We start from the raw sequence: 57,671 nt of genomic DNA, 5'->3' as shown, positions 1-57,671 counted from the left end.
CCACCGGAGATCACGGTGAACCCCGCCTCCACACACCCGAGCACGATCGACGAGGTCAGGTCCGTGCCGTAGTAGGTGGCGGTCCGAGCACCGACCACCGCCACCGAGCGCGCACAGGACGGCGCCACCGGCATCGGCCCACGCACCCACAGGCACACCGGTCGGCTGATGCCCAGGTCGTCCAGTCCCACCGGCCAGTCCGGATCACCCGGGACGAGCACGCCCCCGCCGAATCGGGCCGCCACCGTCAGGTCGCGCACCGGATCCACCTGGCTCAACCGGACCAACCATCGTTCGTGCACCCCCGGTGCCGCTGCGCCACGGTCGATCAGCAGCCGCAGTCCCTCACCCGCGCCATACTCCGCCACGAACGCCCAGGCGGCCACGTCACCGGGTTCGATCAACCGACTCCATGCCACCCGGCAGCCGCGATCGTCATCCGGGTCGTACCACTGCGGGAACCGCGATCCCGCGATCGCCGTCATGCCGCCACCCGGCCTTGACGCCGCATCATCACGGCCTGATCGACATCCTGGACGCCCGGTCTGTCGCGGCCCGCCAGATCCGCGAGGGTCCATGCCAGGCGCAGCATCCGGTCGTACCCGCGCATGGTCACCTCGCCGGTGTCGAACCGGACGTCCAACGGTCGGGTGACCGCCGCCGGCAGCTTGAGCGCCGTCCGCAGGTGGCTGCCGTCGACCGTGCCGTTGAGCCGCCACGGCGTCGCGACCAGTCGCTCGGCCTGTGCCGCCCGGGCCGCCTCGATCCGCACCCGGACCTGCCGGCTGGACTCGCCCCGGCTCGACACCAACAGGTCGGCCCGCGAGAGCCCACCGACCTCGATCTGCAGGTCGATCCGGTCGAGCAGCGGACCGGACAGTCGGCCCAGATATCGTCGGCGCGCCGCCGGGGTGCACGTACAGTCCATGCCCTTGCCCCACGAACGCCCGCACGGGCACGGGTTCGCGGCCAGCACCAGCTGGAACCGTGCCGGGTACCGCGCCGTCCCCTGCACCCGGTGCAGCGTGAGCACGCCTTGTTCGAGCGGCTGACGCAGGGCGTCGAGGGCACGCTGTTCGAATTCCGCGGCCTCGTCCAGGAACAGCACGCCTCGGTGAGCGCGCGAGGCGGCGCCCGGCCGAGGCAATCCGCTGCCCCCACCGACCAGGGCCACCGGGGTACAGGTGTGGTGGGGATCCTCGAACGGCGGGCGTCGGATCAGTCCGGCGGCGGCGTCCAGGGTGCCCGAGACCGAGTGCACCGCGGTCACCTCCATCGCGGCGGCGTCGTCCAGATCGGGCAACAGGCCGGGCAACCGGGCGGCGAGCATCGTCTTGCCGGCGCCCGGTGGGCCGATCATGAGCATGTGGTGACCCCCGGCCGCCGCAACCTCCAGGGCGTGACGAGCCGTGCTCTGACCGACGACGTCCGCCAGGTCGGGCTCGGGCCGGGGCTCGAGCGGTAGCCCACCGTCCGGGTCGGGCTCCGGTTCGAACACCGGCTCACCGGTGTGCAGCGCGATGAGCTCGCCGAGGGTGGCCACCGAGACCACCTCGGCGCCGGGCACCAACCGGGCCTCGACGGCGTTGCCGCGCGGCACCACCACCCGCCGATGACCGGCCCGAACCGCCGCAGCCACCGCGGGCAACACTCCCCGTACCGGGTGCACCCGCCCGTCCAGGCCCAGCTCACCCAGGTGCACCCGGCGGGCGACCGAGTCGGGATCGGCCCGGTCGCACGCCACGAGCAGCGCCGCCGCCACGGCCAGGTCGAACGCCGAGCCCCGCTTGGGAAGGTCGGCCGGCGACAGGTTCACCGTGATGCGCCGTGAGGGCAACGGCGCCCGGGCGTTGGACAGCGCGGCCCGAACCCGGTCACGCGACTCGGTCAGTGAGGTGTCCGGCAGCCCGACCAACACGAAGGCCGGCAGCCCCTCCGCGATGTCGGCCTCGACGGCGATCAGGTGTCCGGTCAGCCCGACCAGGGCCACGCAGTGACTACGTCCGAGGGCCACTCAGATCACTGCCTTGAGGTGCTCGATCCGGGGCCCGCCGCGGCGGGGCACGGTCACGGCCACGACGTCGAAGCGCACCTGCCCGAACCACCGGTCCTGCCCCGCCAGCCAGGTCGCGGCCAGTCGGTGCAACCGGGCCAGCTTCAGCGGTGTGACGGCGTCCAACGGACCACCCGCCCGCAGCGATCGACGGGTCTTGACCTCGCAGATCACCAGGGTGTGCGTCGGGCCGTTCTCGTCGCCCTCCTCGGCGATGATGTCGACCTCGCCCCAGCGGCACCGCCAGCGTTGCGCCAGGATGCGCATGCCGGCCTCGGTCAGATGCCGAGCCGCGATCCTCTCGCCGTACTCACCCAGTGCCTGGGTCCCTGATACCTGCCCCGCCGACTGCGTGGACGCCACGGTGACCACCTCCGCGGGCCAGCCAAGCCCGCCGGGGCCTGGTCGCGCCTGCGGTGATCCGCAGCCTGTGGACGGTGGGACGACTCAGCGATTCTGTGCCCGCAACGAGGCGGACGTCGCGAGACGTCCAGTCCGTCGATCCGTCGAGACGATCCGTCGGGGCGATCAGTGCGGGAAGTCCGCCGACTTGGTCGGGTCGAACTCGCTCTTGGCCAACTCCTCCACGTTGACGTCCTTGAAGGTCACCACACGCACCGTCTTGACGAACCGGGCCGGACGGTAGACGTCCCACACCCAGGCGTCGTTCATGGTGACCTCGAAGTACACCTCGCCGGCGGCCGAGCGAACCTGCAGGTCGACCGAGTTGGCCAGGTAGAACCGGCGCTCGGTCTCGACCACGTAGGTGAACAAACCGACCACGTCGCGGTACTCGCGATAGAGCTGCAGCTCCATCTCGGTCTCGTAGTTCTCGAGGTCCTCCGCGCTCATGCCTGGTCCCGCTCCATGTTGGTCTCGCCTGATCTCGGTTGGTCTCGTCTGATTCTTGCCCGGAGTCTCGCCCGGACATCGTGGTGGTCGTCCCGATCGCAACCGGCTCCCCCGGTCGATCCATCTTGCCTCGTCACCCCGCCGCCCACCCACATCGACGCTCAGCCGGAGCCACCAATCCCCCGCCCACGCCCGCAACCGCCGGTGCGGCGCTCACCCCGCCACCGTCACGCCCAGCGCCGCGGCCGCCACCCCCACCACCACACTGACGCCCACGTTCCAGGCCGCCACCCGGCCCTCGCCTTCCTCGATCAGGTACAGCGTCTGAGCACCGAAGGTCGAATACGTGGTCAGTGCGCCACAGAACCCCGCTCCCAGCAGCGCCGCCAGCTGCGGTGGCTCCTGCACCGAGATCACCCCCAGCAGGAACGAGCCCACGAGGTTGACCACGAGGGTCCCCCAGGGGAACAGGCCCACCGGGCGCACGATCTCACGCGCGGACGCCAGCCGGTCGACGACGGCCGTCACCGAACGGTCGACCAGGTAGCGGGTGGGTGCCCCCACGGCGCCCCCCGCCACCACCAGCATCGCCGAGGTCATCGAGGTCACCCGCGGCCCACCCCCAACGCCCGGCGCGTCAGCACCGCGCCGGCCCAGACCGCGAGCACCGCGATCACCGGGGTTGCCACCAGGTAGGACGCGGCCACCAGCCACCGCCCGTCGCGCGCGAGCCGGCCGACGTCCACCGCGTACGCGGAGAACGTGGTGAACCCACCCAGGAATCCCGGCCCGAACAACGGCCTGACCCACCAGTGCTCCGGCCACCGGTGCGTCACCAGCACCGCGAGCACCCCGATGGCCGCGCAACCCACGGCGTTGACGGCCAGCGTGGTCAGCGGCCAGCCGCCCAGCGAACTCAGCACGAAGCGCGCCAGCGCCCCCGCGGCTCCCCCGACCGCCACCGCGGCGACCACCCCGAGTCGGGGGCCGCCGTCACGACGCCGTTCAGGCCGTCGGCGCACAGGCCTTGATGTTCCAGGACCGCCGGTGCCACTCACACGGACCCAGCTCGCGCAGCGCCGCTACGTGCTCGGGAGCGGCATACCCCTTGTTCTCGTGCCACCCGAACTCCGGGCGCTTGCTCGACAGCTCGACCATCAACGCGTCGCGTTCCACCTTGGCCAGCACACTGGCCGCGGCCACCGCCGCGCAGCGCAGATCAGCCTTGATCATGGTGGTCACCCGGGGCTCGGCCACCAGGTCGACCTCGGGTGCCGGCTCACGCACCACGTCCTGGCGCGCCCCCGTGGCCGGCGCGAGCTGCGGCAGGTCGAACAACACCTCGTCGTCGCTCGGCGCGCCCACCCCGTGCTCGACCCGTGCCAGGTCGATCACCGCAGGACGCAACCAGTTGTGCGATCCGTCCAGCAGGACGACGTCCGGCACCCGGGGCAGCGCCGCGAGCGCGCGTCGTCCGGCCAGTCGCAGTGCCGGGACGATGCCGTAGGCGTCGATCTCCCACGATTGCGCATGCCCCACGGCGAAGGCCGTGGCCCACCGTTGCAGCTTGGGCACCAACGCCTCGCGGGCGGCGGGCGTCAGCAGTTTGGAGTCGCGCACCCCCGCGGGCGCCGTCCGGGTCGAGGCGGTGATCAGGACGACGCCCACGCTCACCGGACCGGCGAGCGCGCCTCGGCCCACCTCGTCCATCCCGGCGACCACCTCGGCGCCCTCGCGCAGCAGCGCTCGTTCGTGACGCAAGGTCGGGACGCCGGCCCGCGGCCCGCGCGTGGTCTGCGCACGGGATGCCCGCGAGGCCCGGGACGTCGCCACGGCTCAGTCCTTCTCGGGCACCCGGGCGAAGGTCTCACCCGGACCGGCCACGCCACCGGCATGCCCCAACGGCCAGACCACGACGAAGGCCTTACCCACCACGTTGGAGACCGGCACGAAGGGGGCCTGAGGGTTGAGCCGCGAGTCCTTCGAGACGCTGCGATGGTCGCCCATCACCCACAGGCTGTCCTTCGGCACGGTCACCGTGAACGTCTGCAGACTGGGTTCGTCGTTCGGGTAGAGGTACGTCTCGTCCAGGGCCACACCATTGACGGTGAGCCGTTTCTGCGCGTCGCAACACACCACCGTGTCGCCCGGCAGCCCGATGACCCGCTTGATCAGGTGCTCGCCGGAGTCCTGCGGCAGCAACCCGACGAAGGTCAACGTGGTGCGCAGCGCCCGGCGCAGCCCACCGTCCCCGGGGTCCTCCACCGCGGGCAACCAGGTGCCCGGGTCCTTGAACACCACCACGTCGCCGTGGTGCAGGTCCAAGGGGCCGGGGGTGAGCTTGCTGACCACCACCCGATCGCCCACGAGCAGGCTGTTCTCCATGGACGGCGAGGGAATGTAGAACGCCTGCACCAGGAACGTCTTGATGATCAGCGAGAGCGTCAGCGCCATCGCCAGGACGACCACCAGCTCGGTGACCCCCGCCACGAGGGTCTGCAACGGCGTACGGGGGGCAGCCGGACGCCCCGGGTTGCCCCGGCCCCGGCGCCGCTCACCCCGACCCGTGTCACGAGCAGTGTTCCGAGTGTTCCGAGTGTTCCGAGCAGTGTTGCGACCAGTGCCATGGTCACCACCCCGGCGCTCCTCGCCGCGGCGACGGCTGCGCTCGCCGCTCGAGCCGCTCTCGGCCGCCACCGGCAGCGGCACCGGCCCACGACGCTCGGAGGTGCGCCGCTCACCGGAGTCGTGCCGAGGGCCGATCGGACCGCCGGGCCACGGCAGCTCATGGCCCGGATCACCCGGATCATGGCCCCGATCTGGACCTGGGCCGTTCCTCGGGTCGGGCGGCGGGCCGTACCCCGCTGGTTCGCTCACTGCGTCCCCTCCTGGCCCTGCCCCCGGCTCACGGACGACATCCGCCCCAGCGGCCACCACACCGAGACCACCCGTCCCACCACATGGTCCACCGGAACCATGCCACCACCGGGATCCCCGAGATGGGCCCGTGAGTCGGCCGAGTCGCTGCGGTCATCGCCCATGACCCACAGCCGCTCGGCAGGCACCCGGACGTCGAACCGGATCGTGCTGGGCGCCTCGCCGGGGGCGAGGTAGGGCTCGGTGAGCGCCACCCCGTCGACCGTGATGCGGCCCTGGGCATCGCAGCAGGTCACCCGCTCGCCCGGCAGCCCGACGATCCGCTTGACGAAATCGTCGCGTCCGACCGGGACGCCCACCGCGGCGGCGATGGCCCGCCCTGCCGCGACGAGCGCATTACGCGCCGGCGGAGGCGATGGCGCGAACACCCCGGCTCCGTCGAAGACGATGACGTCGCCACGCCGGAGATCGTGGGCACCGAGCCGCGAGGCGAGCACCCGCTCGCCCGGCCGCAGGGTGGGGCTCATCGACCCGCTGGGGATCACGAAGGACTGCACCAGGAAGGCCCGGACCGCGATCACCGCCACCGCGGCGACCAGCAGGATCACCAGCACCCGCGCAGCCGACGGCCGAGCCGCCACCTCGGCGGTCTGTGGTGTCACCGGGCGAACCGGCGGCGAGCCAGGACGGCGCCTGGTCGGCGTCAGTGCGCCGCGACGCTCTCGCGCTTCTCCTTGATCTTGGCGGCCTTGCCGCGCAGGGAGCGCAGGTAGTACAGCTTCGCCCGACGCACGTCGCCGCGGGTGACCACCTCGAGCTTCTCGATGATCGGGGAGTGCACCGGGAAGGTGCGCTCGACGCCGACCCCGAAGCTGACCTTGCGGACCGTGAAGGTCTCGCGCACACCGCCACCACTGCGGCGGATCACCACGCCCTGGAAGACCTGGATGCGGGAGCGGGTGCCCTCGACGACCTTGACGTGAACCTTGAGGGTGTCACCGGCGCGGAAGGCCGGGATGTCCTGCCGCAGCGAGACGGAGTCGATGCTGTCCAGGGTGTGCATGATGAGTCGCTCTCTCGCAGGTGCCACAGGTCATCCGCGGTGCTCGAAGGGGTTCGTCGGGTGCCGTCGTTCCGGGTAGCAGCCCCCCTGTGGCAGGGCACGCTCGGACGACAGGCAACGGTTGGTCAGTGTGCCACACCGGCCGGTGAGGCTCGAAATCGGCATCAGCCGACCCATCCCTCCTCGGCGAGCACCTCACGCTCGCGCGGGGTGGGCTCACGCTCGGCCAACCAGGCCGCGATCAGGTCCGGACGCCGTCGCGCGGTGCGCCGCAGCCGTTGCTCGTGGCGCCAGTCGGCCACTCTGGCGTGGTGACCGGAGGCGAGCACCTCGGGCACGTCCCGCCCACGCCAGGAAGCGGGGCGGGTGTAGACGGGATACTCGAGCAGGTGTCCCTCGTGGCTCTCCTCCACCAGGGACTCGGCGTTGCCGACCACCCCGGGCAGCAATCGCACCACGGCCTCGATCACCGCCAGCGCTGCCACCTCACCGCCGTTCAGGACGTAGTCGCCCAGGCTGACCGCTCGCACCGGCATGCGCCCGGCAGCGTCGTCCAGGACCCGCTCGTCGATGCCCTCGTACCGCCCGCAGGCGAACGCCAGCCAGTCCAGGCCGGCCAGGTCGTGGGCCATCGCCTGATCGAATCGCTGCCCCGAGGGGCTGGGTACCAGCAGCGTCGGGACCGCGCTCGTCCCATCGCTCGGACGATCACTCGGGGCAGTGCCGAGCAGGTGATCGAGGGCCTCGCCCCAGGGCTCGGGCCGCATCACCATGCCGGCCCCACCACCGGCGGGCGCGTCGTCCACGGTGCGATGCCGGTCGTGAGTGAAATCGCGCAGGTCGTGCACGGCGAGCTCGACCAGTCCGGACCGGCGCGCCTTGCCGATCAGGGACAGCTCGAGTGGCGCCAGGTACTCGGGGAAGATCGTGACGACGTCGATGCGCACGGCGGCCTCGGCTGATCCCTCAGTCGTCGTCGAGGTCGGACAGCAGGCCGGGTGGGGCGTCGATCACCACGCGCCCCCCGGCGATGTCGACCTCGGGCACCATCGCGGTGACCAGCGGCACCAACCGACGTTCGCCACCGGGTACCTCGACCTCGAGCAGGTCCTGGGCCGGCAGGTGCTCGACACCGACGACCCGCCCCAGGCTCTCCCCCGCCGGGTCGAGCGCCACCAGCCCGATCAGGTCGTGGTCGTACCAGGCGTCGTCCTCGGTGTCCGCCTCGGCCTCCGCCACGTCGAGCTCGAGCCGGACGCCGCGCAGCGCCTCGGCGGCGTTGCGGTCGGCGATCTCGGCGAACCCCAGCAGCCGGACGCCGTTGTGGTCGCGCGTGGCGGTCACGGTCAGGGTCTCGGGCAGACCGGGACGCGACGGTGCCAGGAACAGCACGGAGCCCGGGGCGAAGCGCGACTCGGGATCATCGGTGTGCACCTGAACGGTGACCTCACCACGAATCCCGTGCGCGCGCCCGACCCGGGCTACGAGCAGACGCAAGGTGCCGTCGACGTCAGCGGCCACGGTCGACGTCGACGACGTCGACCCGCACCGGCTTGCCGTCGGCCAATGCCTTGATCACCGTGCGCAACGCGGTGGCGGTGCGCCCGGAACGGCCGATGACACGGCCGAGGTCCTCCGGGTGGACCCGCACCTCGAGCAGGCTCCCGCGCCGCTGCGGCTTGGTGCGCACCTGGACGTCGTCCGGATGCGCCACGATTCCGCGGACCAGGTGCTCGAGCGCGTCGACCAGCATGCTCAGGCCTCGGCAGCCGCGGGCTCGGCGGGCGCTGCCTCGGCAGGTGCCTCGGCGGCGGGCACCTCGGCGGGTGCCTCGACCGGTGCGGCCTCGGCCTTCTCGGCGGCCGCCTTCTTCTTGGCCTTGGGCGTGGTGGCGGCCGCCTTGGGCTCGTTCATGGCCTCCTTGGCGGCGGCCTCGAACACGGCCTTCTTGTCCACCTTGGCCTCGGCGACCCTCAGGGTGCCCTCGGCGCCGGGCAGACCCTTGAACTTCTGCCAGTCACCGGTGATCTTCAGGATGGCGAGCACCTGCTCGGTCGGCTGCGCGCCGACACCCAGCCAGTACTGCGCGCGGGCCGAGTCGACCTCGATGGTCGAGGGCTCGTTGGTGGGGTGGTACTTGCCGATCTCCTCGATCGCCCGACCATCGCGCTTGGTGCGCGAGTCGGCGACGACGATGCGGTAATAGGGGGCGCGGATCTTGCCCATGCGCTTGAGGCGGATCTTGACGGCCACGAGTCGGAGTGCTCCAGATTCTGCTTCGGGTGAGCGGTGCCGGGCGCCGGGTGGGGACCGGGCGGACCGGGATTGCTCGAGACGGACACATCGGGAACGGAGAGAGGGGCCGCGCCTGACGGGTACGGCGAACCATTCTGCCAGACCCCGACGACGCCTCCGACCACCCCTCGGAGCAGGCCTCGGACCACCCCTCGGAGCAGGCTTCAGCCACTCAGGTCGAACACCACGGCGTCACCGCGATCCGTGCGGGTGATCCCCAGGCCCGACACGGGCGCGTCCCCGGCGCCCAGCCAGGAACCCGGGCCGGTTCGCGAACGCACCACGACCACCGTGCGCACGCCGTGGGCCTGCAACGCCGCCACGCTCGCGGCGTCCGGGAAGGTCGATGCCTGATCGCGCAACCGCTGCTGTTCGGCGGCGTTGAAGCCGCTGTCACCGTTGGCCACCACCGGCCACCCCTCGGTGGTCCAGAACATCAGGTGGTAGTCGGCCACCTGGCCCGAGGGCAGCAGCATGATCGGCTGGGGCAGCGCCGCCAGGTCGATCGGGGCCAGCGGCACGGTCCAGTGCGGAGTGCGGTCGAGACCCTCGACGTACACCCCCATCGACGGCACCGCCAACAACCCGACGATCACGATGCGGGTCAGCCAGTCCCGCCCCCGCAGGTACCCGGGGCTGGACTGCGACCTGCGCCAGGCGAGCTCCTCTCGGGTGTTCCACTCGCTCACCAGGGCCTCGGTGATCCGCGTGATCGCCCCGGCGGCGAGCAGGCACAGCCCGAGGGTCACCCAGATCATCAGCCGCCCGGGGGTGCGCAGGTGTTCCCACCCGGGCAGGTGGTCGTACAACGGCAGGTAGGTGTACCGGCCGCCCGCCGGACCCCGGGTGCCGATGGCGGCCACCGCCACGATCCCGGTGATCAGTCCCAGCACCAGCCGCCGACGCAGCGGCCACGCCGAGATGAACAGTCCGGCCACGCCGAGCCCGAGCAGCAGGATGCCCGGGGACATGTACATCTCCGGCGGCCACAGGTGACCGTCGATCTCGGCCCGCCACGGCGTCATCGACCCGGCCCACACCCGGTTGACCGAGTTGGCCGTCAACAGTCCGTACCAGGGCGGCGAGAACAGACCCAACATGCCCTCGACACGCTGCGCGTCGGGGTGCGCGGCCAGCACGCGCTGGTGCGGGATCGCCAGGAGGTAGGCCGCGGCGAGGAAGACCACTCCCCCGACCAGATCGGCCACCAGGATGCCGCGCAGCCGGCTCAGGCCCGCTCGACGTCGTCCGACGGCCAGCCAGCCGACGGTCCAGCCGAGCATGAGCAGGGCCAGGAAGTAGCCGAACCAGATCCCGGTGGCGAAGCCGTACGTCAGCTGCCACGCCGCGACCAGCCACCCGGCCAGCACCCAGCGGGCCCGCAACCGCTCCGGACGCCAGCCGTGCCGCAGCGACCAGGCGTGGCCGTGGGCCAGCAGCGCCGCCGACAGCGCGATCCCCCCGGTGGACAGAATGTTGATGTGGATCACCTGGGTGTCGCGCCAGGGCGCGAAGGCGAAACCGATCGCCGCCAGCGAGGCTGCCGGGACGGCGGCGCCGAGCACTCTGGCCAGCAGGTAGGCCCCCAGCGCAGCCATCGCCGTGGCCACCAGCAGGGCCAGGTTGAGCTGGGCCAGGGCACCCGCCTGGCCGGACGGCGTCACCCAGCTCAGCGGCAGGTAGCCCAGGACGACGTCGGTGTAGGCGAGGTTGTCGGGCGCCTGCGAGAAGGTGTTGGTGGTCCACATCCCGGAGGTGATCGAGGCGGGATCCTCACCGATCGCGTGACCCACCCAGGCCAGCTGCCAGGCGAAGTACAGGGGATCGCCGAAATCACCCGCGACGGTGGTGGTCAGCCCGGTCAGCAGCTTCCAGTCGCTGGCCAGGGTCGCCCCGACCGCGAGCAGCAGCGCCCAGAGAGCCTCGACCCGACGCGACATCAGGCGCCGAGGACGCGCCCGCGCAGCACGCTCAGTCTCGGGTGGGCCAGCGCGGCCACGTCGGCTCGGGGGTCGGCGTCCAGCACCAAAAGGTCGGCGCCGGCGCCCTCGTCGAGCCCGGGGCGCCCGAGCCACGACCGGGCGCCCCAGCACGCGCCGTCCAGGGCACTCGTGGCGGGCAGACCGGCGAGGACCAACTCGGCGACCTCCTCGGCGACCCGGCCGTGGGCGATGTTGCCGCCGGCGTCGGTGCCGACGAAGATCGGCAGCCCGGCGTCGAACGCCGCGCCGATGGTGGCGTAGCGCTGCTCGTGCAGCCGGCGCATGTGCGTGCCATAGGTGGGGAACTTGGCCCCGGCGGCATCGGCGAAGACCGTGAAGTTGTCGATGTTGATCAGCGTGGGCACGATCGCGACGCCGCGGGCCGCAGCCAACGCGATGGTCTCGCTGGTCAGCCCGCTGCCGTGCTCGATGCAGTCGATGCCGGCCTGGATCAGGTCCTCGAGGCAGTCCTCACCGAAGCAGTGAGCGGTGACCCGGGCGCCGGCCTCGTGGGCGGCGTCCATCGCCACCTTCAGGGCGTCGGCGGGCCAGCAGGGAGTCAGGTCGCCGACCTCGCGATCGATCCAGTCACCGACGATCTTCACCCAGCCGTCGCCCCGCGCGGCCTCGGCGCGGATGTGGTCGGCCAGTTCGTCCGGCTCGCTCTCGTGCGCCACGCCGCGGATGTAGCGCCCGGTGCGGGCGATGTGGCGGCCGGCTCGGATGATCCGGGGCAGGTCCTCGCGCTCGTCGATCCAGCGGGTGTCGACCGGCGAACCGGCGTCACGGATCAACATCGTCCCACCGGCCAGATCGGCTCGGGCTTGGTCCTCGGTGAGTTCGGCCGACGCCGTCACCTCGTGCGGATCGAGCCCGATGTGGCAGTGGGCATCCACCAGCCCGGGGATCACCCAGCCATCGGCCAGCTCGACCACGTCGGTGGCGTGTGACGGACGCTCGAAGGTGAGCCGCCCACCGATCACCCAGGCCTCGGCCACCTCGTCGTCCGGGCTCACCAGGACGTGACCGCTCAGATGCAGGACCGGCTCACCCATGGCGACAACCTAACCGCAGCGCCAGCCGAGATCGACCTCGACCCACGTGGAGATGATCTCTTCTCGCGCTCCACGGCCGAGGCTTCGTCGAGTTGACCACCGATGTCGGTGGTCAAACCCACGAACCCTCGGGGCGTTGTCCACAGATCGCGGTGAGCCCACCTCGTGCGCTGCCGGCGCATCCAGACTCGCTTCGTGCATGCTCGGCAAGACCTCTCCCCCGCCCTGCGGCGGCTGATCCAGATCCAGCAAGGTGTGGTCAGCCACCGGCAGCTGCTGGACGGCGGGCTGTCGCCCCGCGCGGTGGAACGCCTTGCCCGGCAATGGCATCGCATGGCCCGGGGCATCCACCTGGTCGGCATGGTCACCGACGAGCCGCCACTGATCGCACGGGTGTGGACGGGAGTCCTTCTCGGCGGGCCGGGGGCACGTGCCGCCCGTATCACCGCTGGGCTGCTCGACGGTCTGGCCGCCCCCGGTGAACGCTTCCGCGACCGCCACGGTCAGTGGCGGGTGACCGACGAGGAGATCGAGATCCTGGTTCCGGGCGGGCCACGCAGACCACGACCGGGTTACCTCTTCCTGCGGGAGAGCCCGGGCGTGCGCTTGCCATCCGCGGCACCGGAACCGCAGCGGACGCGCATCGAGGACTCGGTGCTGGACCTGTGCGCGATCGGCAACGAGGAGTCGGCCGTCATGTGGCTCACTCGCGCCAGTCAACGCCGGCTGACCACCCCCGGCAGACTGCGAGCACGCCTGCAGGAACGCCCCAACGCCACCTCGAGGGCCTGGATCGGCGACGTGCTCACCGACGCGGCGCACGGGGTGACCAGCAACCTCGAGCTTCATGCCCTGCGCGAGGTGTTCCGTCCCCACGGCCTTCCGATGCCGACCCTGCAACATCGCACCGGCACGGGGAACCGGGTCGCCGATGCGGCGATCCCGGCCTACCGGTTACTGATCGAGTTCGACGGCCGACTCGGGCACGTCGAAGAAGGCAGCTTTCGCGATCGTCTACGGGACAACGCACACACCCTCGACGGCTGGATCACCCTGCGCTTCGGCTGGGCCGACGTGCTCGCCGACCCCTGTGGCGTCGCGGCGATGATCGCGCAGGCACTGCACCTGCTCGGCTGGACCGGCGAGATCACCCGCTGCCCCCGGTGTCGGTGACCACGCACGGGGGGATCGCCGAGGCTTCGTCGAGTTGACCACCGATGTCGGGGGTCAACTCCACGAACCCTCGCGGGATGAGGCCGTCAGCGACCGAGGAACTTCTCGAAGCCCGGGGGCAACTCGAGGTTCGACGGGTCGATCGCGCCGGGGCCGTCCTGCCCGCCGAGGCCGCCCAGGATGCCGCCGGTCCCGGCCGCGCCGGAGGAGGTGCCCTCACGCGCCGCCCGTTCCTGCTGAGCACGCTTGGCCGGGTTGCCGGACTTGGCCTTGCCCTTGCGGGCCGGCGGAGCGGTGCGGCCACGGGACTTCTTGCCGCCGCCGACACCCGGCATGCCGGGCATGCCCATGCCGGGCATGCCGCCCATGCCGCGGCGCATCTGGCGCATCATCTTCTGTGCCTCGGTGAACCGCTCCATCAGCGTGTTCACCTCGCTGACCTGAACGCCCGACCCCTTGGCGATGCGCAACCGGCGCGAGCCGTTGAGGATCTTCGGCTGGCGGCGCTCCTGCGGCGTCATCGACTTGATGATCGCCTCGACCCGGTCCATCTCGCGCTCGTCGAAGTTCTCGAGCTGCTCACGCAACTCACCCATGCCGGGCAACATGCCGAGCATCTTCTTGATCGAGCCCATGTTCTTCAGCGCAGCCATCTGCTGCAGGAAGTCATCGAGGGTGAAGTCCTCGTCGGCGGCGAACTTGGCCGCCATCGCCTCGGCCTGCTCGGCGTCGAACGCCTTCTGCGCCTGCTCGATCAGGGTGAGCACGTCACCCATGTCGAGGATCCGCGAGGCCATGCGGTCGGGGTGGAACAGCTCGAACTCGTCGAGCTTCTCCCCCGTGGAGGCGAACAGGATCGGCTTTCCGGTGACCCCGACCACCGACAGCGCCGCACCACCACGGGCGTCGCCGTCCAGCTTCGAGAGCACCACGCCGGTGAAGCCCACGCCGTCCGCGAAGGCATTGGCGGTCGCGACGGCGTCCTGACCGATCATGGCGTCGACCACGAACAGGATCTCGTCAGGGTTGACGGCGTCGCGAATGGCGGCCGCCTGGGCCATCATCTCGGCGTCCACACCGAGGCGGCCTGCGGTGTCGACGACGACGACGTCGTACTGCTTCTCGATCGCGTACTCGACACCTTGGGCGGCGACCGCCACCGGATTGCCGACCCCGGCCGACGGATTGGCCAGCGCGCCGGATGCCGAGGTGCCCGGGTGTGGAGCGAACACCTTCACGCCGGCGCGTTCGCCGACCACGGTCAACTGGTCAACGGCGTTGGGGCGCTGCAGGTCACAGGCCACCAGCAGGGGGGTGTGGCCCTGCTCCTTGAGCCACCGGCCGAGCTTGCCGGCCAGGGTCGTCTTACCCGCACCCTGCAGACCCGCGAGCAGGATCACCGTGGGCGGCAGCTTCGCCAGTTGCAGTCGACGGGTCTCGCCACCGAGCACCGTGACCAGCTCGTCGTGCACGATCTGCACGACCTGCTGGGCCGGGTTGAGCGCCTGCGAGACCTCGGAGGACAGTGCCCGTTCGCGGATCTGGCCGCAGAACCCCCGGACGACGGGCAGCGCGACGTCGGCGTCCAGCAACGCGCGACGAATCTCGCGAATGGTGGCGTCGACGTCGGCCTCGGACAGCCGCCCCTTGCCGCGCAGGGACTTGAAGGTCGCGGTCAGCCGCTCAGACAGGTTCGCAAACACGGCTCCAGCCTAACCGGCGGACGATCCGGCGGGCCGCTGACCACCCGTGTCACCGGCTCCACCGAATACCTCATCGCCGCCGGGGACTTTTCGGCCCAAGCGATCGGAGCCGGGACAGACCGCCCCGCCGCACGTCACCGGGCCGGCGGCAGGTGCCCTAGGCTCGCGATGATCACAATTAGTAGGCGCGCGATTACTCTTCGAAGTCGATCGCGAGCCTCAGGCGGACGTCGACACAAGGGAGCAATTCATGAGGCCCACGCCCGGTTTCATCGGACGGGTAACCCGCCCGAGAACGCGACCACTGGCAGCTCTGGCGGCCGGCGCCCTCGCCGTCGGCGGGGTCCTCGGCACCGCGCTTCCCGCGGCCGCCGTCGGTGTGAGCGTCACCTCCACGACGACGAACAGCGCCGCCTCCGGCACCGCCACCCCGCTGGCCGGATTGGGCATCCACAACACCAGCGGAACCCAGCAGGTGTCGCTGGCCGCCGATCAGGGAAGCCTGACCCTGACCAGCCACGCCAACCTGACCCTGGCCTACGGCTACACCTGGGAGGGTCCGGAGCTCGCCTTCACCGGGGAAGAGGCCGACATCAACACCGCGCTGGCCACCGCCCAGTTCACCGCCGACGACTCGACCGACACCGCGCACATCTCCCTGGCCACCGCCCCGTACGCCGCGGGCAAGGCCTTCCTGGCGGCCAACGGGCACTACTACGAGTTCGTCGCGGGATCGGGCATCACCTGGACCAACGCCAAGGCCGATGCCGAGAACGCGACCTTCGGCGGGGTCAACGGCTACCTGGCCCAGATTCCCTCTGCCACGGTCAACCAGTTCATCTCGAGCAAGATCCAGAACGCCATCAACGTCTGGATCGGCGCTCAGGCCGCTGACGTGGGCGGCGTACGCACCTGGACCTGGTCCGGTGGTCCGCTGGACGGCGAGATGTTCACCCAGTGCTCCAACGCCAACGGCGCCTGCACCCACACCGGCGACTCCGACAAGTACCAGTCCTGGGCAACCGGCGAGCCCAACAACTACCTGAACGGTGAGAGCAAGGCCGTCACCAACTGGAGCGGCAGTGTCGGCCGGTGGAACGACCTGGCCAACAACACCCCACAGGTCGCCGGCTATGTGATCGAGTACGGCGGCAACACGCCGATGACGGGTGTCGCCTCCGCGTCCAGCACCGTCTCGGTCTCCTCGTGGCAGCGCGGCACCGCCGCCAAGATCACCCAGGCGATCGCGGGCGACAAGAGCGCCGGCATCATCTGGACGGCGGCCCGCCCGATCGGTGTCAGCGTCACCCGCTACACGGCCGTGGCCCAGCCCGGTGGCGCCTCGTGCACCACCACCGGCACGACCTGCGTCATCAAGAACCTGGTGAACGGCCGCGTCTACACCGTCCGGGTCACCGCCTACGACGGCAACGGCAACGCCCTCACCACCTCGGCCAAGGCGAACGTCACCCCCCGCCCGGGCGTGGCCCTCAACCCCGGCCGCATCCGCGCCGGCGGCACGGCCTCCTTCAGCGCAGCGGGATTCAAGGTCGCCGGCACCGTCGTGGTCACCCGCAACGGCGCGGTCGTCGCCCGGCGCACGGCCAACGCCAACGGCGTGATCGGACCGGTGAGCATCGCCATCCCGTCCTCGGCCCGAGGCACCGTCACCGTCACCGCGACGGGGCCCAAGCCGTTGGGCACGGGCACCATCGTCCGGACGGACACCATCACGGTCACCCGCTGAGGACCTGATCCGCCGACACGGCAGACGTCGGGGGGCCGGGCAACCGGCCCCCCGATCCGTCGGACGGTGACCTCGAGCAGCAGGGTGACTCGAGCAGCAGGGTGATCGGACGGGTGGCCGCTACTCCCGGCTACACCTCACCGGGCAGGCTCGCGGCGTCCACCAGCGCGGCGATGGACGCGGCCACCCGCCCCGGGCTGAGCTGTGATCCGTTCGGTTCGGCCAGGTAGAGCACGTCGACGGCCTGCCCGGCGTGCGTGGCCACGTGGGCCGATCGGACGTCGACCCCCAAGGCGGCGAGCGCACTGCCCAGACCGTGCAGCAGACCGGGTCGATCGGCCGCCCGGACCTCCATCACGGTCGAATCCCCCGAGGCCTGCGGCAGCAGGACGACGCGGGGTTGCGCGGCCGCGGCCGTGGCGGGCCGGTACCCGGCGTCGCGTCGAGCCAGCCGATCGAGCACGCTGCGGTCACCGTCCGCCAGCCGGCGCAACGAGGTCTCGAGCGTGGCGGCCTCGGGCATGGTGGCAGCGCCCGGGTCGACGTACCAGGTGTCGACCGCGATCCCGCCACCTCCGGCCGGTCCGGGCACGGTCCGCACCAGGGCCGAGCGCACCGTGAGGCGGAACGAGGCGAGGGTGCCGGCGATGTCGGCCAACAGTCCCGGCCGGTCCGGTGCCACCACACTCACCACGTAGTGGTCGACCCGCTCCCCCGCGAAACTCATCGGCTGGATGGCGACGTGCGGTCGGCCGTCCTGTTCGACCGCGGTCACCAACGAGGCCTCGGCCTCACCGATCGGTGCCGGACCCGGTGGGGGCAGACCCTTCATTGCCGACCGCGCGCGACGCACCAGATCGTCGACCAATCGAGCGCGCCACGGCGTCCAGGCGGCCGGTCCGGCGGCTCGGGCATCGGCCTCGGTCAACGACCGCAACAGATCCAGCACGTCGGCGCGACCGTTGACCGCCTCGACCAGGGCCGCGACCGTGCCCGGATCGTCGGGGTCACGGCGGGTGGCCAACTCGACCAGGGTCAGGTGCTCGGCCACCAGTTTCTCGATCACCTCGACGTCCGCGGGGGGCAACCCCATCCGGACGGCGATCCTGCGCGCCAGCGGCGCCCCCACCTGCGAGTGGTCCATGGCACCGGGCAACTTGCCGATGTCGTGCAGCAGGGCGGCCAGCAACAGCAGGTCGGGCCGAGCGGCGTACCGCAGGAAGGCACCGGCCTCGATCACCGACTGCACCAGGTGGCGGTCGACGGTGTGGCGGTGAATCGCGTTGCGCTGCGGGCGGTTTCGCACCCCGGACCATTCCGGGATCCACCGCGTGATCATGCCGCCCAGGTCGAGGGACTCCCACACCCCGACCAGGCCGGGCCCGGCACCGAGGGCATCCACCAGCGCCTCACGGGCCGCGGGCGGCCAGGGCTCGGGCAGGTCGGGACCGGCCGTGACCAGGTGGTTCACGGTCACCGGACTCAGCGGCAGTCTGGAGCGGGCGGCCACGGCCAGCGCGCGCAAGGCGAGCACCGGATCACCCTCGGGGCGCACGCCGGCACCGAGCACCACCTCACCGTCGTGTTCGACCAGACCGTGGCCGAGCGGACGCAGCTGGGGCGGGCGCGCCGATCGCTGCCCGAGAAAGCGGCGGCTGCGCCGGGTCGGCAGGGCCTGCCGAGCGCGCCGCACGGTGATGTCGACGGCATGGGCCACGGTCCGTCCGGACTGCGCCAGGCCGGCGAGCAGCTCGTCGGCGTCGCTGACCCCCACGGCGGCGGCGACGGCGTCCTGATCGGCCATCAGCAACCGATCGAGCCCCTTGCCGGTCACCAGGTGGACGGCGTCGCGCACGTCGAGCAGGTGTTGGTGGGAAGCGTCCACCTCGCCGTGGGGGCGATCGGTGGCCCAGCTCGCGGCCAGCGCGCGCAGCACGGTGACGTCGCGCAACCCGCCGCGGGATTCCTTGAGATCAGGCTCGATCATGGTGGCGATCTCGCCGAAGCGACCGGCGCGATCGGTGAGCAGCTCGAGCAGTTCGGGCAATCGGCGTTGGATGCCGGCCCGCCAGTCGCTGAGCAGCTGAGCCCGGGTGCGCACCGCCAGATCGAGGTCGCCGGCCACTCCCCGCAGATCGAGCAGGCCGATCCCGGCGGAGGCGTCCGACGCCGCGATCTCACGGCACTGGGCCGGGGTTCGCACCGAGTGATCGATGCGAGAACCGCTGTCCCACAACGGATACCAGAGCCGTTCGGCCAATTCGCCGATCTGGTCGGTGCTGCGTCGTCCGTCGTGCAGCAGCACCAGATCGATATCGCTGGCCGGCCCGCAGTCGCCGCGGGCCACGCTGCCGACCACGGCGAGCGCCACCCCGTCGGACATGTCGGGCGCGGCGTCGAACCAGGCCTGGCCGAGCGCGCGCTCGACCAGCGAGGTCATCGCCAGGCGGCGTGTCGGCCCCGGCGGACCGCCCCGCAGGGCCAGCGCCAGTCGTTCACGGCGCAGGTCCTGCGGGGCGGGAGCGGCGTCCGAGGCCGCGGGGGCGTCAGACCGCATCGACTCCGTGCTCACCGGTGCGAACGCGAACCACGTCGTCGACGGGCACGGTCCACACCTTGCCGTCACCGATGCGACCGGTCTGGGCACTCTTGACGATCACCTCGACCACATCCGCCGAGTCGGCGTCATCGACCAGCACCTCGATGCGCACCTTCGGCACCAGGTCGACGGTGTACTCCGCGCCGCGGTAGACCTCGGTGTGACCACGCTGGCGACCATAGCCGCTGGCCTCACTGACCGTCATGCCCTGGACACCGAAGGCTTCCAGCGCTGCCTTGACCTCTTCGAGCTTGTGCGGCTTGACGATTCCCGTGACGAGCTTCATGCCGGCACCTCCGAGGTAGCGGACGGGGCGGTGACCTTGGTGGCACCGGACAGGACACTGCCGCTGCGGTAACCGCCGGCGGTGGTGGCACCCAGTTCGTACCCGGTCTCGGCGTGCTCGACCAGGTCGGCGCCGGCCTCCTGGTCATCGGCGTTGAGCCGGAACCCGATCGTCTTGTCGATGGCCAGACCGATGATGGCCGCCATCACGAACGAGTAGACCAGCACCAGCAGGGCGCCCTTGGTCTGAATCCAGAGCAGCCCGGCCCCGCCGCCGTAGAACAGGCCGTTGGCCGAGGCCGACCCGGCGCCGTTGGCCCGTTCGGTGGCCATGAAGCCCAGGTAGAGGCAGCCGACCAGGCCACCCACCAGGTGGACGCCGACCACGTCGAGGGAGTCGTCGAAACCGAAGCGGTACTTCAGGCCGACGGCCAGGGCGCACAGGGCACCGGCGATCACGCCGAGCAGCGCTGCCGACCACGGCACGATGAAGGCACAGGCCGGGGTGATGGCGACCAGACCGGCGACGGCACCCGAGGCCGCGCCCAGGCTGGTGGCGTGACCGTCACGCAGCTTCTCCACCGCGAGCCAGCCGATCACGGCGGCGGCGGTGGCGACCTGGGTGTTGGTGAAGGCCAGACCCGCCAGCGTTCCGGCGCTCAGCGCCGAGCCGGCGTTGAAGCCGAACCAGCCGAACCACAGCAGGCCGGCACCGGTCAGCACCAGCGGCAGGTTGTGCGGCTTGAACTGTGCCTTCGGCCAGCCGTTGCGCTTGCCGAGCACGATCGCCAGGGCCAGACCCGCAGCACCGGCGTTGATGTGCACCGCGGTGCCACCGGCGAAGTCGAGCACGCCCCACCCGGCCAGCAGGCCCTTGCCGTTGCCGTCGGCGTCACCGAAGTCGAAGACCCAGTGCGCGACCGGGAAGTAGACCAGGCTCACCCAGATGGTGACGAAGACCGACCAGCCCAGGAACTTGGCGCGGTCGGCGATGGCACCCGAGATCAGCGCCGGGGTGATGACGGCGAACATCAGCTGGAACATGGCGAAGACCAGCGTGGGGATCTTGTACTCGGCGCCGTTGAACGTGGTGGCGTCGTTGAGCGCCTCGCCCAGACCGACCATGGACAGGTCGCCGAACAGTGAGCTCGTGCCACCGCCGAAGGCGATGGAGTAGCCGAACAGCACCCATAGGACGCTGACGATGCCGATCGTGACGAACGACATCATCATCATGTTGAGCACGCTCTTGGCACGGACCATGCCGCCGTAGAAGAGCGCCAGGCCCGGGGTCATCAGCAGGACGAGCGCTGCGCTCGCCAGCACCCAGGCGGTATCTCCGGAATCCATCCGTACCCCTCGAGGTCGTGGAATGTGGGCAGAAGTGCGGCGCCACAACGACGGGGCGACCTGGCGACAACGGTTCCCGGTGGGTGTTTCGCGGGCGAGCGGGTCAGGTTACGAGAATGTGACCGAGACGGGGGCCGTGTGAAACCTGCGTTACCGGCCGGAGCGAATGTCCGACATGCCGGACCTGCGGGACAACGGTGTCGGGTGGCTCACGTGTCGCACCAGCCGGATGCGTCCAGCGGGTCGAAGCCGACGCAGCGCGCGGCGTCTGCCTTGTCGATCGCGACCACACGGCCGGGGTCGCCGTCCGAGGCGTAGTAGCGCTCGTCGTCCTCGCCGTAGAGCCACCAGCCGCCCGAACCGGGGTTCATCCGGGTCGCCCGGAAGGTGAAGACGCTCGACTGCGGCGGAATCCGGTAGTCGCTGTCCGTGGCGCTCAGCCACACGTTGCCCACGACGGGCGTGGTGAACCCCACCACGCCCAACCCGGCGAGCAGCACCCCGGCGAGGACGGCCCAGACCGCGAGCACGGTGCGCACGGTGCGGACGCGTCGACGCATGGCGGCCCCTCAGCTGAGCAGGGCGTCGACGAACGCCTCGGGGTCGAAGGGGGCCAGGTCGTCCGGCCCCTCCCCCAGGCCGACCAGCTTCACCGGCACGCCCAGCGCCCGCTGCACCGCGACCACGATGCCGCCCTTGGCGGTGCCGTCGAGCTTGCTGAGCACGATGCCGGTGATCTGGACGACCTCGGCGAACACCTTGGCCTGCTGCATCCCGTTCTGGCCGGTGGTGGCGTCCAGCACCAGCAACACCTCGTCGACCGGGCCGTGACGCTCGACCACACGCTTGATCTTGCCGAGCTCGTCCATCAGACCGACCTTGTTCTGCAACCGACCGGCGGTGTCGATGAGCACCACGTCCGCCTCGAGATCGATCCCCGCCTTGACCGCGTCGAAGGCCACTGCGGCCGGGTCGGCCCCTTCACGATCGCTGCGAATCGTCGGGACGCCGACCCGCTCACCCCACGTGGTGAGCTGATCGGCGGCGGCGGCGCGGAAGGTGTCGGCCGCCCCGAGCAGCACATCCTTGTCATCGGCCACCAGCACCCGGGCGAGCTTGCCGACGGTGGTGGTCTTCCCGGTGCCGTTCACTCCCACCACGAGCACGACCGCGGGGCGGCCCTCACCGTCCGGGCCATCGACGTGCCGGTCGACCGCCAGCGAGCGGTCCATACCCGGGTCGACGGCCGCGAGCAGCTCGGCGCGCAGCATGGCCCGCACCGACTCGACGTCCCGGGTGCCCAGCACGGCCACGTCACGCTGCAACGCCTCGACGATCTCGCCGGCCGGACCGGCGCCGATGTCGGCCAGCAGCAGCGTGTCCTCGACCTCCTCCCAGGTGGCGGCATCGATCCGGTCGCGGGTGAGCAACCCGAGCAGGCCCTGGCCGATCGCACTGTTGGAGCGAGCCAGGCGCGCCCGTAGCCGCACCATCCGGCCTCGGGCCGACTCCGGCCGCTCGATCGTCGGCACCAGCGTCGACGGTGGGGCGACGTCGGGGACGACGTCCACCGGGGCACCCTGACGCGGCGGCGCAGGGCGGTCGAGCACATCGGTGTCTCCGTCACCGCTCCCACCGGCCGTGCCCCCTCCGGCAAGACCACCCCCGGACGGCGGCCCGCCGCGTCGGCGCGCGCCGACGAACAGGATCGAACCGACGACGACGAGCAGGAGCAGGACGGCGATGCCGATGTACGGCAGCAGATCGGAGGTCACCCGGCGATTCTTCCGGACGGGGCGTTCCGCCGGATAGCCGAGGGCACCCTGAGACGCGGTGTGACGTCCACCAAACCTCGGTGATCATGTAATCCGTGCACACTGTCAGACCATTCGCCCGGCGCCATCGGGTCGGGCTGTGATCACCACGAAGGCGGGCTCAGCGCGAGGCGGTCTCCGACACCCCCGTGGCGGGGGTCGCCAGGGGCGAGCCGAGCTGGGCCGGTGGCACCGTCCGGCTGCGCGCGGCGATGCCCGCGGCGATCTTGCCGGCCACCGGATCCGCGTCGGGCAACTCGATGACGACGTCGACATCGGGATCGACCGTCGGTGCCGGTACGGGCTCCGGACGCCGATCTCGTACCGAGGTGGCCACCGAGGACGCCGCCGAGCGGGCCTTCTTGGCAGCCTTGCGGGCGCGACGACGGGCGTCACGTGTCAGGCGCTCACCCTCAGGGGTGAGCAGCCACGCACCGGCCCTGATGTTCGGCCACGCCACGGTGAAGATCACCGAGCACGCCACCCCCAGGACGAACAGCATTCCGATCACGATCGCGAGCACCTACCCAGGGTCCCCCATCAGTCACACCCGCCCCAGCCGAAACAGCGGATTGTTATCGACCTGACGCCGCAATCTCCGCTTTCGCCACACCTGCGGCCCAGGCGGCGTCACGGTGCGTCAGGCGGGTTGATCTTCACGCAATCGCTGACTCACCACCGTGGTCACGCCGTCCCCACGCATGGTCACCCCGTACAGCGCGTCGGCGATCTCCATGGTGCGTTTCTGGTGGGTCACCACGATGAGCTGACTGGCGGTGCGCAGCTCTTCCATCAGGGTGATCAACCGGCCCAGGTTGGTGTCGTCCAGCGCCGCCTCGACCTCGTCCATGACATAGAACGGCGACGGACGGGCCTTGAAGATCGCGACCAGCAGCGCCACGGCGGTCAGCGACCGCTCACCACCCGAGAGCAACGACAGCCGCTTGACCTTCTTGCCCGGTGGGCGCGCCTCGACGTCCAGGCCGGTGGCCAGCATGTCGGAGGGATCGGTGAGGATCAGGCGACCCTCACCCCCGGGGAACAGCCGCGAGAACACCCCCTCGAACTCGCGCGCGGTGTCGTGATAGGCCTCGGTGAAGACCTGCTCGACCCGCTCGTCGACCTCCTTGACGATGTCGAGCAGGTCCTTGCGCGAGGACTTCAGGTCCTCCAGCTGCGTGGTGAGGAACCGGTGGCGTTCCTCCAGCGCGGCGAACTCCTCCAAGGCCAACGGGTTGACCGTGCCGAGCAGCGACAACGCGCGCTCGGCGGCGCGCAGCCGCTTCTCCTGCACGGTCCGCACGAACGGCGTCGCCTCCCGGCCCTCCTCGGGCTCGCTCTCGCCGGGGGCCAGCATCGGCGGCGGCACCGGCAGGTGCGGCCCGTACTCCTCGATCAAGATCTCCGGGTCCAGCCCGAGTTCGTCGACGCAGCGTTCGCGCAGCGCATCGATCCGCATCCGGTGCTCGGCGCGGGCCACCTCGTCGCGGTGCACCACATCGGTCAGCCGCGCCAATTCCTCGACCAGGCCACCGACCTGTGCCCGCACCACCCCCAGTTCGGCATCGAACCGCTGCCGCTCGGCGTCCGCAGCCGCCCGCGCCTGCTCGGCTCGGCGCACCGAGGACTCCAGCACGCTCAGCGTGAACTCGGCGCTGATGAGCACGGCGGCGGCCGTGGCGAGCTGACGACGGCGGCGCTCCTCACGCGCCACGGCGCGGGCGCGCGCCTCACGTTCGGCCCGCGCGGCGGCCAGCAGCTGATCGGCCCGGCCGGCGAGCGCCCGAACCCGTTCCTCGGCGGTGCGCAACTGCAGTCGCGCCTCCATCTCGGTGGCCCGGGCGGCAGTGGCCGCGGCAGCCAGGGCATCGCGCTGCTCGGTCGAGGGCTCCTCGGCATCGCCCTCGGCGTGTTCCTGGGCCACCCGCAGCCGCTCGTCGAGTTCGGCCAGGGCTTCCCGGTCGGCGCCCAGGGTGACCTGGCCCGCCGCCAACGCGGCGCGGAGCCGGTCGGCCTCGGCACGCGCGGCCCGGGCGGTCGAGCCGAGCTGGCCCAACCGCTCGGCCACCGCCGCCAGCCGGGCATCTGAGTCGTGCAGCGCGTCGAGCGCGATCTCGACCTGCTCCTGCGCGGCGGCATGGCGGGCCTGGGCGGCCTGCACCGCGAACCGCGCCTGCTCCCCCGCCCGCGCCGCCGAGGCGATGCGGTCGGCCGCCTCGTCGACCGCGGCCTGAACCTCCAGCAACGAGGACGCCGCCGCCCGCGACCCGCCGCGCACGAACGCGGCCGAGACCAGGTCGCCGTGCAGCGTGACGACGGTCAGCTCCGGACGTCGAGCGATCACCTCGCGAGCCACGTCCAGGTCCGGAGCGACCAGCACGGCGTCCAGCAACCGATCCAGCGCTGCAGCCAGCGGCTCGGGGGCCGAGACCATGGCCCGCGCCCAACGGCACCCGGCGGCCGGGGGCGGCTGGTCCGGGGCGTACCGAACCGGCCCGGACGGCGCGTGGCCGACCAGGACACCGGCCTGGCCGCCGTCCTCGGCCTGCAGCAGACGAACCGCCGAGACCGCCCCGTCGAGGGAGTCGGTGACGACCGCGTCGGCCGCTGCCCCGAGCGCAGCCGCCACGGCGTTCTCGTAGCCGGGCTGCACCTGCACCAGCGCGGCGACCGAGCCGAGCAGGCCCGAGAGCCGGTCTCCGGCCGCCAGCAGGGTGCCGGACCCGTCCTTGCGCTGCAGACCCAGCTCCAGGGCCTCGCGCCGGGCGGACCAGGTGGCGCGCTCCCGTTCGGCGTCCCGCTCGGCTTGCTTGGCGGCCTCCAGCACCTCGTGAGCCTGGTGCAGCTCGGCCGCGGCGGATTCGTGCTCGGCGTCCAGACCGTGCTCGCCGGCCTCGGCCCCGGCGACCTGGGTCTCGACCGCCGAGAACTCCTCGGCGGCGGCGTCCGCCCGCGCCTCGGCCTCGCGGATCTGGTCGCCGAGGCGTTCGGCCTGCTCCTGGGCGGCCTCGAGCCGGCTGCGTCGAGCGGCGACCTGACCGGCCAGGCGCGCCAGGCCCTCACGACGGTCGGCGGCCGCGCGGAGCAGCGCGTTCAGCCGGCGCTCCTCCTCGTTCTCGGCCTGTTCGGCCTCGTGCCGGGTCTCGACGGTCTCGGCCAGCCGCTCGCGGGCGTAGTCCACCTCGACGGCCAGGGCGGCCTCCTGCTCGCCGATCGCCCGGGCCTGCGCCTCGAGTTCCTCGGGGTCGCGACCGGGGGTGCGTTCCGGAGCCTCCTCGCCGAGCAGGCGTTGCCGGTCCGCGGCCAGCGAGGCGGTGCCGCGGACCCGCTCACGCAGGCTCGACAGCCGGTACCAGGTCTCTTGAGCGCGCGACAGCCGCGGGGCGGCCTCGGCGGCGTCCTGCTCGAGGTCGGCCACGCGACGCCGGCCCTCGGCCAGCTCGACCTCGACCTCCTCGCGGCGGACCCGCAGCGCGTTCTCGTCGGCCACCTCTTGCTCGAGAGCACCGGTCAGCTGCACCAGGTCGTCGGCCAGCAACCGGGCCCGGGCATCGCGCAGGTCGGCCTGCACCACCGCGGCCCGGCGGGCCACCTCGGCCTGACGCCCCAACGGTTTGAGCTGACGGCGGATCTCGGAGGTGAGGTCGCCCAGGCGGGTCAGGTTGGCACCCATCGCATCGAGCTTGCGCAGCGCCTTCTCCTTGCGCTTGCGGTGCTTCAGGACGCCGGCGGCCTCCTCGATGAAGCCGCGCCGCTCTTCGGGGGTGGCGTGCAGCACCGCATCGAGCTGACCCTGCCCGACGATGACGTGCATCTCGCGGCCGATGCCGGAGTCGGACAGCAGTTCCTGGACGTCGAGCAATCGGCAGGTGCTGCCGTTGATGGCGTACTCGCTGCCCCCGGAGCGGAACATGGTGCGCGAGATGGTGACCTCGGTGTAGTCGATCGGCAGCGCGCCATCGGTGTTGTCGATGGTCAGGCTCACCTCGGCCCGGCCCAGCGGCGGGCGGCCGGAGGTGCCGGCGAAGATGACGTCCTCCATCTTGCCGCCGCGCAGGCTCTTGGCGCCCTGCTCGCCCATGACCCAGGCCAGGGCGTCGACGACGTTGGACTTGCCCGAACCGTTCGGGCCGACGACGCAGGTGATCCCCGGCTCGAAGCGCAACGTGGTCGCCGAGGCGAAGGACTTGAAGCCCCGCAGGGTCATGCTCTTGAGGTGCACAGGCTCCTGCCCAGTGGGTGCGGCTGACGCGGGGAAGGCCCCGCCAGCGTACCTGCCGGCCGGATCAGCCTTCGACGAAACCGGTCGGCAACTCCCCGGGCCAGGCCCAGCTGACCCCCACGGTGCGCACATGACCCGGACGGCGGTAGTACGACCGCGGGGCATCCGGCGGCACCGGAGGGGCCGGCTGCGCCGAGAGCAGCGCGAGCAACTGCTCGCAGTCGGCGCGCCGACCGATGGCGATCACCCGCACCGATCCGTCGTCGCAGTTCGTGGCGCTGCCGACCAGGCCGAGCTCGAGCGCCCGGCACCGCGTCCACCAGCGAAACCCCACCCCCTGGACACGCCCTCGAACGACCGCCGTGACTTTTACCACGCTGTCGGGGGCAACAGGTAGAGCACTGGTCACCCGACGAGCTTAGATGACCAACGACACATGCCGAATGTGCCCGGTCATCCGATGAGTCGATGTAAGATACCCCCAGGGGTATAAACCTTCGCCCGCACTCAGCGCGGCGACAGCACGACACGAGGAGCCCTGGTGGATCCGCTCGATCTGGCCCGGTGGCAGTTCGGAATCACCACCGTCTACCACTTCATCTTCGTCCCGCTGACGATCGGCCTGGCACCACTGGTCGCCATCATGCAGACCGCCTGGTACCGCACCGGCAATGATCACTGGTTACGGCTGACGAAGTTCTTCGGGAAGTTGTTCCTGATCAACTTCTCCATGGGTGTGGTCACCGGGATCGTCCAGGAGTTCCAGTTCGGCATGAACTGGAGTCGCTACTCCGAGTTCGTCGGGGATGTGTTCGGCGCTCCGCTGGCCATGGAGGCGCTCCTGGCGTTCTTCCTGGAATCGACCTTCCTGGGCGCCTGGATCTTCGGGTGGGACAAGCTCTCGCGCCGAGCCCACCTGGCCACGATCTGGCTCGCCGCGATCGGCGTGAACCTCTCGGCCTACTTCATCATCGCCGCGAACTCGTTCATGCAGCACCCGGTGGGTGTGGTCTTCAACCCGCAGACCAACCGGGCAGAACTCGACAGCATCTGGACCGTGCTCACCAACCCGACCACGCTGGCCGCCTTCCCCCACACCGTCACGGGTTCCTTCGTCACCGCGGCCACGTTCGTCGCCGGCATCGCCGGCTGGTGGACGGTGCGCCAGGTGCGCGCCGGACGCCGCGAGGAGGCTGCGGTGTATCGCCCGGCCCTGCGCCTGGGGCTGATCACGCTGGTGATCTCCGGTGCGCTCGTCGCGCTCACCGGTGACGTGCAGGCCAAGATGATGTTCGAGCAGCAGCCGATGAAGATGGCCGCCGCCGAGGCCCTGTGCGAGACCGAACAGGGCGCCGGCTTCAGCATCTTCGCCGTCGGGGACGTCGCCAACCGCTGCGACGTGCGCACCCTGACCGTGCCCGGCCTGGCCTCCTACCTCGCGACCGGCGACGCGAACGCCACGCTCACCGGCGTCAACGACCTGCAGCAGCGCTACCAGGAGATCTACGGCCCCGGCGACTACACCCCCACGCTGGCCGTCACCTACTGGTCGTTCCGGCTGATGATGGGCTTCGGGGCCTTCAGCGCCGTGCTGGCCCTGGTGGGACTGTGGCTGACCCGCCGCGGCGCGATCCCGGCGTCCTCGCGGTTCGGCACGCTCGCGCTGGCCGTGCTGCCGATGCCGTTCCTGGCCAACCTGACCGGCTGGGTGTTCACCGAGATGGGCCGTCAGCCGTGGATCGTCGCACCCAACCCGACCGGTGACCCGCAGATCAGGATGGTCACCGCCGACGGCGTCTCGCCCATCGTGGACAACGCCTCGGTGCTGGTCTCGCTGACCGTGTTCACGCTGCTCTACGGCGGCCTGGCCGTGGTCTGGTTCAGCCTGATGCGTCGCTACGCCGCCGCCGGCGCCCCGGTCGTGCACCACGGCGACCCAACCAACGCGGACGGCCCGGACGGACCCGCCGGGTCCGCGGACGACGCCCCACTCACCTTCGCCTACTGACCCCCACCCACCAGCCCGCTGCATCGCGTTCGAGGAGCCTCGTCGTGGACATCGACACCCTACGGATCATCTGGTTCGCCCTGATCGGCGTGCTCTGGACCGGCTACCTGGTGTTGGAGGGCTTCGACTTCGGTGTCGGCATGCTGCTGCCGGTGCTGGGCCGAACCGACACCGAACGGCGCGTCCTGATCAACACCATCGGGCCGGTCTGGGACGGCAACGAGGTCTGGTTGCTGACCGCCGGTGGGGCGACCTTCGCGGCCTTCCCGCTCTGGTACTCCACGCTGTTCTCGGCCTTCTACCTGCCGCTGCTGCTGATCCTGGTGGCCTTGATCCTGCGCGGGGTGGCCTTCGAGTACCGCGGCAAGCTCGACTCCGATGCCTGGCGTGCCCGCTGGGACCTCGCGATCATCGTGGGCTCGGTGCTGCCGTCGCTGTTGTGGGGGGTCGCCTTCGGCAACATCGTGCGGGGTGTGGAGGCCGAGGCGGTGCGGTCCGGTCCGTTCGCCGTCCTGCTCTCGGCCCTGAATCCCTACGCCCTGCTCGCCGGCGCGACCACGCTGACCCTGTTCCTGCTGCACGGCACGCTCTACCTGCGGTTGAAGACGACCGGCGAGCTGCACCAGCGCGTCGTCCAGCTCTCGGGCCGGCTCGCCCCGGTGACGCTCGCGGTCGCCGGCGCCTGGGCGGTGTGGACCCAGCTCGCCTACGGCGCGACCTGGACCTGGGCCGCCGTCGTGGTCGCCGCGCTGGCGCTGGTGGGGGTGCTGGGCGCCGTCCGCGACGCCCGCGAGGGCATGGCGTTCTCGCTGACCAGCCTGGTCACGGTGGCGGCGGTGGTGCTGATCTTCGGGTCGCTGTTCCCCGACGTCCTGCCGATTCGTGGCGGTGAGTCGCTGACGATCCACAACGCCTCCTCGACGGCCAACACGCTCACCGTGATGAGCTGGGTGGCGCTCGCCCTCACCCCGTTGGTCGTCGCCTACCAGGCCTGGACCTACTGGGTCTTCCGCCGCCGCATCTCGACCGCCGACATCCCGCCGCACGCGGGGCTGCCGATGCGGGTGCGCTCCTTCGTCGACTGATGCGCCCGCTCGATCCGCGGCTGCTGCGCCATGCCCGGGCGAGCCGACGGTACGTGGCGCTGACCGCCGTCCTGGGGTTCGCCACCGCGGTGGCCGTGGTGGGGCAGGCACTGGTGCTGGCCCACGTGATCGGCGCCGGGTTCGCCCGGGCCGCCAGGCCCGGCGACCTGGTGGCACCGCTCTGCGCGCTGGCCGGCATCGTGCTCGTCCGAGCCCTGCTGGGCGGCACCCAGGAGCGGTTCGCGCACCGGGCGAGCGTGCGGGTGATCGCCGAGTTGCGTGCGGCGGCCCTGGTGCGGTTCAGCCGTGACGGGACGGATCACGACCCGGCTGCGGCGGCCACGCTGCTGACCCGCGGCCTGGACGGACTCGACGGGTACCTCACCCGATACCTGCCACAGCTGCTGCTGGCCGCGACCGTCACACCCAGCGTGCTGGCGGTCATCGCCTGGCTCGACCCGTGGTCGGGCCTGGCGGTCGTCGTCACCCTGCCGTTGATCCCGGTGTTCATGGCCCTGATCGGGTGGACGACGGCAGCCCTGTCGGCCCGGCGGCTGCACACCATGCAGCGGCTGGGCGCCCAGGTGCTCGACCTGGTGGCCGGGCTGCCGACGCTGCGGGCGCTCGGCCGGGCTCGCGCGCAGGCCGCCCAGGTGCGGGACACCGGGGAGTCCTACCGGCGGGCCACACTGGCTACCTTGCGATTGGCCTTCACCTCGGCCCTGGTGCTGGAAGGGCTGGCCACGCTCTCGGTGGCGCTGGTGGCCGTGGGGATCGGGCTGCGGCTGGTGTTCGGCCAACTCGATCTGACCACGGGGCTGGCCGTGCTGATCCTGGCCCCCGAGGTGTACCTGCCCCTGCGGCTGGTCGGGCTGCACTATCACGCGGCGGCCGATGGGGTGGCGGCCGCCGGTCAGGTGCTGGACATCCTGGAACGCCCCGGTCCGTCCGTGGGGTCACGACCGGCACCGGACCTGCACACGGCCACGGTGGTGCTGCAGGGCATCTCGGTCGACCGCCGCGAACGCCGTGCCCCCCATGACCTCGACCTCACGCTGCACCCCGGCGAGGTGGTCGCCCTCACCGGCGCCAACGGATCGGGCAAGTCCACCGCCGTCGAGGTGGTGCTCGGCCTGCGGGCGCCGGACACCGGACAGGTCCTGGTGCGCACCGAGGGCGTCGAGGGCACCGATCACGACGAGATCACCCTCGCCGAGCTCGACCTCGCCTCGTGGCATCGCCAGATCGCCTGGGTGCCCCAACGCCCCGTGGTGGTGCCGGCCACGATCGAGCAGAACCTCTGGCTCGATGCCCCGACCAGCCGCGGCGCCTCACCGCGCGAGGCCGCCGCGGCCCTCACCGGGCTGGACGACGTGGTGGCGGCGCTACCGGACGGCTGGCAGACCCGGATCGGGCACGGCGGGCACGGCCTGTCCGCGGGGCAGCGTCAACTGCTGGGGCTCACCCGGGCGGTGCTGCATCGCGATGCGGCGCTCGTCATCCTCGACGAACCGACGGCACACCTCGATGCGGCGGCCGAACAGGTGGTGCACCGGCTGATCGAGTCCTGGCGAGCGCGCGGGGTCACCGTGCTGCTGGTCGCCCACCGCCCCGCCCTGGCCGCGTTGGCCGACCGGACGGTGGAGGTGACCGCCGCGATGCCCACCCCGACAGCCGGCCCGGCATCCACCCCGGCAGCCACCCCGGCAGCCACCGACCCGAACCGGGAATCCGTGGCGGTGACCGCGTGATGGACCGCCACCCCGTGGGCCGCGATCGCCTGATGCGCCATCCGCTGGTGCGCGCGATGCGGGCACTGGACCCCGACCCCTGGCGCACTCTGCTCGCCGTCGGGCTCGGAACGGCTGCCCTGGCCAGCACGATCGGTCTGATGGCCACCTCGGCCTGGCTCATCTCCCGCGCTGCACAACAGCCCCCGGTGCTGCACCTCCAGGTCGCGATCGTGGCGACCCGGGCCTTCGGCCTGGGGCGCGGTGTGCTGCGGTACGCCGAACGCCTGGTGGGTCACGACGTGGCGCTACGCGGCATGACGACCCTGCGCACCCGGCTCTATGCCTCACTCGCGCAGGCCGACCCCGCGCTGGTGACCGGGCTGCGCCGGGGGGACCTGCTGGCCCGACTCGGCGCCGATGTCGACACCCTGGCCGACCTGGTGGTGCGATCGGTGCTGCCGATCGCCGTCACGACGACCACGGTCATCGGCAGCGTCGTCCTGATCGCCTGGCTGTTGCCGCAGGCGGGGATCGCCGTGGCGGCCGCCATGCTGCTGGCGGCCGTGTTGGTGCCCTGGTTGGCTGCGCGGGCGGCCCGGCGTGCCGAGCTCGACGGATCGCGGGCGCGCACCGAACTCTCGGCCGAGGTCGTGACGGTGCTGGACGGCGCGGCCGAACTCCACGTGGCCGGCGCCCTGCCGAAGCGGCTGGCCCACGTGCACGACCTGGACGCCGAACAGGCAGGTGCGCAGGACGCCGCCGCGCGCAGTTCCGGCTGGGCGATCGGGGTCTCGACCCTGCTCACGGGTGCGGCGATGGTCGGGTCGCTGCTGGTGGCCCTGACCGCTGCGGCCGATGGGCGGCTCGACCCGGTGTTGGTGGCAGTGCTGGCCCTGACCCCGCTGGCGGCGGCCGAGGCGGTGGCGGCGCTGCCGGCGGCGGCGACTCACCTGGTGCGTGCTCGCGCGGCGGCCGAGCGGGTACTCGAGGTGGTGGACGCCGCGGGGCGAAGCGCCCCGCAGGCCGAGGAGAGTGCCCAGCCACCCGGCAGCGGGACAGTGGAGCTCGATCCCACGCTGCGCGCCCGCGGGCTGGTGTGCGGGCATCCGGCGCGGACAGCAGACGCCGAGGCACCCGACCTCGGTCCCGGTGGTGCTCTCGACCTCGATCTCGTCCCGGGGCGACGGGTGGCCATCGTCGGGGCCAGCGGCTCGGGCAAGACCACCCTGCTGCTCACCCTGGCCGGGCTGCTGCCACCGCGAGCCGGGCAGGTCGGGTTGTCGGCGGGACTGTCGGCGGGTCAGACCGACCTCGTGCGCCTCGCCACGCTGCCGGAGGCGACGGTGCGACGCACGATCAACTTCACCGCCGAGGACGCTCACCTGTTCACCACCACGCTGCGCGAGAACCTGCGCCTGGCCGACCCCGATGCCGGCGATGAGGCGCTGCGCACCGTGCTGGACCGGGTCGGGCTCGGTGACTGGCTGGCCGGCCTGCCTCGGGAGCTGGACACCGTGATCGGGTCCGGGGGCAGGGACGTCTCCGGCGGGGAACGGCGGCGTCTGCTGCTGGCCAGGGCTCTGCTGAGCCGGGCTCCGGTGTGGCTGGTCGACGAACCGGCCGAACACCTCGACCCGGTCGGCGCCGATGCGTTGGTCACCGAGCTGCTCAGCGGCGAGCTGTCGCCTCGCCCCGAGACCAGTCCCGAGACGAGTGTGGAGACCAGTCCCGAGACCAGTCCCGAGACCAGTGTGGTCATGGTGACCCACCGGCTGACCCCGTTGGCCGCCGCCGACGAGGTCCTGGTGCTGGACCGCGGCCGGTTGGTCGCTCGGGGTCACCACGACTGGCTGGTCACCCACCACGCGCCCTATGCGAGGGCGCTGATGGCGGAGAGCACCGCCGGCTGATCTACCGTTACCTCGACGCACCTCGCCGGCCGAGAGGACCCGATGCCCGAGACTCGCCCGTCGCCGGCCCGACCGGTGACCTCGGCCTCCTTCGACCGGCGCCTGCTCGACGCCGTCGTCGCGGTCGCCGACGGTCTCGACCTCGAGCCCACGCTGCGTCGGATCGTGCGGGCCGCCTCGGACCTGACCAATGCCCCGTACGCGGCGCTCGGGGTGTTGGGCGAGGACGGCCAGCACAAGGCCTTCGTCCATACCGGGCTGGACCCGGAACGCGCCCACGCCATCGGTGCTCCACCCCACGGTTTGGGCATCCTGGGCCACATCTCGCGGGTCGGCCGGGCGGTTCGGGTGAGCGATCTGGCCACGCACCCGACCTCGGCGGGCTTCCCGCCGCACCATCCGGTGATGCGCAGTTTCCTCGGGGTGCCGGTCGGTATCGGCGACCGGGTGGTGGGCAACCTCTACCTGGCCGACAAGGAGGGCGGATTCACCGCCGAGGACGAGGACGTCGTCGTGGCCCTGGCCGCCGCCGCGGCCGTGGCGGTCGAGAACGCCGAGCTGTTCGGGGTGGTGCAGCGTCGGGAACGCTGGCTGGTGGCCGCGCAGGAAGTCGCCACCATGATGCTGTCCGGCGCCGAGGACGACGAGGCGCTGCAGCTGATCGCCACCCGCGCCGCCGAGGTGGCCGAGGCCGACATGGTGGCGCTGGTACTGGCCGGGTGGGGCGGCAACTGGGTGCTGGAGCTCGCCGTCGGCCAGGGCGCCGAGGACCTGGTGGGCACGGTCATGCCGGAGGACGGCCGCACCGCCACGGTGATCCGGTTGGGCAAGGGCCTGCTGGTCAACGATCTGGCCACGGATCCGCACATGAAGGTCGAGCGGTTGCGCCGCTACGGCCCGGCGCTCTACGCACCGCTGCAGGCGCGCGACGAACGGCTCGGCGTCCTGATGCTGGCCCGCTGCCACGGGGGTGAGCCGTTCACCCACACCGACCTGGCCACGGCTCAGATCTTCGCCGGGCAGGCCGCGCTGGCGCTGCAGCTGGCCGACGGCCGGCGCCGCGCCGAGGAGAACGAGCTGCTCGAGGACCGGGCCCGGATCGCGCGAGACCTGCACGACCTGGTGGTGCAGGAGTTGTTCGCCATGGGCATGCGGCTCTCGCGCTTGCGTGAGCGCCTGGAGCCGGACGAGTTGGCCGATGTCGACACCACGCTGGAGTCCCTCGACCGGGTGGTGCGTCAGATTCGGTCCACCATCAGGGCGCTACGCGATCCGGACGAGAAGGCGAGCCTGGCCGACCGGATCCACGCCGAGGCCGCTCGGGCGCACTCGTTCCTCGGGTTCCGGCCCGAGGTGGTGGTCGAGATCAGCGAGGGCGTGGACGCCGATGACCTGATCGACGGTGAGATCACCGACGATGTGATCGCCGTGGTGCGCGAGGGGCTCTCGAACGCGGCGCGGCACGCCCATGCCAGCGGTGTGTGCGTGCGGCTCGTCGTCACCCCGGACCAGGTTCGCGTCGAGGTCTGCGACGACGGCGTCGGGCTGCCCGCCGCCCTCTCGCGCCGCAGCGGCCTGGACAACCTCGGCGAGCGCGCCCGGCGGCATGGCGGCAACTGCGAGTCCGTGGCCAACCCCGACGGCCCGGGCAGCCTGCTGCGCTGGCAGGTGCCGATCTAGGCTTCGTGCATGCCGCCCACGCCATCGATCCTGACCGTCGCCGACCATGCCGAGGGCCTCGGGGACGCCACCGCGGTCCTGCGCGCCAACGCCGTCTCGGCGGGCCTGGACGCCCCGGTTCCCACCTGCCCGGGGTGGACGGTGCGCGACCTGGTCACCCACCAGGGCGTCGTCCACCGGTGGGCGATCTCGGTGCTCACCGGGGCCGGCTTCGACGAAGCGGCGGTCGAGGCCTCGGCGCGCGCCTCGGTCGACCTGCTCGACTGGCTGGACGACGGCCTGGTCGACCTGCTCAACGTCCTCGCCCGCGCGCCGGAGGACCTGCAGGTGTTCTTCTTCCTGAAGGACGCTCCGCCCTCGCGCCAGGCCTGGGCGCGACGCCAGTGTCACGAGACCACCGTGCACGCCGTCGATGCCATGGCCGCTCGGCTGGGCCGGCCGCCCACGCCGGCCGAGACCTGGATCCGCCCCCGCCTGGCGGCCGACGGGCTCGACGAGCTGCTGACCGGGTTCCTGCCCCGCAGGACCTCGAGGGTGCGCTCCGAGCGGCCGCTGCGCGTCGCCGTCCAGCCGACGGACGTCGAGCGGGCCTGGCTGCTCGACATCGGCCCCGACCCGGTGATCACCACCCGTCTCGCCCCCACCGACCCCCACCCGGACGACGCCCGCGATGCCGAGGTGACCGTGCGCGGCACGGCGGCCGCGCTCTACCTGAACCTGTGGAATCGCGGCAGCGCCTCGGGCGACGACCTCGAGGTCTGCGGCGAGGCCACCTGGATCGCCACCTGGCGCGAGCAGATGCAGGTGCGCTGGAGCTAGGCGCCCCAGCCGCTGGTCTGCCGGTTGCCGGCCACCCAGGCAGCCGCCTGGGTGCGGCGGCGGAAGCCCATCTTGGCCAACAGCCCCGTCACGTGGTTCTTCACGGTCTTCTCGGCCAACCCCAGGCTGGTGCCGATCTCGCGGTTGGACAACCCGTCGCCGATCAGCTCCAGCACCTTCTTCTCGGTGGGGGTGAGCGCCTCGGTCGGGTCGTGGTGCCCGGCCCGACGTCGCGCCACCGAGCGCTCGTCCAGCAGCACCTTGCCGGCGGCCACCTTGCGCACCACATCGGCGATCTCGGTGCCACGGACCGACTTCAACACGAACGCGGACGCGCCGGCGTCCAGCGCCGCCTCGACCGCCTGGTCGTCATCGAACGACGTCAGCACCACGCACCGGATCTCGGGATGGTCCTTGCGCAGGGCCCGCACCACGTCGATGCCCGTGCCATCCGGGAGTTTGAGGTCGACGATCGCGACATCCGGGCGCACGGCCGCGGCGCGCCGGATGGCATCCAGCACCGTTCCCGCCTCGGCGACCACGGTCAGCTGGGGGTCGGCGTCCACGACGTCGACCACCCCTCGACGGACGATCTCGTGGTCGTCGATCACCAGGACCCGAACACGGTTGTCAGCGCTCACGGGATCAGGCTACCCAGGGACGCAAGTCCCTAGCGCCGCTGGCATCGCGGACACCGGAACGATGACCGGTTGGTGAAGCGCTCACGGCGCAACGGCGTGCCACACCGCGCGCACGGCAGGCCCTCCCGGCCGTAGGCGGCCAGGCCGCGCTCGAAGTAGCCCGACTCGCCGTTCACGTTGACGTACAGGGCGTCGAAGCTGGTCCCGCCGACCGCCAGGGCCTCGGTCATCACGTCGCGGGCGTGACCGATCAGCTCACGCAGCTTGGCGAGCGAGATGTCCTGCAGCGGCCGGTCGTAGTGCAGCCTGGCTCGCCACAGCGCCTCGTCGGCATAGATGTTGCCGATCCCCGAGACCAGGCCCTGATCCAGGATCGCCCGCTTCACCGCGGTGCGCCGGGTCCGCAGCCGACGCACCAGGGCCTCGACGTCCAGATGCGGGTCGAGGGCGTCCCGGGCGATGTGGGAGACCTGCGGCGGCAGCATCGCCACCCACTCCCCCGTCGCTGCCTCGCCGACCCCGGCCGGCAGACCGTCGGACGTCGGCACCAGCGTCGTCGGGGTCAGCCCACCGAACATCCGCTGGTCGACGAAGCGCAGCTCGCGCCCGGCGCGCGCAGGCGAGCCGCCGCCGAGCGAGAAGCGCACCCGCAGGTGGGGTTCGGCCGGCGCCTCCGGGGGCTGCAGCACCAGCTGCCCGCTCATGCCCAGGTGCACCAGCAGCGCTCCCGTGTCGAGCACCAGCCAACTGAACTTGCCCCGCCGGACGACGTCGTGCACCGTCTCGCCGGTCAGGCGGTCGGCGAAATCCCGTGGTCCGGCCAGATGGGCTCGCACCGGTCGCGGATGACGCACCTCGACCGCCTCGATGGTGGTGCCGACGACCCAGCGGGCCAGGCCACGGCGCACCACCTCGACCTCGGGGAGTTCGGGCACCTCGCCGACGTCCTAGGAAGCAGCCGGCTCGGCCGGCTCGACCATCTCGGACCCGACCTCGGATCCGACCTCGGCCTCGATCGCGGTGAACGCCGCGGAGGCCGCGATCTGCTCGGCCTCCTTCTTGCTGCGCCCGCTGCCGGTCCCCCGGGCCAGGCCACCGACCCGGACCGTGGCATGGAACACCTTGGCGTGGTCGGGACCCTCCTCGGCGACGAGATACTCCGGCACGCCGAGGGAGTGGTTGGCCGTCAGCTCCTGCAGGCTGGTTTTCCAGTCCAGGCCGGCCCCCCGCAGGGCCGACGTGCGCAGCAACTCGTCCAGCAGGTGGTGCACCAGCGTCGCGGCGGCCTCGATGCCGGCGTCCAGGTAGACCGCCCCGATCAGGGCCTCGAGGGTGTCGGCCAGGATCGAGGACTTGTCCTGCCCCCCACTGGTCTGTTCCCCCCGGCCGAGCATCAGGTGCGGGCCCAGCTCCAGTCCGCGCGCGACCTCCGCGAGCGCCCGCATGTTGACCACGGCGGCTCGCAGCTTGGCCAGCTGTCCCTCGGGCAGGTCGGGGTGGGCGCGATAGAGCGTCTCGGTGACCACCAGCCCCAGCACGGCGTCGCCGAGGAACTCGAGCCGTTCGTTGGTGGGCAGACCACCGTTCTCATAGGCGTACGAGCGGTGGGTCAGGGCGAGCGTGAGCAGCTCCTCGGGCAGGCAGAGGCCGAGCCGGGCGCGCAACGCCTCCCGGTCGGACGGCGTGCCGGCGCTCGCGTTCGCGCTCACCTGCCCCCCTGGCGGCTCAGAGGTCCTTGACCTTGCGGCCCTTGTACTCGAGGTAGAGCGGCGTTCCCGCGGAGTCGGTGACCACGTGTGCCTGGTGCGGACGCGAGTAGCTGACCTGGCCGCCCTCGACGGTCGTGGTCAGGGTGGTCGCGGTCGCCTTCCACTGCGAGCGGCGGGACCGCGTGTTGCTGCGGGACATCTTCCGCTTGGGGACGGCCACGGGACTTCTCCTTTGTCGGGTGCTGCTGCGGGGGTCGAGCGGGTAGAGCGTCAGTCGGTGTCGAGTTCGGCCAGCGCCTGCCAGCGCGAGTCGATGGTCTCGTGTCGGTGGTCCGGGTCGTCCGCCAGGCGGGCCCCACACTCGGAGCACAGACCCGGGCAGTCGTCCCGGCACAACGGTTGGTACGGCAGTGCGGGAACCATGGTGTCGCGCAGGGCAGGTTCCAGGTCGATCAACTCGTCCTGGAGCTCACGCACCTCGTCGTCGTCCTCGTCACCCTCCTCGCGGCGACGCTCGGCGTAGGCGTACAGCTCCTGTAGGTCGGCGTCCACCTCACGATGGACGTCGTCCAGGCACCGCACACATTCGCCCCGCGCCGTCCCGTGGACGGATCCGGAGACGAGGACCCCCTCGAGCACCGCCTCCAGCCGAAGGTCCAACTGCAGGTCACTGCCCTCGGGAATCCCGATCACGTCGGTTCCCAGATCGGCCGGAGCCGCGACGACGCGGGAGACCTTCCGCATGGTTCCAGGGCGGTGACCCAGCTCACGGGTATCGAGCACGAGCGGGGACCGCGGATCCGGGCGGATGGTGCACCTTCCTCGACGAGGTTTCGACAACGATCTCGGCGCACGCCACGAGGCGGCGAGGCCGACGGGCAAGGCTACCTCGCCGAGCTCGCTGCGATCCAATCGTCTACGCGCCGCGCTCCCCGCGACGCTCGGCCAACCGGTCGAGCAGGCGATCCCGGACGACGTCCGGCACCAGCCCGGTGACGTCGCCGCCCAGCCCGGCCACCTCCTTGACCAGCGAGGACGACACGTGTTCGAGCCGGGGATCCCCCGGCAGGAACACCGTCTCGAGACCGGTCAGGTGGCGATTCATCAGAGCCATCGGCAACTCGTAGGCGAAGTCGGTGCCCGAGCGCAGACCCTTGACCACCGCCACGGCCTCGACCGCACGGCAGAAGTCGACCAGCAGCGCTCCGCTGACCTCGGCGATGCGGACCCGAGGGGCGCCGTCCAGGCTGGCCTCGAGCAGGTCGATGCGCTCGGCAGGGGTGAACAGCCCGGGTTTGGCGGGATTGGTGAGCACGGCCACCACGACCTCGTCGAACAGCTCGGTGGCCCGGTGCACCACGTCCAAGTGGCCGTGGGTCACCGGGTCGTAGCTGCCGGGGCAGACACACCGGCGCAGGGAGGCGGTCGGAGCCGTCATGGGGCGCAACCTACTCGGCGGGCGGCGCGGCGTACCAGAGCGTGGTCTCGCCGTAGCGCCGGACATCGGTGCGCTGCAGGCCCTGCGGCCAACGTGGTTCGGGGCTTCGCCCACTGCGCTCGACCACGACCACGCCGCCGTCGGCCAGCCAGCCGTCCGTCAGGATGCCCAGGACCTCGCCGAGCTCCCCCTCGGTCAGCACGTAGGGCGGGTCGAGCAACACCAGATCGGCCGGCGATCCGGCCAGGAACGGCGGGTTGCCGCTCAGGTAGCGCTGCACCGACGACAGCACGACCCTGACCTGGGGCAGGCCGAGTGTCGTGGCGTTGCGCCGGGCCACCTCGGCCGCCTCGCGGGAGGAGTCGACCAGGACGACGTCCGAGGCCCCGCGGCTGGCGGCCTCGAGTCCCAGGGCGCCCGAGCCCGCGAACAGGTCGAGCACCTTGGCCCCCCGCAGGGCGCCTCGCGACTCCAGTCCCGAGAACAGCGCCTCCCGGACCCGGCCACTGGTGGGTCGGGTGGCCTCGCCCTTGGGGGCCTTGATCCGTCGTCCGCCAGCGCTCCCGGCGATGATGCGTGTCACGGGTCCAGTGTCCCGGGTCGGCGGCCCTCCTGTCGGGCGAGCCGGGCCGCCGACTCGTCCAGAGCACCGACTGATGCCCTGAGCGGGTCAACTCGATCACACATCGTGCCGATGGCCCCCCCATGACCCTGGATTGGCTGCCCCGTGGTTCCCAGATGACGGCCGAGTCGTGGCAGGCCCGCCACCGCATCCTCACCGGCTGTCTGTGGGCCGAGGTCCCGGTGCTGTTCCTGGTCGGCCTGCTCGGGCCGATGAGCCTGGTCGAGGCCGTGATGCTGCCCATGATGGTCGCGATCCATGGGCCTGCTCGCGCGGTTCGCTCCCGGTCAGGTCGCTCAGGGGCAGCTGACCGCTCTGGGCCTGGTCGCGGGGTCGTTCATGGGCATCGAGCTGTCCGGCGGCCAGGTGCACGCCCACCTGTTCATCCTGTCCGCGATCGCCCTGGTCGCGCTCTACCAGCAGTGGGGGCCGCTGCTGCTCACCGTCGGCGCCGTCGTGGTGCACCACCTCACGCTCGGCCTGATGGCCCCCGAGCGCGTCTTCGCCGGTGGCATGACCATGGGTGAGCACGGCCTGTCGTTCGGGCAGGTGCTGGTCATGGTCGTGGTCCACGCCGTCGCGGTGGTGATCGAGGTGGCCGGCATCCTGCTGCTGTGGCACTTCGCCGAGGCCGCCGAGCTCGATGCCGAACGCAGCCGCGGTCAGCGCGACCAGGAGCGTCACGCCGCCGAGACCGCACGCACCGAGGCCATCGAGGTCGAGGCCGAGGCCGAACGCCGCCGGCTGGCCGAGATGGACACAGCTCGCGCCGGGGTCAGTGACCGCGCCGAACAGCTCCGGGGACGGGTCGCCGACGCCACGCTGGCCGTCGACCAGCTCGAACAGCAGGCCGACCTGCTGCGCCGCAGCATCGCCGAGGTGGCCCAGCGCTGCCAGGAGGCCGCCGAGACCGCCGGGAACGGTGAGCGGACGGCGTCCACCGCGGCCGAGGAGGTGCGACGGCTGGAACGGGCGATGGGTGAGATCTCGGAGGTCAACCAGATGATCGCCCAGCTGGCCGGGCAGACGAACCTGCTCAGCCTCAACGCCACCATCGAGGCGGCCCGGGCCGGTGAGCTCGGCAAGGGCTTCGCCGTCGTGGCCCAGGAGGTCAAGGGCCTCGCCCAGGAGACGGCCGCCTCGGCCGACAAGGTGCGCTCGGTGATCGAGGGCGTCGTCGAGGAGACCGAGCGGGTGGCCCGCAGCTTCGCCACCACCAGCGCCCTGGTGGGCGAGATCCACCGGGCCCAGAACGTGATCGCCGACTCGGTCGAGCAGCAGTCCCAGGTGCTGAACGAGGTCGCCGAACAGACGGCCGTGGTGACCGCCGCGACCCGAGACATCGGCTCCGGACTGTCCGACCTGGTCGATCAGGTGCGATCGAGGTAGGCCTCGCGCTCGTCGTCCAGCAGTTCTTCGAGCGCCTGGGCCAGCGCCGGGTGGTGCACCAGACCGGGGTCGGCGGCCACCAGGGCCGTGGCCTCGCGACGAGCATCGATGATCGTGTCCTCGTCGCGCAGCACCCGCAGCTTGCGCAGTGAGGACTTGCTGCCCGACTGGGCGGCACCCAGCACATCGCCCTCGCGGCGCAGATCCAGGTCGGCCCGGGCCAACGCGAAGCCGTCCGGGGTGAGCGAGACCACCTCCACCCGGGTGCGGGCCGGGGTGCCCTGACGGCTGTCGGTGACCAACAGGCACACGCCCTTGGCGACCCCACGGCCCACGCGGCCGCGCAGCTGGTGCAACTGGGACATGCCGAACCGGTCGGCCTCCAGCACCACCATGGCCGTGGCGTTGGCCACGTCGACCCCCACCTCGATCACCGTGGTGGCCACCAGCACGTGCACCGCGCCCGCCGCGAAGTCGCGCATCACCAGCTCGCGCTCCTCCGCCGGCATGCGGCCGTGCAGGGCCTCGATCCGCAGGCCCGACAAGGCGGCCGTGGCGCGCAGCTCCTCGACCACCTCGAGGACGGCGCGCAGCGGGCGCTGCGGGGCCTCCTCCTCCTCGGGGAACAACCCGTCCCCGGCCGGGGCGTCCTCGGGACGCAACGGCCCGTCGTCCTCGCCGACCTCGATGCGCGGGCACACCACGTAGGCCTGGTGGCCGTTCTCGACCTCTTCGCGCAACCGGAACCAGATCCGTTGGTACCAATCCGGATTGGTGGCCAGATCGACCACGTGGGTGACCACCTCGGAACGACCCGCTGGCACCTCCAGCAACACCGAGGTCTCGAGGTCACCGAACACGGTCATGGCCACGGTCCGCGGGATCGGGGTCGCGGTCATCACCAACAGGTGCGGCGTCTGGCGTCCCTTGTCGCGCAACATGTCCCGCTGTTCGACGCCGAACCGGTGCTGTTCGTCGACCACGGCCAGCGCCAGATCGGCGAAACTGACCTGGCGCTGCAGCAGGGCATGGGTGCCGATCACGATCCCCGCCTCGCCGGAGGCGATCTGCAGCAACGCCGCCCGGCGGGCCGCGGTCGGCATCGACCCGGTCAGCAGCACCACCCGGGTCGAGGTGTCACCACCGAACAGTCCCCCCTGACCGATGTCCCCCAGCATCGCCGAGATCGATCGGAAGTGCTGTGCCGCAAGCACTTCCGTCGGCGCCAGCAACGCCGCCTGGCCGCCGGTGTCGACCACCGTGAGCATCGCCCGCAACGCCACGAGGGTCTTACCCGAGCCCACCTCGCCCTGCAACAGCCGGTGCATCGGGTGGGAGCGGGCCAGGTCGTCACTGATCTGGCGGCCCACCTGCATCTGGCCCTCGGTGAGGGTGAAGGGCAACGAGATGTCGAAGGCGTCCAGGATGCCGCCCTGAACCGCCGGGCGCGGCGTCGCCGGGAACTGGGCGGCCTCGTGCCGGCGCCGGGCCAGCGCCACCTGCAGCACGAACGCCTCCTCGTAGATGAACCGGCGCAGCGCCGAGTAGCCCGCGGCATCGGTCGAGGGGCGGTGCACCACCCGCAGCGCGTCGCCCAACTCCATCAACCGCATCCGCTGTCGCACCGACTCGGGCAGCGGGTCGTCCACCGGGGCGAGGATGTCCAGCACCATGCCGACACTGGTGCGGATCTGGTGCTGAGCGACCTTGGCGGTGGCCGGGTACACCGGGATCGGGCGTTGCGCGTCGGCCTCGGTGAAGCCGTCGGTCTCGAGCGGGGTCCACTTCGGGTGGGTCAGCTGACGCTGATTGCGGAACATCGACACGGTGCCCGAGAACAGCATCCGCCGCCCCACGGAGAACGCGGACTTCAGCCGCCACCCCTGGAAGAACGTCATGGGCAGCCGGTCCTCGCCGTCGGTGACCACCACCTTGAGCAGATATCCCTTGCGCTGACGCATCTCGACCAGCTCGGCGCTGACCACCTCGGCGACCAACGAGACCTCCACCCCGTCGGGCAGGTCGGCGATCGTGGTCAGCTGGCCGTACCGCTCGTAGCGCCGCGGGAAATGGCGCAACAGGTCACCGACGGTGCGCAGCTCGAGCTGGGCCTCCAGCAGCTTGGCACTGCGCAGTCCCAGCACCGGGCCGAGCGGGTCGGACAGCTTCAGCGACAAGGGATCTCACTCCACTCCGATGAGGATCGGGTACCTCGGCTGGCCACCGTCGAGCACCACGACCTCCACCCCCGGGTGGCCGCGACGCACCAGCGCCGCCAGCGCGGGCGCCACGTGTGGCGGCGCGTCCTCGCCCACCACCAGGCTCACCAGTTCCCCACCTCCGGTCAGCAGCCGTTCCAGGACGGCGCCCCCCACCTCGACCAGCTCGGCGCCGACCACCACGATGTCACCGGCCACGATGCCCAGCACGTCACCGGGGCGACACACCCCGCCCGTGGTCAGCGCCTCGCGCACCGCCAGGGTCAGCGCGCCGTCTCGGGTGGCCCCCGCCGCGGCGGACATGCTCACCACGTCGTCGTCCACCGAACGCAGCCGATCGTGGACCGCCGCCGCAGCCAGGCCCTGCACCTGGGCCCGGGTCGGCAACACGCTCACCCGTGCCCCGCCGGAGCGGGCGCTGCTGGCGGCCGCCTGGGCCACCGCCAGGGTGTCGCCGTCGTTGGGCAGCACCACCACGGCGTCCGCGACCGCCTGCGCGGCCCGGATCGCCTCGAGGATCTGGGCCGTCGAGGGACGACGCCGCGTCCCGCACTCGACCACCACCGCGCCGACCTCGGCGAACAACCGGGCCAGCCCGGGTCCCGCGGCGCAGGCGACCAACCCCACCCCGCCACCACGACGATCGGTGGCCCGGGCGGTCTGGTCGGCGAAATGGGCGATCCGCACCCGGTGCGGGCGGCCTGCCGCGATGCCGACCTCGACCGCCGCACCCGGATCGTCGGTGTGCACGTGGATGTGCCAGAGCCGGTCCCCACCGACCACGACCAGGCTGTCGCCCAGCCGGGCGAGGCGAGCCCGGACGTCGTCGATCGCGGCATCATCGGCGTCGAGCAGGAACATCACCTCGTAGGCGGGTCCGCCGGGGCGCAGCTCGTCGGTCACCGGCAGCGACGCGGGCACCGGACGCGGCGCTGCGCTGCGGTGGGAGCCACCCTGACGCCGCCCGCGGGTCCTGCCGCCGCGGCGGTGCACCAGGTCCTCCAACGCCTCGAGGACCACGAGGTAGCCCTTTCCCCCGGCATCGACCACCCCGGCCCGGCGCAGCACCTCGAGCTGCTCGGGGGTTCGCGCCAGCGCCTCACGCGCGGCGGTGACGATCGCGCTCACCACATGGGGCAGATCGTCGGGAGCCGCCTCAGCGGCGGCCGCGGCGGCGCGACTGACCGACAGGATGGTGCCCTCGACCGGGTCGGCGACCGCTCGCCAGGCCTGTTCGTCGGCCCGCCGGACCGCCTGTTTGGCGGCCGCGCCGTCCAGCACCTCGTGCTCGGCCAGTACCTCCGACCACCCCCGCAGCAGCTGGGCGGCGATGATGCCCGAGTTGCCCCGCGCGCCCATCAGCGCACCGTGGGCGAAGGCGGCGATCACCGCCCGGACATCTGCCTCCGGCGGCAGGGTGGCCACCGCGTCGACGGCCGCCTCGATGGTCAGGTAGAGATTGGTGCCGGTGTCGCCGTCCGGCACCGGGTAGACGTTGAGGGCATCCAGCTCCTCACGGGCCTCGGCGAGCGCAGCGAGTGCCGTCAAGGCCCAGTGGCGGGCCGAGCGGGCATCGATCGCCTGCAGCATGCTCGGCAGGCTACTGGCTCCCCCCACCCCCCACCCTCGGTGATCATGTAATCCGTGCACGGAGTGGGCACGGATTACATGATCACCAACAGCTCGGGGCGCTGGAGGTGACACGATTACCGTTCCGGCGAGCTGGTCCGATACCCTCTAGCGGACCGCCCGCCCGTTCAGTTCTGCTTCGAGACTTCAGGAGATCTACCCGTGGCTGCCAACTGCGACGTCTGCGGCAAGGGGCCGGGCTTCGGTCACAACATCTCGCACTCGCACCGGCGCACCAAGCGCCGCTGGAACCCGAACATCCAGCGGGTGCGGGCGCTGGTCGGTGGCGCACCGAAGCGGCTCAACGTCTGCACGTCCTGCATCAAGGCGGGCAAGGTCACGCGCTGAGGCGCACCTTCCCCGCACCAGTCGAGGCCGGTTCCCCCCACGGGAGCCGGCCTTCGTCGTGTGCGCTCGTCGACTCCGCTCACCAGTGGGTCCAGCCCGGCCGGCCCTGCCACGCAACGCCGTCCACCAGGACGACGCCACGATCGCCGTGCTCGCCGGCGCGAACCCGGCCGATCGCCACGAACGGCGACGGCAGCGGCAACCCGGGCGGGAAACAGGCCAGCAGGGCATGGTCCTCACCGCCGGTGAGCTGCCACGAGCGCACCATCGACTCACCCCCGCCGAGCCGTTCGGCCACGACCGGCAGGGCCGCCTCCCCCGGGATCGCCGCCGAGTCGAGCTCGATGACCACCCCCGAGGCCGCCGCGAGCCGGCTGGCATCGCGCACCAGGCCGTCGCTGGTGTCGATCAGGGCGCCGGCCCCACCGTCACGAGCCACCACCCCCGCCGGGTAGTCGGGCCGCGGCGCGCGGTGGGCGGAGAGCACCCGGCGCACGGCGGCGTCCAGGGTGTTCGACCCCTCCGGGTCCCGCCCGGCCGGACCTGCGCCGGCCAGCAACAGCTCCAGCCCGGCAGCGGAGGCCCCCACCGGGCCGGAGATCGCCACCACGTCCCCGGGCCGGGCGCCGGATCGCAACACCGCGGGCCGCGGGCCGTCCAGGACGCCGAACGCGGTGCCGGTCAGCACCACCTCGGCGGCCGAGGAGACGTCCCCGCCGATCATCGCCGCCCCCGCGCGGGCGCACTCGGCCGCCAGCCCTCGGGCCAGCTCGACCGGCATGGCGGCGGACGCCGAGCCGGGAGCGGCGAGGGAGACCAGCAGAGCCATCGGCCGGGCACCCATCGCGGCGATGTCCGCCAGCGTCTGCGCCGCGACCTTGACCCCCACGTCGTGGGCACTGGACCAGTCCCAGCGGAAGTCCCGCCCCTCGACCAGGGTGTCGGTCGAGATCACCACCCGGCCGGTGAGCTCGACCACGGCGGCGTCGTCCCCCGGACCCGTGAGCACCCACGGCGGGGACGGCGGGTACGCGGCGAGCACGGCCGAGACCAGCCGGTCCTCACCGAGATCGGCGAGCAGCGGCACGCCTGGACCCGCGTCCTGCGCGGCGCCGTCCATCGGACCTGCCTCCCACGGAAACTCACTACAGACTCGTGTCGGGGCGACACGGTAACGTGAGGCGCCCGCCAGCACCCCGTCCACGCACCCGCACGTACCCGAGGAGCACCCGATGGTCGAGGCCTACATCCTGATCCAGACCGAGGCCGGCAAGGCCTCGGACGTGGCCCGGGAGGTGTCGACCATGACCGGCGTCACCATGTGTGAGTACGTCATGGGTCCCTACGAGGTGATCGCCCGGGTCGAGGCCGCCAGCGGCGATGAGCTCGGCAAGCTGGTGATCGCCCGCATCCAGTCCGTGCCCGGCATCACGCGCACCACCACCTGCACCATCGTTCACCTCTGATCGTGCCGCGCCGCACGCCTCACGACCGCAGGGTGCTCGTCGGGATCGTCACGGTGACGGTGACGGTGACGGTTGCGGTGGTCTCGGGCTGTTCGTCGTCGCCGACCGTGGAGGCCGCGCCGCAGGCGGGGTCCCCGGCCTGCACCGCCGCCCTGGCGGCCGCACCCGCGCTCGTGCTCGACCAGGCCAGGACGACGATCTCGACGGCGGGAGCGCTGGCCTGGGGTGACCCGGCGATCGTGGTGCGGTGTGGGCTGGAGCCGCTCGGCCCGAGCACCAAGTCGTGCATCGGCGTCAACGGCATCGACTGGGTGATCGACGACGCCTCCGACCCGGTCACCGCGACCAGTTACGGCCGCGCCCCCGCCGTCGAGGTGCGTATGCCACGCGCGGTGGGAGCCGTCCGGCTGCCCGCCGCCCTGGTCGATCTCGCCCCGGTGGCCACCGCGCTGCCCACCACCTCGCGGACCTGCACCGGCCCGACCTGATCGCCGCGGGTCAGCGCAGGCCGATCCGTCGACGCATCGCCAGGGTCAGCAGCCGATCGATCAGATCGGGGTAGGACAACCCGGTCTGCTCCCACATCCGCGGGTACATCGAGAACGGCGTGAAGCCCGGCATCGTGTTGATCTCGTTGACCACGACCGAGTCGTCGGGGGTGACGAAGAAGTCGACCCGGGCCAGGCCCTCGCAGCCCATCGCCTCGAACGCACGGCCCGCCAGGTCGCGAACCTGACGCACCACGTGATCGGGCAGGTCGGCAGGGCAGCTGAGCTGCACGCTCGCCTCGTCGAGGTACTTGGCCTCGAAGTCGTAGAAGTCGTGGCCGCCGACCACCCGGATCTCCCCGGGCAGACTGGTCGCCGGCGCGCCGCCGTCCGCACTCTCGAGCACCGCACACTCGATCTCACGCCCGACGATCATGGCCTCGATGATCACCTTGGGGTCGTGCTCCCGCGCGGTCTCGATCGCGGCGTCCAGATCCTCGGCGCTCGACACCTTGCTGATGCCGATGCTCGAGCCGGCGCGCGCGGGCTTGACGAAGACCGGGTAACCGAGTTCCTCGACGTCCTCGCGCACCCGGTCGGGGTGACGCTCCCAATCCCGGGGACGCACCACGGTGTAGGGGCCGACCGGCAGTCCGGCGCCGTCCAACAGCACTTTCATGTAGTGCTTGTCCATGCTGGCCGCACTGGCCAACACCCCCGAGCCGACATAGCGGATGTCGGCCAGCTCGAGCAGCCCCTGCAGCGTGCCGTCCTCGCCGAACGGCCCGTGCAGCAACGGGAACACCACGTCGACCTGGCTCAGGGTGCGGGGCACCTGGTCGGGCTCGAGCACGGTCAACGTGCCCACCCCGGATTCCAACGGCACCAGGACGGCGGGACCCTCGTCGGCGCCCACCTCGGGCAGCACCCCGGCCTCGATCTGCCAGCGCTTGGGGTCCTCCCCCGCCAGCACCCACCGGCCCGTCGGGGTGATGCCGATGGGAACCACGTCCCATCGGGTGGGATCGATGGCCTGCATGACGCCTGCAGCGGTCACGCAGCTGATGCCGTGTTCGCTGGAGCGACCGCCGAAGACCACCGCGACCCGCGGTCGCCGTGCACTCTGCGCGAGGCCCTCGGGGCCGACTGTCTCGCTCATCGCGCCGACCATACTCGCTCGCCTGCGTGCGGCAGACATCGTGGTGCCGTCGCCGGGGTGCCCATCGTGACCATGGAGGCAGGGGGTGCCGGTGGGGCGCCGGAGGCGGGTGGTGGGCACCACCTCGACGCGCCACCACCAACCCCGGGCCGGCAACCTAGGCTGCCCGGTATGGAACCCGCCCATCTGTCCCCCGCCACGGTGGCGGTCACCGCCGGCCGGCCTCACCCGCTGCCCAACGCGCCGCTGAACACCCCGGTCACCTTCGCCTCGACCTACGCCGCTCGCGCCCTCAGCGCCGAGCCCAACGACGTGGGGTACGGCCGCTGGGGCAATCCCACCTGGACGGCGTTCGAAGAGGGGCTGGGTGCCCTGGAACGCGGTGAGGCCCTGGCCTTCGCCTCGGGCATGGCCGCGGTCGACGCCGCCTTCGCCCTGGTGCCCCCCGGCGGGGCCGTGGTGATCCCCGGCAGCGTCTACAACGGCACCGAGGCGCTGGCCCCCGACCTGGCGGCCACGGGGCGCATCCAGCTGCGACGTCCGGCCGGCATCGAGCTGGACGACGTCCTGCCGGCGCTGGACGGCGCGGCCATGCTCTGGCTCGAGTCACCCTCCAACCCCCTGCTCCAGGTGGCCGACCTGCCCGCGTTGATCGCCGCGGGGCACGCGGCCGGTGCCCTGGTGGTGGTGGACAACACCTTCGCCACCCCGCTGGGACAGTTGCCGCTGTCGAAGGGCGCGGACGTGGTGGTGCACTCGGCCACCAAGTACCTGTCCGGCCACTCCGACGTCCTGATGGGAGCCACCGTCAGCCGGGACGAGGAGTTGCGCGTCCGCCTGCACGCTCACCGCACGTTGCGCGGCGCCGTCCCCGGCCCGATGGAGGCCTGGCTGGCCCTGCGTGGCCTGCGCACGCTGCACCTGCGGGTCGAGCGGGCCTGCGCCAACGCCGCCGAACTCGCCCGGCGCCTGCACGCCCACCCCGCGATCAGCCGGGTGCGCCATCCGTCACTGCCGACCGACCCGTATCACGCGCGCGCCCGCGCCCAGATGCAGACCTTCGGTGCCGTCATCTCGATCGAGCTGGCCGATGGGCCACACGCCGCCGATCGGCTGTGCGGCTCGACCCAGCTGTGGGTCGACGCCACCAGCCTCGGTGGGGTCGAGTCCACCCTGGAGCGGCGCCGACGCCACGCGGCCGAACCCGTTGCCGTCCCGGAGAATCTGGTGCGGCTGTCGGTGGGCATCGAGGACGTCGAGGACCTCTGGGTCGACCTGTCCACCACCCTGGACCACTGCTGAACCGGCCGGCTCAGGACCTGCGCCGACGCTTGGCGGGGTTACCCGTCACCGCTTGACCGTGGCTGCGGGGGTTCCAGCGCTCGGCCGGGGCCCGCTCACCGCGGATCTGTTCCAACAGTGTGGTGATCGCGACCATGATGTCGGCGGTCGCAGCGCGCAAGGTCGCGCCGTCCAGGGGTTGGCCGGCCGGCCGGTCACGATAGGCCGACAGGTCGACCGGGGGGCCGGCCCACACGTGCACCGTGGTGCGGCGCCAGAAGCGCAACCGCAGCGAGTAGGGCGGCAGCAACTGCTGCGGTCCCCACTGCGCGATCGGGATCACCGGGCAGCCGGTGGTCAGGGCAATCCGGGCGGCCCCGGTCTTGCCCACCATGGGCCACTGGTCCGGGTCTCGGGTGAGGGTCGCCTCGGGGTAGATCGCGACACACTCCCCCGCTCGGACGGCGTCCATCGCGGCCCCGAGCGCCTTGCCGGCGTCGACGCTCTCGCGCAGTACCGGGATCTGGCCGGCCCGGGTCACGATCGGCCCCACGACGGGCACCCGGAACACCGACTCCTTGCCCAGGAATCGCGGCGGGCTGCCGTGATCGAGCAGGAACTGGCCGAAGGTCAGCGGGTCCACGTGGGAGACGTGGTTGCCGACGGCCACGAAGCCCCCGGAGCGAGGTAGGTGCTCCCCACCGCGCCAGTCGCGTCGGGTCAGGAAGCTCAGCGGCGGCCGCATGAGGGTCTCGACCATCCGGTACGCCCAGCTCAGGTGCCGAGGCGGGGCGGGTTCGCGGCTCACGGCTGCCCATCCTTCCCCGGCCCGGCGACACCTGTCGAGCGATCGGCTGCGAAACTGCCCCGGTGCACCCATCCGGCGCCCTACGGCTCGAGCGCTCGTGGTGTCTCGTGGTACCTGTCAAGGGTGGCGCTGCGGCGAAGTCGCGGTTGATGGTCGGGTCGGCCCTCGGCGGCGCGGCACTCGCCGCCGCCATCGCCGCCGACACGCTGGAGGCGGTGCTCGGCTGTGCGCGAGTGCACCGCGTCGTGGTGGTCACCTGCGAGACCGCCGCGGCCGAGGCCGCTGGTCGGGCCGGGGCCACCGTGGTGGCCGAGCAGCGCCCCGGCGCAGGCCTCTCGGCGGCCCTGGACGACGCGCTGGCGGCCGAGATCGTGAGCAGCCACCCCGGCGGCGTGGCGGTGCTCCTGGGCGACCTACCGGCGCTGAGGCCGGCCGATCTGGCCGCGGGCCTGGACGCCGCCCGCACCGCCCTCGCCGACGGCGCCGTGATGGCCGTCATCCCGGACGCCGAGGGCCGAGGCAGCGTGCTGCTGGCCGCCGACCGAGCCGGCGATCTCGACCCGGCGTTCGGTCCGGACTCCCTGGCGGCGCATGCCCTCCGTGGCGCCCGGGTGCTCGACCTCGACCTGCCGCGGTTGCGCCGGGACGTCGACACCCCCGGCGAACTGATGGCCGCCCTGACCCTGGGATGCGGGGCGCGGACTCGCGCCGTGCTGGCGGCCGGCCCCGGCTACGCTGGCCGGGTGCAGGCCACGGTGCATCGGTTCGACCCGACCAGCGGCGCGGGCAGCGTGCTGACCGACGACGGCACGGTGCTGCCGTTCACCGCGGAGGCCTTCGCGGGCAGCGGGTTGCGGCTGTTGCGCATCGGCCAGCGGCTCACCGTGACGGTGAGCGGCCTGGGGGCACAGGCCCTGGTGACCGGGCTGCGTCTGGGAACCGTCGGTCAGGTGCCCGAGCACCCCGCCCGCCCCTGAGACACCCACCCTCGGTGATCATGTAATCCGTGCACGTTTTGTGCACGGATTACATGATCACCGAGGGGCGCAGGTCGCTGTTCGGGCGGCGATGTCACTGTCACGTGCTGCATGGCACTGTCCTGGTGGTGTAGCAGCAAGTCAGTGACCCCGACCCCAGGACGGTGATCCGTGACAGTGATCGTGACGCAGCTGCCCAAACTCAGCCGGATCGTGGTCCAGCTCCAGAGCTCAATCCGCACAGCGGCCCTCAGGGCGAGCCACGCATCCACGGGGTGTGGGTCACCGCGATCAGCAGGCCGTCGGCGGTCTGAAGGCGAGCCAGACGCTGACCCCACGGCTCGGTCTTCACCGGGCTGATCAGATCGTGCCCGGCGGCGAGCAGTTCGGCGGCCGCCGCGTCCACGTCGTCCACCTCGAATTCGACGGTGGCCTGCGGGCGGGGCCGGTCGGTCGGCCATGCGTCGGTACCGAAGCACGCCTGCGCGGCGCCGGTCAGGGACCAGACACCGAAGTGCTTCACTCCGGACAGTTCGTCCGTTGAGGGGTAGTCCGGATCAGCCGTGAGGTGCAGCCCGAGGTCGGTGCTGAACAGGCGTTGGCCGGTCGGTGGATCGGCGACGATCGGCGCAATGCCGGAGACGAAGAGAACCTTCATGTCGTCGACCCTAGAGACGGTGTCTTGAAGATTTCGGCCCGGTGCTCACCTGGAGTGAGCCCGGTCATTGCGTGCACCTCGCGCGTGAGGTGAGCCTGGTCGGCGAAGCCCGTGGCCTGGGCAAGGTCGGCAAGGTCGGCAAGGTCGGCAAGGTCGGCGGGTTCACGGTGCAGGGCGCGCAACGCGGCCTGCAACCGGACCACGCGGGCGAACATCTTCGGGCCGTACCCGACCTGTGTGGTGACCCGTTCGCGCAGTTGACGTTCGCCGATCTGCAGCTCGGCCGCCAGCAGGCTCACCCGTACCCGACCCTGCGCGCCCTCGATCCGACGCACCGCCTCGGCGGCAATGGGGTCCGGGCAGGGGCTGGACCCGCGTGTGCACGAGAGACGGAAGGCCACCGCGTTCGCGATGTGCTGCGCAGCCGAGACCGCATCTGCGGACTGGATCAACTGCTCGTGCAGGCGTTCGGCATCCAGTCCCCAGAGGTCGGCGAGCGGGGCGCGCTCATCGAGCAGATCCCTGGGCGAGAGGCCGAGGGCGGCACCCGCTCGTCCAGGCCGGAACCTCACCCCCACGGTCGGTCCGCCCTGCGGCACCACGACGAGCTGGGTGTCCGGACCGGCGACGAACAGCTGCCCGTGTCGCCAGATGAGGTCCAGGCAGCCGTCCGGCACCACCGGCTGCGGACCGGCCGAGGCCGGCGCCGCCCACAGGCACCGGACGTCGTCCGCGGCGACGCCTCGCCACTCCCGGTACGTGGCGATGCCCTCTGGATCGCCGAGTTCGGCCGCAGCGTTCACGACATGAGGGATCGGCTACAGGTTCGCGGTGTCATCGCGCACTCGTCTCAGCGGTCGTACTTGGCGCCCAGGGCATCGAGCTTGCTCTGAAAGTGCTCGTAGCCACGGTCGATCAGACCGATACCGCTCACTCGCGAGGTCCCCTCGGCGGCCAGTGCCGCCAGCAGGTGACTGAACCCACCCCGCAGATCGGGCACCTCGATGTCGGCGCCGTGCAACGGGGTCGGCCCACTGACCACCGCAGAGTGTCGGAAGTTGCGCTGCCCGAACCGACACGGCAGGCCGCCCAGGCACTCTCGGTAGAGCTGAATCTGCGCCCCCATGTCGCGTAGTGCCCGGGTGAAGCCGAACCGGTTCTCGTAGACCGTCTCGTGGACGATGGACAGCCCCTCGGCCTGGGTCAGGGCGACCACCAGCGGTTGTTGCCAGTCGGTCATGAACCCGGGGTGCACCGCGGTCTCGATCACCAGTGAGTTCAGGCTGCCACCGGGGTGGGAGAACCGGATGCCGTCATCGGCGATGTCCAGCGCGCCACCGACTTTGCGGAACACGTTCAGGAAGGTCATCATCTCGAGTTGCCGGGCGCCCTTGACCGTGATGTCACCCCCCGTGGCGAGTGCGGCACAGGCCCAGCTGGCGGCCTCGATCCGGTCGGGCAGTGCTCGGTGGGTGAAACCGCCGAGCCGGTCGACCCCTTCGACCTTGATGACCCGGTCGGTGTCGACGCTGATGATCGCGCCCATCTTCTGCAGGACGGCGATCAGGTCCATGATCTCGGGCTCGATGGCCGCGTTGCGCAGCTCGGTCACGCCCTCGGCCCGGACCGCGGTGAGCAGCACCTGCTCGGTGGTGCCCACACTCGGGTAGGGCAGCTGGAGTTTGGTGCCGCGCAGGCGCTGCGGCGCCGACAACGCGATGCCGTGCGGCTGCTTCTCGACCACGGCGCCGAACTGGCGCAGCACCTCGAGGTGGTAGTCGATCGGGCGGTCACCGATGCGGCACCCACCCAGATCCGGGATGAACGCCTCGCCCAGCCGGTGCAGCAGCGGGCCGCAGAACAGGATCGGGATGCGGCTGGACCCGGCGTGGGCGTCGATGTCGGCGACATGGGCCAGCTCGACGTTGCTCGGATCGAGCTCCAGCTCGGCCGGCGACCCGGCGTGTGAGACCTGAACACCGTGCAGTTCCAGCAAACCGGTGACCACGGTGACGTCGCGGATCTCGGGGACGTTGCCCAACCGGCTCGGTTCCTCGCCGAGCAGCGAGGCCACCATCGCCTTCGAGACGAAGTTCTTCGCTCCGCGCACCGTGATGATGCCGCGCAACGGCGTTCCGCCGTGGACGGTGAGCACGTCGTCGTCGCGATGCACCTGATCACTCATGTGCCCATGGTGACGCAGACGGCGGGCCGCCTCCAAAGAGGCGACCCGCCGTTCAGGGGTGCGTCGTGCGATGCGGCCTGTGGTTCAGGCCTTCTTGGCCGCCGTGCGCCGTGCCGGGGTCTTGGCCGCCGTCACCGTGCGCTTGGCAGGCGCCTTCGCCGGAGCCTTGGCCGCAGCCTTCGCCGGGGCCTTGGCCGCAGCCTTCGCCGGGGCCTTGGCAGCAGCCTTCGCCGGAGCCTTGGCAGCCGCCCGAGCCGGGGTGGCCTTGACGGCCGCCTTGGCCGGAGCCGCCTTGACGGCCCGGGTGGCCGCAGCCTTGGCCGGAGCCTTGGCGGCAGTGCGGGTCGCGGCCACCTTCGCCGGGGCCTTGGCCGCGGTGCGGGTGGCGGCCACCTTCGCCGGAGCCTTGGCAGCAGCCTTGGCCGGGGCCTTGGCAGCAGCGCGAACCGGAGCCGCCTTGGCCGCGGTCTTCGCCGGAGCCTTGGCCGCGGTACGGGTCGCCGCGGCCTTGGCCGGAGCCTTGGCAGCAGCGCGGACCGGAGCCGCCTTGGCCGCGGTCTTCGCCGGAGCCTTGGCGGCCGAAGCCACCTTGGCCACGCGGCTGGTGGCCGCAACGGTTGCCGCCCGAGCGGCGCTGCGAGCAGCCGTGGTCGCCGAGACGGCGGCCACCTTCGGCAGCGACTTCGGGTCGGCGACATACATCTTGAACGCGGTGCCCGGCTTGAACCGGGGCACCGACGTCTTCTTGATCTTGACAGTGGCGCCGGTACGCGGGTTGCGTCCGACTCGGGGGCCACGCACGGTCTTCTCGAACGACCCGAAGCCCGAGATGGCAACCTTCTCGCCGCGTGCAACGGCACGCGTCACGGTGTCGACGATCGCTTCGATCGCGTCTGCCGCGGCTTTCCTGCTGCCGAGACGCCCTTCGAGCGCCGCGACGAGTTCTGCCTTGTTCACAGATGTCCTCCGGTACACGGTGTCGAGCGCGGTGCTCGACCTCGAGAGATGACGGTATTCCGCCAAAGCATGAATCGTCCAACATCGTCAAGACCCTGAGCCCTTGTGTCGTAACGATTACCCGCTCTTTTCGAGGCCCCCGGGGGCCTCGAAGGCGCCTCGGCCGCCCCGGGCCGAGCGGCCCGGCCTGGCCCGAAAACCTCAGTCGCTCGGATGCTCTTGCCTTGCGGCACAGCCGATTTCACCGTCGGACGCCGCCCCGGGGGGAGCCACCACCCTGGGGCGGGTCGCCCGAAATGTACCTCAGCGAACCGGCAGGGTGGCCGGCAGCCACTGCGGCCGAGCAGCTTCGAAACTTCCTATCGCGTCGACGTGTTGCAGGGTCAGCCCGATGTCGTCCAGACCCTCCATCAGGCGCCAGCGGGTGTAGTCGTCGACCTCGAACGGCACGGTGAAGGGGCCGTCGACCGCCTGGACGGTGGCAGTTCGCGCCGCCAGGTCGACGGTGATCGAGGTGCCCGGAACCCCCTCCAGCACGGCCCAGATGCGCTCGATGTCCGCCTGATCGACGACGGCCGTGAGTAGCCCCTGCTTGCCCGAATTGCCACGGAAGATGTCGGCGAAGCGCGACGAGAGCACGACCTGGAAGCCGTAGTCGCGAAGCGCCCAGACGGCGTGCTCCCGGGAGGATCCGGTGCCGAAGTCCGGCCCGGCGACCAGCACCGAACCTGCCCGGAATGCCTCCTGGTTCAGCACGAATCCGGGGTCGTTGCGCCATGCGGCGAACAGGCCGTCCTCGAATCCGGTGCGGGTGACGCGCTTGAGGTACACCGCGGGGATGATCTGGTCGGTGTCGACGTTCGAGCGCCGCAACGGCACGCCGATCCCGGTGTGCGAGACGAACTTCTCCATCACAGGTCTCCAAATACTCTCGTCAGCGGGGGTTGGGACGCGCTCAGGGGTGCGAGACGGGGGCGAGATCGGCCGGGCTCGACAACGTGCCCCGCACGGCGGTGGCCGCTGCCACCAGTGGCGAGACCAGGTGGGTGCGACCGCCCTTGCCCTGTCGTCCCTCGAAGTTGCGGTTGGAGGTCGACGCCGACCGCTCCTGCGGCGCCAACTGATCGGGGTTCATGCCCAGGCACATCGAGCACCCGGCGTTGCGCCACTCGGCCCCGAAGTCACGGAACACCTTGTCCAGACCTTCCGCCTCGGCCTGCTGACGTACGCGTTCCGAACCGGGCACCACCAGCACGCGAAGGCTGTCGGCCTTGACCCGGCCCTGGACCACGGCCGCCGCGGCACGCAGGTCCTCGATCCGGCCGTTGGTGCACGAGCCGATGAACACGGTGTCCACGGCCACGTCCCGCAAGGGGGTTCCCGGGGTCAGGC

Annotated in this window: 57 protein-coding genes (2 of these 57 running past the window's edge); 14 read left to right on the top strand and 43 right to left on the bottom strand. The window is 71.6% G+C overall.

Features of this window, described 5'->3' with window-relative positions; all coding sequences use genetic code 11:
* The 16 genes from dprA to IPK24_12060 form a co-directional block, all read right to left on the bottom strand.
* Positions 1-485: the beginning of a DNA-protecting protein DprA gene (dprA, locus tag IPK24_12135; protein MBK8076284.1), read on the bottom strand. The gene continues 694 nt to the left of window position 1, outside the view; only the first 485 of its 1,179 coding nucleotides appear in the window; its start codon is at positions 483-485; its stop codon lies beyond the left edge, outside the window.
* A complete protein-coding gene (locus tag IPK24_12130; protein ID MBK8076283.1) occupies positions 482-2,014 on the bottom strand; it encodes a YifB family Mg chelatase-like AAA ATPase in 1,533 nt (510 codons plus the stop codon). The genes dprA and IPK24_12130 overlap by 4 nt, the downstream gene beginning before the upstream one ends.
* Complete coding sequence (locus IPK24_12125; GenBank protein MBK8076282.1) at positions 2,015-2,416, bottom strand: YraN family protein; 402 nt, start codon at positions 2,414-2,416, stop codon at positions 2,015-2,017.
* 165 nt (positions 2,417-2,581) lie between these two features.
* Entirely contained in the window at positions 2,582-2,905 is a 324-nt protein-coding gene (locus IPK24_12120) for a DUF2469 domain-containing protein (protein ID MBK8076281.1), read from the bottom strand.
* Between the two features lie 213 nt (positions 2,906-3,118).
* Positions 3,119-3,505, bottom strand: a complete 387-nt coding sequence (locus tag IPK24_12115; GenBank protein ID MBK8076280.1) for a CrcB family protein — start codon at positions 3,503-3,505, stop codon at positions 3,119-3,121.
* A gap of 5 nt (positions 3,506-3,510) precedes the next feature.
* Entirely contained in the window at positions 3,511-3,963 is a 453-nt protein-coding gene (locus tag IPK24_12110; protein ID MBK8076279.1) for a CrcB family protein, read from the bottom strand.
* On the bottom strand, positions 3,911-4,615 hold the full coding sequence (locus IPK24_12105) for a ribonuclease HII (protein MBK8076278.1): 705 nt from the start codon (positions 4,613-4,615) through the stop codon (positions 3,911-3,913). The genes IPK24_12110 and IPK24_12105 overlap by 53 nt, the downstream gene beginning before the upstream one ends.
* 126 nt (positions 4,616-4,741) lie before the next feature.
* Complete coding sequence (gene lepB / locus IPK24_12100; protein MBK8076277.1) at positions 4,742-5,359, bottom strand: signal peptidase I; 618 nt, start codon at positions 5,357-5,359, stop codon at positions 4,742-4,744.
* Positions 5,360-5,778: 419 nt separating this feature from the next.
* Positions 5,779-6,390, bottom strand: coding sequence for a signal peptidase I (gene lepB, locus IPK24_12095; protein MBK8076276.1), 612 nt, complete (start codon positions 6,388-6,390; stop codon positions 5,779-5,781).
* Positions 6,391-6,485: 95 nt separating this feature from the next.
* On the bottom strand, positions 6,486-6,845 hold the full coding sequence (gene rplS, locus IPK24_12090) for a 50S ribosomal protein L19 (protein MBK8076275.1): 360 nt from the start codon (positions 6,843-6,845) through the stop codon (positions 6,486-6,488).
* A 164-nt stretch (positions 6,846-7,009) separates the two neighbouring features.
* Entirely contained in the window at positions 7,010-7,792 is a 783-nt protein-coding gene (gene trmD / locus IPK24_12085) for a tRNA (guanosine(37)-N1)-methyltransferase TrmD (protein MBK8076274.1), read from the bottom strand.
* A gap of 19 nt (positions 7,793-7,811) precedes the next feature.
* Positions 7,812-8,342, bottom strand: a complete 531-nt coding sequence (gene rimM, locus IPK24_12080; protein MBK8076273.1) for a ribosome maturation factor RimM — start codon at positions 8,340-8,342, stop codon at positions 7,812-7,814.
* 13 nt (positions 8,343-8,355) lie between these two features.
* Positions 8,356-8,598: an RNA-binding protein gene (locus IPK24_12075; GenBank protein ID MBK8076272.1), complete on the bottom strand. Its 243-nt coding sequence runs from the start codon at positions 8,596-8,598 to the stop codon at positions 8,356-8,358.
* A gap of 2 nt (positions 8,599-8,600) precedes the next feature.
* The gene (gene rpsP / locus IPK24_12070) at positions 8,601-9,098 is read right to left on the bottom strand and encodes a 30S ribosomal protein S16 (GenBank protein ID MBK8076271.1); all 498 of its coding nucleotides are present in this window, start codon (positions 9,096-9,098) and stop codon (positions 8,601-8,603) included.
* A gap of 206 nt (positions 9,099-9,304) precedes the next feature.
* Positions 9,305-11,080: a hypothetical protein gene (locus tag IPK24_12065; protein ID MBK8076270.1), complete on the bottom strand. Its 1,776-nt coding sequence runs from the start codon at positions 11,078-11,080 to the stop codon at positions 9,305-9,307.
* A complete protein-coding gene (locus IPK24_12060; GenBank protein ID MBK8076269.1) occupies positions 11,080-12,177 on the bottom strand; it encodes an amidohydrolase family protein in 1,098 nt (365 codons plus the stop codon). Before IPK24_12060 ends, IPK24_12065 begins: the two co-directional genes overlap by 1 nt.
* Positions 12,178-12,372: 195 nt before the next feature.
* Here IPK24_12060 and IPK24_12055 point away from each other — a divergent pair, with 195 nt between their 5' ends.
* The gene (locus tag IPK24_12055) at positions 12,373-13,350 is read left to right on the top strand and encodes a DUF559 domain-containing protein (protein ID MBK8076268.1); all 978 of its coding nucleotides are present in this window, start codon (positions 12,373-12,375) and stop codon (positions 13,348-13,350) included.
* A gap of 86 nt (positions 13,351-13,436) precedes the next feature.
* On the opposite strand, the gene ffh is transcribed toward IPK24_12055, so the two are convergent.
* Positions 13,437-15,053 (bottom strand): signal recognition particle protein, encoded by a 1,617-nt coding sequence (gene ffh, locus IPK24_12050; protein ID MBK8076267.1) that lies wholly within the window; start codon positions 15,051-15,053, stop codon positions 13,437-13,439.
* A 250-nt stretch (positions 15,054-15,303) separates the two neighbouring features.
* On the opposite strand from ffh, the gene IPK24_12045 reads away from it, so the two are divergent.
* Positions 15,304-16,800, top strand: coding sequence for a hypothetical protein (locus IPK24_12045; protein ID MBK8076266.1), 1,497 nt, complete (start codon positions 15,304-15,306; stop codon positions 16,798-16,800).
* Positions 16,801-16,930: 130 nt separating this feature from the next.
* On the opposite strand, the gene IPK24_12040 is transcribed toward IPK24_12045, so the two are convergent.
* The 8 genes from IPK24_12040 to IPK24_12005 form a co-directional block, all read right to left on the bottom strand.
* Positions 16,931-19,357 (bottom strand): [protein-PII] uridylyltransferase, encoded by a 2,427-nt coding sequence (locus tag IPK24_12040; GenBank protein ID MBK8076265.1) that lies wholly within the window; start codon positions 19,355-19,357, stop codon positions 16,931-16,933.
* Positions 19,347-19,685, bottom strand: coding sequence for a P-II family nitrogen regulator (locus IPK24_12035; GenBank protein MBK8076264.1), 339 nt, complete (start codon positions 19,683-19,685; stop codon positions 19,347-19,349). Before IPK24_12035 ends, IPK24_12040 begins: the two co-directional genes overlap by 11 nt.
* Entirely contained in the window at positions 19,682-21,034 is a 1,353-nt protein-coding gene (locus tag IPK24_12030) for an ammonium transporter (GenBank protein MBK8076263.1), read from the bottom strand. Before IPK24_12030 ends, IPK24_12035 begins: the two co-directional genes overlap by 4 nt.
* A gap of 209 nt (positions 21,035-21,243) precedes the next feature.
* Positions 21,244-21,594: a hypothetical protein gene (locus IPK24_12025; protein ID MBK8076262.1), complete on the bottom strand. Its 351-nt coding sequence runs from the start codon at positions 21,592-21,594 to the stop codon at positions 21,244-21,246.
* 9 nt (positions 21,595-21,603) lie between these two features.
* Positions 21,604-22,794 (bottom strand): signal recognition particle-docking protein FtsY, encoded by a 1,191-nt coding sequence (gene ftsY, locus IPK24_12020; protein MBK8076261.1) that lies wholly within the window; start codon positions 22,792-22,794, stop codon positions 21,604-21,606.
* 175 nt (positions 22,795-22,969) lie between these two features.
* Positions 22,970-23,371, bottom strand: a complete 402-nt coding sequence (locus IPK24_12015; GenBank protein MBK8076260.1) for a hypothetical protein — start codon at positions 23,369-23,371, stop codon at positions 22,970-22,972.
* A gap of 117 nt (positions 23,372-23,488) precedes the next feature.
* Positions 23,489-27,070 (bottom strand): chromosome segregation protein SMC, encoded by a 3,582-nt coding sequence (smc, locus tag IPK24_12010; protein ID MBK8076259.1) that lies wholly within the window; start codon positions 27,068-27,070, stop codon positions 23,489-23,491.
* Between the two features lie 64 nt (positions 27,071-27,134).
* On the bottom strand, positions 27,135-27,446 hold the full coding sequence (locus IPK24_12005) for an acylphosphatase (protein MBK8076258.1): 312 nt from the start codon (positions 27,444-27,446) through the stop codon (positions 27,135-27,137).
* Positions 27,447-27,611: 165 nt separating this feature from the next.
* Between IPK24_12005 and IPK24_12000 the strand changes: the two genes are divergently transcribed.
* From IPK24_12000 to IPK24_11975, 6 genes are read left to right on the top strand one after another with little or no spacing between them, the layout of a single operon-like run.
* Entirely contained in the window at positions 27,612-29,078 is a 1,467-nt protein-coding gene (locus IPK24_12000) for a cytochrome ubiquinol oxidase subunit I (protein MBK8076257.1), read from the top strand.
* A gap of 44 nt (positions 29,079-29,122) precedes the next feature.
* A complete protein-coding gene (gene cydB / locus IPK24_11995) occupies positions 29,123-30,163 on the top strand; it encodes a cytochrome d ubiquinol oxidase subunit II (GenBank protein ID MBK8076256.1) in 1,041 nt (346 codons plus the stop codon).
* Positions 30,163-31,914 (top strand): thiol reductant ABC exporter subunit CydD, encoded by a 1,752-nt coding sequence (gene cydD / locus IPK24_11990; GenBank protein MBK8076255.1) that lies wholly within the window; start codon positions 30,163-30,165, stop codon positions 31,912-31,914. The genes cydB and cydD overlap by 1 nt, the downstream gene beginning before the upstream one ends.
* On the top strand, positions 31,914-33,806 hold the full coding sequence (gene cydC, locus IPK24_11985) for a thiol reductant ABC exporter subunit CydC (GenBank protein ID MBK8076254.1): 1,893 nt from the start codon (positions 31,914-31,916) through the stop codon (positions 33,804-33,806). Before cydD ends, cydC begins: the two co-directional genes overlap by 1 nt.
* A 42-nt stretch (positions 33,807-33,848) precedes the next feature.
* Complete coding sequence (locus IPK24_11980) at positions 33,849-35,486, top strand: GAF domain-containing protein (GenBank protein MBK8076253.1); 1,638 nt, start codon at positions 33,849-33,851, stop codon at positions 35,484-35,486.
* 9 nt (positions 35,487-35,495) lie between these two features.
* A complete protein-coding gene (locus tag IPK24_11975; GenBank protein MBK8076252.1) occupies positions 35,496-36,305 on the top strand; it encodes a maleylpyruvate isomerase N-terminal domain-containing protein in 810 nt (269 codons plus the stop codon).
* Here the strand turns inward: IPK24_11975 and IPK24_11970 are convergent.
* The 7 genes from IPK24_11970 to rsmD form a co-directional block, all read right to left on the bottom strand.
* Complete coding sequence (locus IPK24_11970; protein MBK8076251.1) at positions 36,302-36,919, bottom strand: response regulator transcription factor; 618 nt, start codon at positions 36,917-36,919, stop codon at positions 36,302-36,304. The two genes, IPK24_11975 and IPK24_11970, sit on opposite strands and share 4 nt — an antisense overlap.
* A gap of 56 nt (positions 36,920-36,975) precedes the next feature.
* Positions 36,976-37,881, bottom strand: coding sequence for a bifunctional DNA-formamidopyrimidine glycosylase/DNA-(apurinic or apyrimidinic site) lyase (gene mutM / locus IPK24_11965; GenBank protein ID MBK8076250.1), 906 nt, complete (start codon positions 37,879-37,881; stop codon positions 36,976-36,978).
* A gap of 12 nt (positions 37,882-37,893) precedes the next feature.
* Positions 37,894-38,655: a ribonuclease III gene (locus IPK24_11960; protein ID MBK8076249.1), complete on the bottom strand. Its 762-nt coding sequence runs from the start codon at positions 38,653-38,655 to the stop codon at positions 37,894-37,896.
* Between the two features lie 16 nt (positions 38,656-38,671).
* Positions 38,672-38,875, bottom strand: coding sequence for a 50S ribosomal protein L32 (gene rpmF, locus IPK24_11955; GenBank protein MBK8076248.1), 204 nt, complete (start codon positions 38,873-38,875; stop codon positions 38,672-38,674).
* 50 nt (positions 38,876-38,925) lie between these two features.
* Positions 38,926-39,399, bottom strand: coding sequence for a DUF177 domain-containing protein (locus IPK24_11950; GenBank protein MBK8076247.1), 474 nt, complete (start codon positions 39,397-39,399; stop codon positions 38,926-38,928).
* A 172-nt stretch (positions 39,400-39,571) separates the two neighbouring features.
* Positions 39,572-40,093, bottom strand: a complete 522-nt coding sequence (coaD, locus tag IPK24_11945; protein MBK8076246.1) for a pantetheine-phosphate adenylyltransferase — start codon at positions 40,091-40,093, stop codon at positions 39,572-39,574.
* A 10-nt stretch (positions 40,094-40,103) separates the two neighbouring features.
* Positions 40,104-40,676, bottom strand: a complete 573-nt coding sequence (rsmD, locus tag IPK24_11940; GenBank protein ID MBK8076245.1) for a 16S rRNA (guanine(966)-N(2))-methyltransferase RsmD — start codon at positions 40,674-40,676, stop codon at positions 40,104-40,106.
* A 297-nt stretch (positions 40,677-40,973) separates the two neighbouring features.
* Here rsmD and IPK24_11935 point away from each other — a divergent pair, with 297 nt between their 5' ends.
* Complete coding sequence (locus IPK24_11935; GenBank protein MBK8076244.1) at positions 40,974-42,104, top strand: chemotaxis protein; 1,131 nt, start codon at positions 40,974-40,976, stop codon at positions 42,102-42,104.
* Here the strand turns inward: IPK24_11935 and IPK24_11930 are convergent.
* Together IPK24_11930 and IPK24_11925 are read right to left on the bottom strand one after the other, a co-directional pair.
* On the bottom strand, positions 42,086-44,281 hold the full coding sequence (locus IPK24_11930; protein ID MBK8076243.1) for an ATP-dependent DNA helicase RecG: 2,196 nt from the start codon (positions 44,279-44,281) through the stop codon (positions 42,086-42,088). The two genes, IPK24_11935 and IPK24_11930, sit on opposite strands and share 19 nt — an antisense overlap.
* 6 nt (positions 44,282-44,287) lie before the next feature.
* Positions 44,288-45,913, bottom strand: coding sequence for a DAK2 domain-containing protein (locus IPK24_11925; GenBank protein ID MBK8076242.1), 1,626 nt, complete (start codon positions 45,911-45,913; stop codon positions 44,288-44,290).
* Between the two features lie 201 nt (positions 45,914-46,114).
* Here IPK24_11925 and IPK24_11920 point away from each other — a divergent pair, with 201 nt between their 5' ends.
* Positions 46,115-46,300 (top strand): 50S ribosomal protein L28, encoded by a 186-nt coding sequence (locus IPK24_11920; protein MBK8076241.1) that lies wholly within the window; start codon positions 46,115-46,117, stop codon positions 46,298-46,300.
* A 79-nt stretch (positions 46,301-46,379) separates the two neighbouring features.
* Here the strand turns inward: IPK24_11920 and IPK24_11915 are convergent, their stop codons facing one another.
* Entirely contained in the window at positions 46,380-47,420 is a 1,041-nt protein-coding gene (locus IPK24_11915) for a thiamine-phosphate kinase (GenBank protein ID MBK8076240.1), read from the bottom strand.
* Positions 47,421-47,532: 112 nt separating this feature from the next.
* Here IPK24_11915 and IPK24_11910 point away from each other — a divergent pair, with 112 nt between their 5' ends.
* Positions 47,533-47,766: an Lrp/AsnC ligand binding domain-containing protein gene (locus IPK24_11910; protein ID MBK8076239.1), complete on the top strand. Its 234-nt coding sequence runs from the start codon at positions 47,533-47,535 to the stop codon at positions 47,764-47,766.
* Between the two features lie 32 nt (positions 47,767-47,798).
* Complete coding sequence (locus tag IPK24_11905) at positions 47,799-48,254, top strand: DUF3515 family protein (protein MBK8076238.1); 456 nt, start codon at positions 47,799-47,801, stop codon at positions 48,252-48,254.
* 10 nt (positions 48,255-48,264) lie between these two features.
* Here the strand turns inward: IPK24_11905 and IPK24_11900 are convergent, their stop codons facing one another.
* Positions 48,265-49,413 (bottom strand): D-alanine--D-alanine ligase, encoded by a 1,149-nt coding sequence (locus IPK24_11900; protein ID MBK8076237.1) that lies wholly within the window; start codon positions 49,411-49,413, stop codon positions 48,265-48,267.
* A gap of 171 nt (positions 49,414-49,584) precedes the next feature.
* On the opposite strand from IPK24_11900, the gene IPK24_11895 reads away from it, so the two are divergent.
* Entirely contained in the window at positions 49,585-50,715 is a 1,131-nt protein-coding gene (locus IPK24_11895) for an aminotransferase class I/II-fold pyridoxal phosphate-dependent enzyme (GenBank protein MBK8076236.1), read from the top strand.
* 10 nt (positions 50,716-50,725) lie between these two features.
* Here the strand turns inward: IPK24_11895 and IPK24_11890 are convergent, their stop codons facing one another.
* A complete protein-coding gene (locus IPK24_11890) occupies positions 50,726-51,574 on the bottom strand; it encodes a 1-acyl-sn-glycerol-3-phosphate acyltransferase (GenBank protein ID MBK8076235.1) in 849 nt (282 codons plus the stop codon).
* Between the two features lie 77 nt (positions 51,575-51,651).
* Here IPK24_11890 and IPK24_11885 point away from each other — a divergent pair, with 77 nt between their 5' ends.
* On the top strand, positions 51,652-52,479 hold the full coding sequence (locus tag IPK24_11885) for an NTP transferase domain-containing protein (protein ID MBK8076234.1): 828 nt from the start codon (positions 51,652-51,654) through the stop codon (positions 52,477-52,479).
* 250 nt (positions 52,480-52,729) lie between these two features.
* Here IPK24_11885 and IPK24_11880 read toward each other — a convergent pair whose 3' ends face one another.
* The 6 genes from IPK24_11880 to leuC all read right to left on the bottom strand — a co-directional run.
* Entirely contained in the window at positions 52,730-53,137 is a 408-nt protein-coding gene (locus IPK24_11880) for a glyoxalase (GenBank protein ID MBK8076233.1), read from the bottom strand.
* On the bottom strand, positions 53,134-53,940 hold the full coding sequence (locus IPK24_11875) for an AraC family transcriptional regulator (protein ID MBK8076232.1): 807 nt from the start codon (positions 53,938-53,940) through the stop codon (positions 53,134-53,136). The genes IPK24_11880 and IPK24_11875 overlap by 4 nt, the downstream gene beginning before the upstream one ends.
* A gap of 47 nt (positions 53,941-53,987) precedes the next feature.
* On the bottom strand, positions 53,988-55,322 hold the full coding sequence (gene murA, locus IPK24_11870; protein ID MBK8076231.1) for a UDP-N-acetylglucosamine 1-carboxyvinyltransferase: 1,335 nt from the start codon (positions 55,320-55,322) through the stop codon (positions 53,988-53,990).
* 84 nt (positions 55,323-55,406) lie between these two features.
* Positions 55,407-56,279: an HU family DNA-binding protein gene (locus tag IPK24_11865; protein ID MBK8076230.1), complete on the bottom strand. Its 873-nt coding sequence runs from the start codon at positions 56,277-56,279 to the stop codon at positions 55,407-55,409.
* A 303-nt stretch (positions 56,280-56,582) separates the two neighbouring features.
* Positions 56,583-57,191, bottom strand: coding sequence for a 3-isopropylmalate dehydratase small subunit (gene leuD / locus IPK24_11860; protein MBK8076229.1), 609 nt, complete (start codon positions 57,189-57,191; stop codon positions 56,583-56,585).
* Between the two features lie 43 nt (positions 57,192-57,234).
* A protein-coding gene (leuC, locus tag IPK24_11855; GenBank protein MBK8076228.1) for a 3-isopropylmalate dehydratase large subunit crosses the window boundary here: on the bottom strand, positions 57,235-57,671 show its end. The gene runs 1,072 nt beyond the window's last position; the window shows 437 of its 1,509 coding nt (coding positions 1,073-1,509); its start codon lies off the right edge, out of view; it ends in the stop codon at positions 57,235-57,237.

Source organism: Kineosporiaceae bacterium (genome assembly GCA_016713225.1).
Lineage (GTDB): Bacteria > Actinomycetota > Actinomycetes > Actinomycetales > Kineosporiaceae > JADJPO01.
Note: the sequence above shows the minus strand (reverse complement) of the source record. Positions and strands in the feature narration are given on the sequence as shown.

Excerpts from the sequence above, each read along its gene's own strand:
- IPK24_11975 (MBK8076252.1), top strand. The coding sequence starts at position 35,496 with ATGCCGCCCACGCCATCGATCCTGACCGTCGCCGACCATGCCGAGGGC.
- IPK24_12120 (MBK8076281.1), bottom strand. The coding sequence starts at position 2,905 with ATGAGCGCGGAGGACCTCGAGAACTACGAGACCGAGATGGAGCTGCAG.
- IPK24_12060 (MBK8076269.1), bottom strand. The coding sequence starts at position 12,177 with ATGGGTGAGCCGGTCCTGCATCTGAGCGGTCACGTCCTGGTGAGCCCG.
- cydC (MBK8076254.1), top strand. The coding sequence starts at position 31,914 with ATGGACCGCCACCCCGTGGGCCGCGATCGCCTGATGCGCCATCCGCTG.
- IPK24_11880 (MBK8076233.1), bottom strand. The coding sequence starts at position 53,137 with ATGAAGGTTCTCTTCGTCTCCGGCATTGCGCCGATCGTCGCCGATCCA.
- IPK24_11925 (MBK8076242.1), bottom strand. The coding sequence starts at position 45,913 with ATGCTGCAGGCGATCGATGCCCGCTCGGCCCGCCACTGGGCCTTGACG.
- IPK24_12035 (MBK8076264.1), bottom strand. The coding sequence starts at position 19,685 with ATGAAGCTCGTCACGGGAATCGTCAAGCCGCACAAGCTCGAAGAGGTC.
- IPK24_11915 (MBK8076240.1), bottom strand. The coding sequence starts at position 47,420 with ATGGACGGCGCCGCGCAGGACGCGGGTCCAGGCGTGCCGCTGCTCGCC.
- IPK24_12115 (MBK8076280.1), bottom strand. The coding sequence starts at position 3,505 with ATGACCTCGGCGATGCTGGTGGTGGCGGGGGGCGCCGTGGGGGCACCC.
- coaD (MBK8076246.1), bottom strand. The coding sequence starts at position 40,093 with ATGACGGCTCCGACCGCCTCCCTGCGCCGGTGTGTCTGCCCCGGCAGC.
- IPK24_11885 (MBK8076234.1), top strand. The coding sequence starts at position 51,652 with ATGGTCGGGTCGGCCCTCGGCGGCGCGGCACTCGCCGCCGCCATCGCC.
- IPK24_12025 (MBK8076262.1), bottom strand. The coding sequence starts at position 21,594 with ATGCGTCGACGCGTCCGCACCGTGCGCACCGTGCTCGCGGTCTGGGCC.
- rplS (MBK8076275.1), bottom strand. The coding sequence starts at position 6,845 with ATGCACACCCTGGACAGCATCGACTCCGTCTCGCTGCGGCAGGACATC.
- IPK24_12065 (MBK8076270.1), bottom strand. The coding sequence starts at position 11,080 with ATGTCGCGTCGGGTCGAGGCTCTCTGGGCGCTGCTGCTCGCGGTCGGG.
- IPK24_12105 (MBK8076278.1), bottom strand. The coding sequence starts at position 4,615 with ATGGACGAGGTGGGCCGAGGCGCGCTCGCCGGTCCGGTGAGCGTGGGC.
- IPK24_11935 (MBK8076244.1), top strand. The coding sequence starts at position 40,974 with ATGGGCCTGCTCGCGCGGTTCGCTCCCGGTCAGGTCGCTCAGGGGCAG.
- IPK24_12030 (MBK8076263.1), bottom strand. The coding sequence starts at position 21,034 with ATGGATTCCGGAGATACCGCCTGGGTGCTGGCGAGCGCAGCGCTCGTC.
- cydD (MBK8076255.1), top strand. The coding sequence starts at position 30,163 with ATGCGCCCGCTCGATCCGCGGCTGCTGCGCCATGCCCGGGCGAGCCGA.
- IPK24_12040 (MBK8076265.1), bottom strand. The coding sequence starts at position 19,357 with ATGCGGTCTGACGCCCCCGCGGCCTCGGACGCCGCTCCCGCCCCGCAG.
- murA (MBK8076231.1), bottom strand. The coding sequence starts at position 55,322 with ATGAGTGATCAGGTGCATCGCGACGACGACGTGCTCACCGTCCACGGC.
- lepB (MBK8076277.1), bottom strand. The coding sequence starts at position 5,359 with ATGGCGCTGACGCTCTCGCTGATCATCAAGACGTTCCTGGTGCAGGCG.
- IPK24_11980 (MBK8076253.1), top strand. The coding sequence starts at position 33,849 with ATGCCCGAGACTCGCCCGTCGCCGGCCCGACCGGTGACCTCGGCCTCC.
- IPK24_12075 (MBK8076272.1), bottom strand. The coding sequence starts at position 8,598 with ATGCTGGTCGACGCGCTCGAGCACCTGGTCCGCGGAATCGTGGCGCAT.
- IPK24_11910 (MBK8076239.1), top strand. The coding sequence starts at position 47,533 with ATGGTCGAGGCCTACATCCTGATCCAGACCGAGGCCGGCAAGGCCTCG.
- IPK24_11950 (MBK8076247.1), bottom strand. The coding sequence starts at position 39,399 with ATGCGGAAGGTCTCCCGCGTCGTCGCGGCTCCGGCCGATCTGGGAACC.
- IPK24_11890 (MBK8076235.1), bottom strand. The coding sequence starts at position 51,574 with ATGGGTGCACCGGGGCAGTTTCGCAGCCGATCGCTCGACAGGTGTCGC.
- IPK24_12045 (MBK8076266.1), top strand. The coding sequence starts at position 15,304 with ATGAGGCCCACGCCCGGTTTCATCGGACGGGTAACCCGCCCGAGAACG.
- leuD (MBK8076229.1), bottom strand. The coding sequence starts at position 57,191 with ATGGAGAAGTTCGTCTCGCACACCGGGATCGGCGTGCCGTTGCGGCGC.
- IPK24_11900 (MBK8076237.1), bottom strand. The coding sequence starts at position 49,413 with ATGAGCGAGACAGTCGGCCCCGAGGGCCTCGCGCAGAGTGCACGGCGA.
- IPK24_11895 (MBK8076236.1), top strand. The coding sequence starts at position 49,585 with ATGGAACCCGCCCATCTGTCCCCCGCCACGGTGGCGGTCACCGCCGGC.